The 56,867-nt window shown below is 72.6% G+C and carries 47 protein-coding genes and 1 tRNA gene (2 of these 48 only partly in view); 16 read left to right on the top strand and 32 right to left on the bottom strand.

What is annotated here, in order from left to right:
• A protein-coding gene (locus ACZ4U4_RS28995; protein WP_467880301.1) for a tyrosine-protein phosphatase crosses the window boundary here: on the top strand, positions 1 to 284 show its 3' portion. Its footprint begins 523 nt before the window's first position; only the last 284 of its 807 coding nucleotides appear in the window; its start codon lies beyond the left edge, outside the window; the stop codon is at positions 282 to 284.
• A gap of 28 nt (positions 285 to 312) precedes the next feature.
• On the opposite strand, the gene ACZ4U4_RS28990 is transcribed toward ACZ4U4_RS28995, so the two are convergent.
• From ACZ4U4_RS28990 to ACZ4U4_RS28915, 16 genes are all read right to left on the bottom strand, one after another.
• Positions 313 to 1,488: a serpin family protein gene (locus tag ACZ4U4_RS28990; protein ID WP_467880298.1), complete on the bottom strand. Its 1,176-nt coding sequence runs from the start codon at positions 1,486 to 1,488 to the stop codon at positions 313 to 315.
• A 26-nt stretch (positions 1,489 to 1,514) separates the two neighbouring features.
• The gene (locus tag ACZ4U4_RS28985) at positions 1,515 to 2,897 is read right to left on the bottom strand and encodes an aspartate aminotransferase family protein (protein ID WP_467880296.1); all 1,383 of its coding nucleotides are present in this window, start codon (positions 2,895 to 2,897) and stop codon (positions 1,515 to 1,517) included.
• A 72-nt stretch (positions 2,898 to 2,969) separates the two neighbouring features.
• Complete coding sequence (hpnH, locus tag ACZ4U4_RS28980) at positions 2,970 to 3,992, bottom strand: adenosyl-hopene transferase HpnH (protein ID WP_467880293.1); 1,023 nt, start codon at positions 3,990 to 3,992, stop codon at positions 2,970 to 2,972.
• Positions 3,993 to 3,997: 5 nt separating this feature from the next.
• Entirely contained in the window at positions 3,998 to 4,645 is a 648-nt protein-coding gene (locus ACZ4U4_RS28975; protein ID WP_467880291.1) for a phosphorylase family protein, read from the bottom strand.
• Complete coding sequence (gene shc, locus ACZ4U4_RS28970; protein WP_467880288.1) at positions 4,645 to 6,636, bottom strand: squalene--hopene cyclase; 1,992 nt, start codon at positions 6,634 to 6,636, stop codon at positions 4,645 to 4,647. Before shc ends, ACZ4U4_RS28975 begins: the two co-directional genes overlap by 1 nt.
• A 104-nt stretch (positions 6,637 to 6,740) precedes the next feature.
• On the bottom strand, positions 6,741 to 7,838 hold the full coding sequence (locus ACZ4U4_RS28965) for a polyprenyl synthetase family protein (RefSeq protein ID WP_467880285.1): 1,098 nt from the start codon (positions 7,836 to 7,838) through the stop codon (positions 6,741 to 6,743).
• Positions 7,839 to 7,858: 20 nt separating this feature from the next.
• The gene (hpnE, locus tag ACZ4U4_RS28960) at positions 7,859 to 9,277 is read right to left on the bottom strand and encodes a hydroxysqualene dehydroxylase HpnE (RefSeq protein WP_467880282.1); all 1,419 of its coding nucleotides are present in this window, start codon (positions 9,275 to 9,277) and stop codon (positions 7,859 to 7,861) included.
• Positions 9,278 to 9,386: 109 nt separating this feature from the next.
• Entirely contained in the window at positions 9,387 to 10,334 is a 948-nt protein-coding gene (hpnD, locus tag ACZ4U4_RS28955) for a presqualene diphosphate synthase HpnD (protein ID WP_467880280.1), read from the bottom strand.
• Positions 10,331 to 11,257, bottom strand: a complete 927-nt coding sequence (hpnC, locus tag ACZ4U4_RS28950; RefSeq protein WP_467880277.1) for a squalene synthase HpnC — start codon at positions 11,255 to 11,257, stop codon at positions 10,331 to 10,333. The genes hpnD and hpnC overlap by 4 nt, the downstream gene beginning before the upstream one ends.
• 356 nt (positions 11,258 to 11,613) lie before the next feature.
• Positions 11,614 to 12,417 (bottom strand): ABC transporter ATP-binding protein, encoded by an 804-nt coding sequence (locus ACZ4U4_RS28945; protein ID WP_345076554.1) that lies wholly within the window; start codon positions 12,415 to 12,417, stop codon positions 11,614 to 11,616.
• On the bottom strand, positions 12,410 to 13,348 hold the full coding sequence (locus ACZ4U4_RS28940) for an ABC transporter permease (RefSeq protein ID WP_467880273.1): 939 nt from the start codon (positions 13,346 to 13,348) through the stop codon (positions 12,410 to 12,412). Before ACZ4U4_RS28940 ends, ACZ4U4_RS28945 begins: the two co-directional genes overlap by 8 nt.
• A gap of 79 nt (positions 13,349 to 13,427) precedes the next feature.
• Positions 13,428 to 14,309 (bottom strand): glycosyltransferase family 2 protein, encoded by an 882-nt coding sequence (locus tag ACZ4U4_RS28935; protein ID WP_467880339.1) that lies wholly within the window; start codon positions 14,307 to 14,309, stop codon positions 13,428 to 13,430.
• A gap of 17 nt (positions 14,310 to 14,326) precedes the next feature.
• Positions 14,327 to 15,106 carry a CDP-alcohol phosphatidyltransferase family protein gene (locus ACZ4U4_RS28930; protein WP_467880270.1) on the bottom strand — a complete coding sequence of 260 codons (780 nt, stop codon included), beginning with the start codon at positions 15,104 to 15,106 and terminating at the stop codon, positions 14,327 to 14,329.
• A complete protein-coding gene (locus ACZ4U4_RS28925) occupies positions 15,084 to 16,145 on the bottom strand; it encodes an iron-containing alcohol dehydrogenase family protein (RefSeq protein ID WP_467880267.1) in 1,062 nt (353 codons plus the stop codon). The genes ACZ4U4_RS28930 and ACZ4U4_RS28925 overlap by 23 nt, the downstream gene beginning before the upstream one ends.
• Positions 16,133 to 16,870 carry a phosphocholine cytidylyltransferase family protein gene (locus ACZ4U4_RS28920; RefSeq protein WP_467880264.1) on the bottom strand — a complete coding sequence of 246 codons (738 nt, stop codon included), beginning with the start codon at positions 16,868 to 16,870 and terminating at the stop codon, positions 16,133 to 16,135. Before ACZ4U4_RS28920 ends, ACZ4U4_RS28925 begins: the two co-directional genes overlap by 13 nt.
• A complete protein-coding gene (locus tag ACZ4U4_RS28915) occupies positions 16,867 to 18,690 on the bottom strand; it encodes a DUF5941 domain-containing protein (protein ID WP_467880336.1) in 1,824 nt (607 codons plus the stop codon). Before ACZ4U4_RS28915 ends, ACZ4U4_RS28920 begins: the two co-directional genes overlap by 4 nt.
• 525 nt (positions 18,691 to 19,215) lie before the next feature.
• On the opposite strand from ACZ4U4_RS28915, the gene idi reads away from it, so the two are divergent.
• Complete coding sequence (idi, locus tag ACZ4U4_RS28910; RefSeq protein ID WP_467880261.1) at positions 19,216 to 19,827, top strand: isopentenyl-diphosphate Delta-isomerase; 612 nt, start codon at positions 19,216 to 19,218, stop codon at positions 19,825 to 19,827.
• Here idi and ACZ4U4_RS28905 read toward each other — a convergent pair.
• The 4 genes from ACZ4U4_RS28905 to ACZ4U4_RS28890 form a co-directional block, all read right to left on the bottom strand.
• The gene (locus tag ACZ4U4_RS28905; RefSeq protein WP_467880258.1) at positions 19,760 to 20,314 is read right to left on the bottom strand and encodes an ATP-binding protein; all 555 of its coding nucleotides are present in this window, start codon (positions 20,312 to 20,314) and stop codon (positions 19,760 to 19,762) included. The two genes, idi and ACZ4U4_RS28905, sit on opposite strands and share 68 nt — an antisense overlap.
• A gap of 94 nt (positions 20,315 to 20,408) precedes the next feature.
• Complete coding sequence (locus ACZ4U4_RS28900; RefSeq protein ID WP_467880255.1) at positions 20,409 to 21,104, bottom strand: HdeD family acid-resistance protein; 696 nt, start codon at positions 21,102 to 21,104, stop codon at positions 20,409 to 20,411.
• 129 nt (positions 21,105 to 21,233) lie between these two features.
• Positions 21,234 to 21,307: transfer RNA gene (locus ACZ4U4_RS28895), tRNA-Met, on the bottom strand.
• Positions 21,308 to 21,380: 73 nt separating this feature from the next.
• Entirely contained in the window at positions 21,381 to 23,024 is a 1,644-nt protein-coding gene (locus tag ACZ4U4_RS28890; protein WP_467880252.1) for an ABC-F family ATP-binding cassette domain-containing protein, read from the bottom strand.
• A gap of 53 nt (positions 23,025 to 23,077) precedes the next feature.
• Between ACZ4U4_RS28890 and ACZ4U4_RS28885 the strand changes: the two genes are divergently transcribed.
• The 3 genes from ACZ4U4_RS28885 (at position 23,078) to ACZ4U4_RS28875 (ending at position 27,391) form a co-directional block, all read left to right on the top strand.
• Positions 23,078 to 23,845: an enoyl-CoA hydratase/isomerase family protein gene (locus tag ACZ4U4_RS28885; RefSeq protein ID WP_467880249.1), complete on the top strand. Its 768-nt coding sequence runs from the start codon at positions 23,078 to 23,080 to the stop codon at positions 23,843 to 23,845.
• A gap of 73 nt (positions 23,846 to 23,918) precedes the next feature.
• Positions 23,919 to 24,788, top strand: a complete 870-nt coding sequence (locus ACZ4U4_RS28880) for an SCO6745 family protein (protein WP_467880246.1) — start codon at positions 23,919 to 23,921, stop codon at positions 24,786 to 24,788.
• 197 nt (positions 24,789 to 24,985) lie between these two features.
• A complete protein-coding gene (locus ACZ4U4_RS28875) occupies positions 24,986 to 27,391 on the top strand; it encodes a Tex family protein (protein WP_467880333.1) in 2,406 nt (801 codons plus the stop codon).
• Between the two features lie 138 nt (positions 27,392 to 27,529).
• On the opposite strand, the gene ACZ4U4_RS28870 is transcribed toward ACZ4U4_RS28875, so the two are convergent.
• Entirely contained in the window at positions 27,530 to 29,572 is a 2,043-nt protein-coding gene (locus ACZ4U4_RS28870) for an FUSC family protein (protein ID WP_467880244.1), read from the bottom strand.
• A gap of 400 nt (positions 29,573 to 29,972) precedes the next feature.
• On the opposite strand from ACZ4U4_RS28870, the gene ACZ4U4_RS28865 reads away from it, so the two are divergent.
• The 3 genes from ACZ4U4_RS28865 to sph all read left to right on the top strand — a co-directional run bounded on the left by ACZ4U4_RS28865 (position 29,973) and on the right by sph (position 33,800).
• On the top strand, positions 29,973 to 30,968 hold the full coding sequence (locus ACZ4U4_RS28865) for an FAD-dependent oxidoreductase (RefSeq protein WP_467880241.1): 996 nt from the start codon (positions 29,973 to 29,975) through the stop codon (positions 30,966 to 30,968).
• A gap of 182 nt (positions 30,969 to 31,150) precedes the next feature.
• Complete coding sequence (locus ACZ4U4_RS28860; RefSeq protein WP_467880238.1) at positions 31,151 to 32,641, top strand: M1 family metallopeptidase; 1,491 nt, start codon at positions 31,151 to 31,153, stop codon at positions 32,639 to 32,641.
• A gap of 181 nt (positions 32,642 to 32,822) precedes the next feature.
• The gene (gene sph, locus ACZ4U4_RS28855; protein WP_467880235.1) at positions 32,823 to 33,800 is read left to right on the top strand and encodes a sphingomyelin phosphodiesterase; all 978 of its coding nucleotides are present in this window, start codon (positions 32,823 to 32,825) and stop codon (positions 33,798 to 33,800) included.
• A 780-nt stretch (positions 33,801 to 34,580) separates the two neighbouring features.
• On the opposite strand, the gene ACZ4U4_RS28850 is transcribed toward sph, so the two are convergent.
• From ACZ4U4_RS28850 to ACZ4U4_RS28840, 3 genes are all read right to left on the bottom strand, one after another.
• On the bottom strand, positions 34,581 to 35,018 hold the full coding sequence (locus tag ACZ4U4_RS28850; RefSeq protein WP_467880232.1) for a hypothetical protein: 438 nt from the start codon (positions 35,016 to 35,018) through the stop codon (positions 34,581 to 34,583).
• Positions 35,019 to 35,149: 131 nt separating this feature from the next.
• A complete protein-coding gene (locus tag ACZ4U4_RS28845; protein WP_467880229.1) occupies positions 35,150 to 35,920 on the bottom strand; it encodes a phosphotransferase in 771 nt (256 codons plus the stop codon).
• A gap of 56 nt (positions 35,921 to 35,976) precedes the next feature.
• On the bottom strand, positions 35,977 to 37,440 hold the full coding sequence (locus ACZ4U4_RS28840; RefSeq protein ID WP_467880226.1) for an amino acid permease: 1,464 nt from the start codon (positions 37,438 to 37,440) through the stop codon (positions 35,977 to 35,979).
• Between the two features lie 360 nt (positions 37,441 to 37,800).
• Between ACZ4U4_RS28840 and ACZ4U4_RS28835 the strand changes: the two genes are divergently transcribed.
• Positions 37,801 to 38,547 carry a MerR family transcriptional regulator gene (locus tag ACZ4U4_RS28835; protein ID WP_467880223.1) on the top strand — a complete coding sequence of 249 codons (747 nt, stop codon included), beginning with the start codon at positions 37,801 to 37,803 and terminating at the stop codon, positions 38,545 to 38,547.
• 126 nt (positions 38,548 to 38,673) lie between these two features.
• On the opposite strand, the gene ACZ4U4_RS28830 is transcribed toward ACZ4U4_RS28835, so the two are convergent.
• The 4 genes from ACZ4U4_RS28830 to ACZ4U4_RS28815 are packed head-to-tail and all read right to left on the bottom strand — an operon-like array spanning position 38,674 to position 44,574.
• A complete protein-coding gene (locus ACZ4U4_RS28830) occupies positions 38,674 to 40,839 on the bottom strand; it encodes a 3-hydroxyacyl-CoA dehydrogenase NAD-binding domain-containing protein (RefSeq protein ID WP_467880330.1) in 2,166 nt (721 codons plus the stop codon).
• A gap of 50 nt (positions 40,840 to 40,889) precedes the next feature.
• Positions 40,890 to 42,104 (bottom strand): acetyl-CoA C-acetyltransferase, encoded by a 1,215-nt coding sequence (locus tag ACZ4U4_RS28825; RefSeq protein WP_467880221.1) that lies wholly within the window; start codon positions 42,102 to 42,104, stop codon positions 40,890 to 40,892.
• 59 nt (positions 42,105 to 42,163) lie between these two features.
• Complete coding sequence (locus ACZ4U4_RS28820; protein ID WP_467880218.1) at positions 42,164 to 43,306, bottom strand: acyl-CoA dehydrogenase family protein; 1,143 nt, start codon at positions 43,304 to 43,306, stop codon at positions 42,164 to 42,166.
• Positions 43,307 to 43,365: 59 nt separating this feature from the next.
• Positions 43,366 to 44,574, bottom strand: a complete 1,209-nt coding sequence (locus tag ACZ4U4_RS28815) for a CaiB/BaiF CoA transferase family protein (RefSeq protein ID WP_467880215.1) — start codon at positions 44,572 to 44,574, stop codon at positions 43,366 to 43,368.
• 475 nt (positions 44,575 to 45,049) lie between these two features.
• Here ACZ4U4_RS28815 and ACZ4U4_RS28810 point away from each other — a divergent pair, with 475 nt between their 5' ends.
• Entirely contained in the window at positions 45,050 to 45,790 is a 741-nt protein-coding gene (locus ACZ4U4_RS28810; RefSeq protein WP_467880213.1) for an MgtC/SapB family protein, read from the top strand.
• A 13-nt stretch (positions 45,791 to 45,803) separates the two neighbouring features.
• On the opposite strand, the gene ACZ4U4_RS28805 is transcribed toward ACZ4U4_RS28810, so the two are convergent.
• The 3 genes from ACZ4U4_RS28805 to ACZ4U4_RS28795 form a co-directional block, all read right to left on the bottom strand.
• Positions 45,804 to 46,733 (bottom strand): dihydrodipicolinate synthase family protein, encoded by a 930-nt coding sequence (locus ACZ4U4_RS28805; RefSeq protein WP_467880210.1) that lies wholly within the window; start codon positions 46,731 to 46,733, stop codon positions 45,804 to 45,806.
• 409 nt (positions 46,734 to 47,142) lie between these two features.
• A complete protein-coding gene (locus tag ACZ4U4_RS28800) occupies positions 47,143 to 47,859 on the bottom strand; it encodes an endonuclease V (protein ID WP_467880208.1) in 717 nt (238 codons plus the stop codon).
• A 90-nt stretch (positions 47,860 to 47,949) separates the two neighbouring features.
• On the bottom strand, positions 47,950 to 49,386 hold the full coding sequence (locus ACZ4U4_RS28795; RefSeq protein WP_467880205.1) for a sugar porter family MFS transporter: 1,437 nt from the start codon (positions 49,384 to 49,386) through the stop codon (positions 47,950 to 47,952).
• A gap of 310 nt (positions 49,387 to 49,696) precedes the next feature.
• Here ACZ4U4_RS28795 and ACZ4U4_RS28790 point away from each other — a divergent pair, with 310 nt between their 5' ends.
• From ACZ4U4_RS28790 to ACZ4U4_RS28765, 6 genes are all read left to right on the top strand, one after another.
• Entirely contained in the window at positions 49,697 to 50,602 is a 906-nt protein-coding gene (locus tag ACZ4U4_RS28790) for an SIS domain-containing protein (RefSeq protein WP_467880202.1), read from the top strand.
• Between the two features lie 43 nt (positions 50,603 to 50,645).
• The gene (locus ACZ4U4_RS28785) at positions 50,646 to 51,530 is read left to right on the top strand and encodes a class II fructose-bisphosphate aldolase (RefSeq protein ID WP_467880200.1); all 885 of its coding nucleotides are present in this window, start codon (positions 50,646 to 50,648) and stop codon (positions 51,528 to 51,530) included.
• A 39-nt stretch (positions 51,531 to 51,569) separates the two neighbouring features.
• Positions 51,570 to 52,373, top strand: a complete 804-nt coding sequence (locus ACZ4U4_RS28780) for a DeoR/GlpR family DNA-binding transcription regulator (protein ID WP_467880197.1) — start codon at positions 51,570 to 51,572, stop codon at positions 52,371 to 52,373.
• Between the two features lie 435 nt (positions 52,374 to 52,808).
• Positions 52,809 to 53,120 (top strand): hypothetical protein, encoded by a 312-nt coding sequence (locus ACZ4U4_RS28775; protein ID WP_467880194.1) that lies wholly within the window; start codon positions 52,809 to 52,811, stop codon positions 53,118 to 53,120.
• 557 nt (positions 53,121 to 53,677) lie between these two features.
• Positions 53,678 to 55,726 (top strand): FUSC family protein, encoded by a 2,049-nt coding sequence (locus tag ACZ4U4_RS28770; RefSeq protein ID WP_467880191.1) that lies wholly within the window; start codon positions 53,678 to 53,680, stop codon positions 55,724 to 55,726.
• Positions 55,727 to 55,780: 54 nt separating this feature from the next.
• Positions 55,781 to 56,287, top strand: coding sequence for a MarR family winged helix-turn-helix transcriptional regulator (locus ACZ4U4_RS28765; protein ID WP_467880189.1), 507 nt, complete (start codon positions 55,781 to 55,783; stop codon positions 56,285 to 56,287).
• A 201-nt stretch (positions 56,288 to 56,488) separates the two neighbouring features.
• Here ACZ4U4_RS28765 and ACZ4U4_RS28760 read toward each other — a convergent pair whose 3' ends face one another.
• Positions 56,489 to 56,867 carry the end of a sigma factor gene (locus tag ACZ4U4_RS28760; RefSeq protein WP_467880186.1) on the bottom strand. The gene runs 1,160 nt beyond the window's last position, so 379 of the gene's 1,539 nt are visible here — the last part of the coding sequence; the start codon falls outside the window, past its right edge; the stop codon is at positions 56,489 to 56,491.

Genomic DNA, 56,867 nt, shown 5'->3' with positions numbered 1-56,867 from the left:
TCGCCGTCGGCGTCGAGCGGGACGCGATCGAGGCCGACTACCTCAAGTCGAACGACCCGCACCGGCGCTACAAGATCCGCCGCTCGGACAACTCCCCCGCCGCGATGTCCCCCGAGGTCATGGAGCTGCTGTCGCCGCTGTTCGGCGCCGACGCCGGCTACCTCGCGGCCGCCTACGACGCGATCTCCACGACCTGGGGCACGACCGAGACCTACCTCACCGAGGGGCTCGGCCTGACCCCGGCCGTCCGCGAGCAGCTGCGCGACCGGCTCCTGGAGGGCTGAGCCCCGCGCCCCGGCTCCGTCCCCGGCCTCACACCGCCGGGTACGGATCGGGGTCGGTGACCCACCCGGCGACCGGCACCAGCCCGCTCGCCCGGTGCACCGCCAGAAAGCCGAACGGCCGCGTGAAGTACGCCGTCACCAGCCGGGAGCGGAGCGGCGGTTCCAGCGCCATGCCCGCCGCACGCATCCCGATCGCGGTGACCGCCGCCGCCCGGAAGCCGAGCGGCCCGAACGTCGCCGTCGCCGTCTGCCGCGCCGCGGAGACCGCCAGCGGCCGCGTGGCCATCCCCGGGAAGTGCCCGGCCGACGCCCGCGCCACCGCGCCGAGCCCGAACACCTCGGGCCACCGCAGCAGATCGTGGTCGGCGTCGACGGTCCACCGCGTGGTGCACAGCTCGGTCAGCGGACGGCCGTGCGGGGACGGCACCGAGGAGACCGCGAGCCCCGGGCCGTTCCCGTCCGCGCCGGGCGCCATCGGGTACGCCCCGCCGAGCGCCGCCACACCGTGCGCCAGCACCTCCCCGCCCGGCAGCCGCTCCGGGCCGAGCAGCAGATGGACGTCGAGGCCGTTCGTCCCCGCGACCCGGGCGTCGGTCAGCGGCCCGTCCGGCGTGTGGTGCACCCGCAGCTGCGCACCGTCCTCCGTACGCCGGTACAGCTCCGCCAACGTGCGCCCCGCCCACGGGCCCTCGACGAGACGCAGCGGGCGCTCGGCGAACGGTGTCTCCCAGGTGGTGCGCAGCAACAGTGCGCTCGCCAGCACCAGCAGCGTGCCGGGGCCGACCGCCACCGGCATCCGTTCGATCATGCCGTCGGTGCCGCGCCGTGCCCAGGCGTCCAGGGCGGCGCGGTCGGCGGCCGCATCGCCGGTCAGCTCGCCGAGCGCGCCCTCCGGCAGCCGCGCGCACCACTGCGGGCGCAGCCCGGCGGAGCGGGCGGCCCACACCGCGGCGGCCACGTCGGCGCCGTCCATCGCGTCGAGTGTGGCGAGCAGCGCGCGGGCCTCTTCCATCGCACGCTCCGGGGCGGTGCCGAGGGCGGCGGCCAGCTCCGTGCGGGCCGGGCCGGCGGCCGGGGTGGTGAGCAGGGCGAGCAGCGGCCAGACGCCGGCGGCGGCCAGGACCGTGCCCCGCTCCCCCACGGCCGCCCGCGCCCAGCGGGCCGTCATCGCGTTGACGGCCCGCACCGTGGCGTCGTCGCTCATCTTTCCCCCTCCTGTGGGCCGCCCCGTCAGCGGTGGGCGACCGCCTGCTTCACCAGCGTCCGGCCGAAGTCCCACATCAGACCGGAGCCCGCGTGCGCCTCGTCCATGACGGCGGTGAACGCGTCGACGAACCGGTCCACCTCCCGCTCGCCGATGATCAGCGGCGGGATCAGCTTGATGACCTCCAGGCGGTCGCCGGAGACCTGGGTGAGGATGCGGTGCCGTTGCAGCAGCGGCACCACGACCATCTGCGCGAACAGGCCCTTGCGGGCCGCCTGGAGCATCGTCCAGCGACCGCGCAGCGCCAGCGACTTCGGGCGGCCGAACTCGATGCCGATCATCAGGCCCCGCCCGCGCACCTCGTGCAGCAGCTCGTACCGGTCGGTGAGCGCGGCCAGCCGGGTGCGCAGCAGATCACCGGTGTGCCGGGCGTGGGCGACGAGCTGTTCGTCCTCCATCACGGCGAGCACCGCCAGGCCCGCCGCCATCGCCTGGGCGTTGGCGCCGAAGCTGGCGGAGTGGACCAGCACCCGGTCCATGGACGAGTAGACCTTCTTGAAGATCCAGTCCTTGCCGAGCGTCGCGCCGACGGGGACGTACCCGCCGGAGAGCGTCTTGGCGACGCAGACCAGGTCCGGCTCGACGCCCGCCTCGTGCTGGTGGGCGAAGAAGTCGCCGGTGCGGCCGAGGCCGGTCTGCACCTCGTCGGCGATCAGCAGGGCCTTGTGGCGGTGGAGCAGCTCCTGGGCGGCGGCGAGGAAGCCGGGCGGGGTCGGCAGCACGCCCTTGCCCTGGATCGGCTCGACGACCAGCGCCGCCACGTCCCCGCGGCGCAGCTCGCGCTCCAGCGCCGCCAGATCGCCCAGCTCGATCGCGGTGTCCGGCAGCAGCGGGGCGAAGCCGTCGCGGAAGCCGTCCTCGCCGTTGACCGACAGGGAGCCGGTGGTCAGGCCGTGGAAGGCGTGGGTGCAGTAAAGGACGCGGGGTTTGCCGGTGGCGTAGCGGGCGAACTTCAAGGCGGTCTCGACGGCTTCGGTGCCGCTGTTGCCGAAGAAGACCCGGTCCAGGTGGGGCGTGTGGGACAGCAGCTTCTCGGCGAGCAGGCCGGGCAGCGGCTGGCAGTCGAAGCGGGTGAGGTCCGCCAGCTGCGCGTCGAGGACGTCGTGCAGCGCCTGCCGGACGACCGGGTGGTGGCGGCCCAGGCCCATCACCCCGAAGCCGGCGAGCATGTCGAGGTAGTCCTGCCCGTCGGCGTCCCAGAAGTACGCGCCCTCGGCCCGCTCGTAGACCTTGTCGAAGCCGAGGGTGTGCAGCATCCGCGGCAGCTGGTGGTTGAGATGGCGGCTGTGCAGCTCGTAGCGTTCGCCGCCGCGTTCGGCCAGCAGTGCGGCCAGATCGAAACCGGTCACCGGTGGCGCCCCTCCCCGTCGCTCCCCGCGGCCCGGGCGGTGCGTACCGCCCGGGCCGCTCCGGCAGGTGTGTCAGTCACGGTTGCCCGCGACGGTCTCGCGCGCCGCGCGCAGCGACTCCTTGAGCGACCCCATGGTGGCCAGCACGGCGGTCGGCTCGTAGCCGCAGTGCGCCATGCAGTTGGCGCACCGCGGGTCCTTGCCGCGGCCGTACTTCTCCCAGTCGGTCTCCTCGATGAGTTCGCGGTACGTGGGGACGTAGCCGTCGCTCATCAGGTAGCAGGGGCGCTGCCAGCCGAAGAGGGAGTAGTTGGGGATCGCCCATGCGGTGCACGGGAAGTCCGCCTTGCCCTCCAGGAAGTCGAGGAAGAGCGGGCTGTGGTTGAGGCGCCAGCGGCTGCGGTTGCCCCCGGCGAACGCCTTCTTGAACAGCTCCCGGGTCTGCTCGACGCCGAGGAAGTGCTCCTGGTCGGGCGCCTTCTCGTACGCGTAGGCGGGCGACAGCATCATCTCGTCGACCTTGAGGTCGTCGTTGAGGAAGTTCAGCACCTCGATGATGGTCTGCGGGGTGTCGGTGTTGAAGAAGGTGGAGTTGGTGGTGACCCGGAAGCCGCGCCGCTTGGCCTCCTTGATGGCGGCCACCGCCTCGTCGAACACGCCCTCCTTCGCGACGGACTCGTCGTGGCGCTCGCGCATCCCGTCGATGTGCACCGCGAAGGCGAAGTACCGCGAGGGCGTGAACTTCTCCAGCTTCTTACGGAGCAGCATCGCGTTGGTGCAGAGGAAGACGTATTTCCGCTTGGCCACCAACTGGCGGACGATCTCCTCGATCTGAGGGTGCATCAACGGTTCGCCACCGGCGATGGAGACCATCGGGGCACCGGACTCCAGCACCGCCCCCACCGCCTGCGCCACCGGCATCCGCTGCTTGAGCACGCCCGCCGGGTGCTGGATCTTCCCGCACCCCTCGCACTTGAGGTTGCAGGCGAACAGCGGCTCCAACTCGACGATCAGCGGAAACTTGTCGCGCCTCCGCAGCTTCTGTTCAAAGAGATAGGTCCCGACCCGGATGGACTGGCGGAGCGGCATGGCCATCTGGCTCACCTCCAGGGGAGCAGCAAAGAACGGTGCCATTCGAAGAAAACAGGAAGGACTGACCGCAGGACGCGGAAGGCCGATATTCCTCCGCGCAGGGTCGCCAGGCGCAGCAGTTCATGTTCTGGAGCGTCCACGACCACCCGGACGGCCGCAACCGGGCGGTCGCCGGCCAGCCGCGCCGCGCGCAGCGTCGCGGCGGATTCCATGTCCACCGCGACGGCGCCCGCGGCGTGCAGCGCCGCCCGCTCCGCGCCGCGTACCACGTGGTCACTGCCCTGGAGCAGCCCGGTGTGGACCCGCAGCCCGCGCGAGCGCAGCGCCTCGGTCAGCGGGCCGCCGTGACAGGTCGTGTCGGATGCGTCCGGTCGGTGGTCGCGGGTCCGCTCGGCGACCACCACGTCGCCGGGGCGCATACCGGGAGCGAGCCCGGCGCAGAAGCCGCTGGCGATCACCGGGGAGTGCGCGGTGGCCGCGCCCGGGGCGAGCGCCCGCTCCATGGCGCGTTCGGCGGCGCCCGGCCCCATGCCGGTGCGGAGCGTGACGTGGGCGGCCGCGTCCCGGCCCCCGCCGCGCAGCGCGAACCGTTCGATGCCGAGCGCGCAGGCGACCAGCAGGGGCGGTTCGCCCTCCGGCGGGGGCCGTCTCGGCATCAGGCCCCCAGCGGTGCGGCGGCCGGTCCGCCGCCCACGTAACGGCCCAGCGCCGTCAGCGGGAAGACCTGGCGGTACAGGTGGTAGTTGATGGAGAAGTCCCAGGGGAAGCCGGTGCCGGTGAAGTACGGCTCGTCCCAGGAGCCGTCCGGCAGCTGGGTGTCGGCCAGCCAGCGCACCCCGCGCCGGACGGCCTCGCCCTCCCGCTCCCCGGCGGCCAGCAGCGCCATCAGCGCCCACGCGGTCTGCGAGGCGGTGGAGGCGCCGCGGCCCGTCCAGGTCTCCTTGTCCTGGTACGAGCGCTGGTCCTCGCCCCAGCCGCCGTCGGTGTTCTGCACCCGCTCCAGCCAGGCGACGGCGCGCCGGACGGCCGGATGCGAGCGGGGGATCCCGGCCGCGGCGAGGGCGGGCAGCACCGAGCCGGTGCCGTAGAGGTAGTTGGTGCCCCAGCGGCCGAACCAGGCACCGCAGGGCTCCTGCTCGGCCAGCAGCCAGGCGATGCCGCGGCGGGCGCGCGGATGGTTCGCGCGGCCGGTGTCGGCCAGCATCTCCACGACATGGGCGGTGACGTCCGCCGACGGCGGGTCGATGACCTCGCCGAAGTCGCAGAACGGCAGCCGGTTGGGGAACGGGCTGGTGTTGTCGGCGTCGAACGCGCCCCACGCACCGTTCTTCGACTGCATCCCGGCGCTCCAGCGCACCCCGCGCGCCACGGCCTCCTCGATCCGCCGCGGGTCCGGGTGGTCGACCCGGCGCAGTGCGAGGACGACCTCGGCGGTGTCGTCGATGTCCGGGTAGTTGTCGTTCTCGAACTCGAAGCCCCAGCCGCCGGAGGCGAGGTGCGGGCGGCGGACCGTCCAGTCGCCGGGCCGGTCGATCTGCTCGGCGAGCATCCAGTCGGCGGCCTTGACCAGCGCGGGGTGGTCGGCGGGCAGCCCCGCGTCGGCGAGGGCGATGGTGGCCAGACAGGTGTCCCAGACCGGCGACTGGCACGCCTCGACCATCCGGGAGCCGTCCTCGCGCCACACCGCGAAGCGGTCCAGCGAGGCCAGGCCCGCCTTGAGGACCGGGTGGTCGAGGTCGTAGCCGAGCAGGTGCAGGGCGATGACGGAGTAGACGGCGGGCGGCTGGATGCCTCCCCAGCAGCCGTCGTTCTCCTGGCGTTCGATGATCCAGCGGGCCGCGGAGCGCATCGCGGCGGCGCGCACCGGGCGGAGGGCGACCTTGTGGTAGAGGTGCAGCGCCTTGTCGAGGCGTTGGAAGAGGCCGTCCCAGCTGGTGGCCGGCGCGAGCGGGCGCGGCGGGTTCGGGACGGCCGGGTCGGTGTGCAGCTCGTCGAGGCCGAAGGGCGCCGGGCGCACCGGGCGCTTGGCCGAGACGATGGTGAGCGGCACGATCGTCTGCCGCGCCCAGCACCCGAAGTCGTAGATGTTGAGCGGGAACCACTTCGGGAGGTGGATCAGCTCCGGCGGGAGTTCGGGGAGGTCGTCCCACTTCCACCAGCCGAAGAGGGCCAGCCAGATGCGGGTGAAGACGCGGGCGGCGGCGATCCCGCCGGCCTCGCGGACCCGGGCGGCGGCGCGCGCCATGTGCGGGGCGTCGGGGGCGTCCCCGGCGAGCCGCAGGGCGACATACGCCTCGATGGTGGTGGAGAGGTCACCGGGCCCACCGTGGAAGGTGGCCCAGGCGCCGTCCTCGCGCTGCTTGCCGCGGATGTACCGGGCGGCGGCCTCGGTGGTCCGCGCGTCCCTGATGCCCAGGAACTGGCGGAGCATCAGGTCCTCGGCGTCCATCGTGACGTTGGTCTCGAGGTCGCCCTTCCACCATCCGGCGGGGTCCTGGACGGAGAGGAGATATGCGGTGGCGCGCTCCGTCGCACGCCGGGCCTGCTGTGCGATGCCCGCCGGATCTCCGGTGTGCGCGGCGGCATCACTGGCCGAGGGGGCCCGGGGCGGCAGCGCCCCGGTGCTTCCGTCGGTCGTCGCTGTCATGGCTTCCCCTTCTGCAGTGAACTGTGAAGCGTGCTCAGGGATTCCGTCGGCCGGCGCCCGGCTGGCACCGGCCGGCGACTGCGATCAGTTCGTGTCGATAGTGCTCATCTCTGTCGTACGACGACGAAGTCCGCGAGCGCGACGAGCTGGGCGCGGACCTTCTCGGGCATCTCGACCTCGTCGAGCGCGGCGATGGCCGTGGCGTGCTGGCGGCGGGCCTCCTGCGAGGTCCACTCGCGGCCCCCGGCCTCCTCGATCAGTGCGGCACGGGAGGCGAACTCCTCCTCCGTGAAGTCGGCGATCTCGTCCTCGGACTTCTTCGCGTCGGCCGCCAGGATCTCGGCGAGCCGGCGCGAGGCCGGGCCGTCGGCGTCCAGCGCGGCGACGACCGGCAGCGACTTCTTGCGCTGGCGCAGGTCGCTCCAGGTCTGCTTGCCGGTGGAGTCCGGGTCGCCCCAGATGCCGAGCAGGTCGTCGATCGCCTGGAAGGCGAGGCCGAGGTGGTGGCCGTACCTCTCCAGGGTGTCGGCGGTGCGGTCGTCGGCGCCGCCGAGCACCGCACCGATGGAGACGGCACAGGCCAGCAGCGCGCCGGTCTTGTTGCCCTCCATCTCCAGACACTCCGCGACGGTGACCCGCTCGCGGTGCTCGTACGAGATGTCCTGCGCCTGACCGTCGATCAGCTTACGGGTGGCGGTGGTCAGACGCCGGGTGGCGCGGCCGGCCTCGACGGTGCCGAGTTCCAGCAGCAGCTCGTTGGCGAGGGCGAAGAGCGCGTCGCCGACCAGGATCGCCTGGGCCGGGCCGTGCACCTTCCAGACCGTGTCGCGGTGGCGGCGCTGCTCGTCGCCGTCCATCAGGTCGTCGTGGAGCAGCGAGAAGTTGTGCACCAGCTCGACGGCGACCGCGCCGGGGATGCCGACCTCCGGCGCCGCGCCCGCGGCCTCGGCGGACAGCAGGGAGAGCGCGGGACGTACCGCCTTGCCGCCGTCGCCCGCCGAGGGGTGACCCGCGGCGTCGATCCACCCGAAGTGGTAGGCGGCGACGGTGTCCATGGGAGGGGCGAGTCTGTCCACGGCGGCACGCAGCACGGGAGTGGCGAGCGTGCGCCCGCGCTCCAGCAGCGCGGTGACGCTCTCGGTGTCGATAGCTGGGGAAGCCGGGTTCACGGTTTCTCCTCTGTTTCCGATGCTCGTGCTCATGCGAGCGCTGGTGCCCGTTGTCATGCTGCCTCCCGGGGCAGCCGGCCCCGGGGGAAGCCGAGTTCGGTGAGCGCGTGACGCGCGGCCTCATGACCGCTGCGCACCGCGCCTTCCATGGTTGCGGGCCACCCGGTGGCGGTCCACGCGCCGGCCAGGTACAGGCCGGGGGTACGGGTGCGGGCGGCGGGGCGGAGCCTGCCGACGCCCGGGGTGGGGGCGAACGTCGCGGTGCGTTCGCGGGTGACGAAGAAGTCGCGGACGCGGGCGCCGCGCGCCGCGGGCAGCAGCCGCTCCAGCTCCGGGAGGTAGCGGGCGCGCAGCTTGGCGACCGGCTGCCCGATCTCCTCCTGCGCGGCCGACTGGGACACCGCCAGATACTGGCAGCCCGCGCCCTCGGGGAGGGCGGCCAGGCCGGAGGTGTCGGTGCGGTCGAAGACCCACTGGACCGGCGAGCCGATCGCGGTGAAGAACGGGCGGCGCAGCACCTTGCGGTCGTAGACGACGTGGAGGTTGAGGATCGGCGCGGTATCGATGTCGAGCAGCCGGTCCTGGTCGTCGAGGGTGCCCGCGGGGAGCAGGGCGTGGGTCTCGCGCTGCGGGAGGGCCGTGACGACGGTGTCGGCGTCGAGCGCGTCGCCGGTGTCCGGCCCGTCGGCGACGGTGACCCGCCAGCCGGACTCCGTCCGGGTGAGGCCGGTGGCGCGGGTGCGCAGCAGGACGCGGACGCCGGCCTTCTCCAGGGCGGTGCGGGAGAGGGTGTCGTGGACGTCGCCGAGCGGGACCCTGGCCCAGCCGATGTCGGCGGCGCCGGGCGCGGAGAGCAGCCCGGTCTTGAAGACCTTGGCGGCGAGTCCGAGGGAGGCGGCGCCGGCGGGGGCGTTGAGGGTGGCGACGCCGACGAGGTCCCACAGCGCCTCGATGGCGCGGGCCGACTGGCCGTGGCGCCGCAGCCAGCTGCCGAAGTCGACCGCGTCGAGCACCGGGTCGTCGAGGTCGAGGCCCTTGAGCGCGAGGGTGGCGCGGACCACCGAGGCGCGGTCGGCGGCGGTCAGGTGCGGGTAACGGGCGAGGCTGCCCGCGAGGTGCAGCGGGACGGGCAGCGCGGTGCGCCGCAGCCGGCCCAGACGCATCCGGTCGGCGTCGAGGACGGGCACGTCCATCCGGTCCTGGAGCGGGACCAGGTCGGTGGCGCCGAGCCGTTCGAGGAAGGCGCTGTAGGCGGTGCAGCAGCGCAGGAAGACGTGCTGGCCGTTGTCGACACTCAGCTCGCCGCCGCCGAACTCGCGGCGGAAGGAGAAGACCAGTCCGCCCAGGCGGGGGCGGCCCTCGACGAGGGTGACGCGCGCCCCGGCGTCGGCGAGCGCCAGCGCGGCCGCCGTACCGGCCAGTCCGCCGCCGATCACCACCGCGCCGCCGGTCCGCCCTGCTCCGGCCGTCATGTGTTCTCCCCCTTCGCCGTCCCCAGGGACGCCATGATCACCGAGAGGGTTGCCCCGGGGGCCGCAGGGCGCGCCGGGCGGCCGGGACGTTCGGTGGTGCGGTCGTACATCAGCGCCTCCCGGTGGCGCGGCGGCCCGCCGCGCGGGCGTCCAGCCCGGACAGGCCGCGCACCGCGACGAACGCCTTCTCCCGGCCCGGCAGCGACACCCGGCCGCGGAGCACGGCGTCCGGGTTGTCGGCGATCCGGGTCAGCAGCCGGTGGTAGATCCCGGCCATCGCCGCGACGCAGGCGCCGCTGCGGCGGTCGAGCATCGGCAGCAGCCGGAAGCCCTCGGCGAAGAGCGCGCGGGCGCGGGCGGCCTCGAAGTGCACCAGACCGGCGAAGTCCGCGCCGGGCGGCGGGACCGGCGCGTCGAACCCGGCCGAGCAGCCGAACTTCGCGAGGTCCTCGGCGGGCAGGTAGGTGCGGCCGTTGGCGGCGTCCTCGCGGACGTCGCGCAGGATGTTGGTGAGCTGCAGCGCGAGGCCGAGGGTGTCGGCGTACTCGGGGGCGCGGGCGGCGTCCGGCGCGCCGGGCACCGTGCCGAACACGCCGAGCGAGAGCCGGCCGATGGCTCCGGCGACGCAGCGGCAGTAGAGCTTCAGCTCGTCCCAGGTGCGGTAGGTCTCGCCGCGGACGTCCATCAGGACGCCGTCGATCAGCTCGTCGAGCCCGACCAGGGGCAGCGGGAAGCGCCGGGCGGCGTCGGCGAGGGCGACGGCGACCGGGTCGGTGTCGTCCTCCTCGATCTCGCCGTCCTTGATCCGGCCCAGCAGCGCCCGGGTGTTCTCCAGCCGGACGCGCTTGGCCTCGGGCTCCAGGGCGCCGTCGCCGATGTCGTCGACGCGGCGGGAGAAGGCGTACAGCGCCGACATGGCCTGCCGCTTGGCGGCCGGCAGCAGCCGGATGCCGTAGGCGAAGTTCCGGGCCTGGTGCCCGGTGACGGCCTCGCAGTAGCGGTATGCGGCGAGCACCGGCGCGGATGGCTGTGCGAATTCCTCCACGGTCCGACTCACCCCTCTCTTCGCAATGTCGCCCCCACCGCGCGCAGCAGGCTGAGCTTGGTCGGCTTGGGCGGTCCGGGGAGTACGTCGTGGCCGGCGTCGGCGACGGCCTGCAGGGCGGCGCGCCCGCCGCCGACGAAACCGGCCAGCAGCAGCCGCAGCCGGCCGTGGACGCTGCCCACCAGCGGGGCTCCGGCGTCCAGCAGCCGGGCGGCGCGGTCGGCCTCGTGGGCGATCAGCGCGCGCACGGCGGGCGAGGCGTGCGGGGCGGCGAGGTCGGCCTCGGTGACACCGAAGCGCTCGCGGTTCTCCTCGGGGAGGTAGATCCGGTCACGGGCCAGGTCCTCGGCGACGTCCTGGAGGTGTTCGACGATCTGCAGCGCGGTGCAGATCTCGTCGGAGCGCCGGACGCGTTCGGGGCTGGTGGTGCCGGTGATGCCGAGGACTAGGCGGCCGACGGGGTTGGCGGACAGCTCGCAGTACGCGTCGAGGTCCGCGGTGGTCGCATAGCGCGAGATCCGCTGGTCCTGGCGGTTCGCCTCGATCAGGCCGAGGAAGGGCTCGGGGGTCAGCCCGCAGCGGCGGACGGTCGGGCCCAGGCGGCGCAGCAGCGGGTGGCGGGGCCCGGGGGCGCGGTCGCTGAAGACGCGGTGCAGGTCCGCTTCGAGGGCGTCGAGCAGCGCGAGGCGGTCGTCGGCCTGCGCGCGCTCCAGCCCGAGGAGGACGGCGTCGCCGCCGCCGGGGGCGAGGTCGCCGTCGCCGATGTCGTCGACCAGCCGGGCGTAGCCGTAGACGGCCATGAGGTCGCCGCGCCAGGCGCGGGGCAGGAAGAAGGGCGCGACCGGGAAGTTCTCGTGAGCGGCCTGGTCGAGGACGGCGCGCGAGGGATCGTCCACCGGCCGGCCTGCGGGGGCCTGGGCCGTTTCTCGGCTCACCGAAGTCTGCCCGGCGCGTTTCGGAGCCGGAGCGGTCCAGTAGCCATTGCCGTCACGTCTCCCGTTCTACACCGCCAAGCCAAAACATCCCATTTCGGACACGCCACGCCCGACGGGACCGTTCTGCGCTCACAAATGGCGAGCATTGCCCGACTTATACCACTTATTCTGATCAGTACCTGTACAGCTTACGCGGTAGATCTTCGCGACGGATGACCGGGTCCCGCACCTCGGGGACCCGCCCGGCGCGGCACCGCGCCCGGCCCAAACACCCTCCCGCCTGCGGGAGTTGACAGGCCCATGACGGCCGTCGGGCCCCCGCGAGCGGTCTCGCGGGGGCCCGGGCCGGAGGCGGACTACTTGCCCGACTCCTTCTCGTACGCCTTGATGACCTCGTCGGTCGGGCCGTCCATCAGCAGCTCGCCCTTCTCCAGCCACAGCACCCGGTCGCAGGTGTCCCTGATCGACTTGTTGTTGTGGCTGACCAGGAAGACCGTACCGGCCTCCTTGCGCAGCTCACGGATACGGGCCTCGGAGCGCTTTTGGAACTTGCGGTCGCCGGTGGCCAGCGCCTCGTCGATCATCAGCACGTCGTGGTCCTTCGCCGCGGCGATCGAGAACCGCAGCCGGGCCGCCATACCGGACGAGTACGTGCGCATCGGCAGCGAGATGAAGTCGCCCTTCTCGTTGATCCCCGAGAAGTCGACGATGCCCTGGTAGCGCTCGCGGACCTGGTCGCGGGACATGCCCATCGCCAGCCCGCCCAGCACCACGTTCTTCTCGCCGGTCAGGTCGTTCATCAGCGCCGCGTTCACGCCCAGCAGCGACGGCTGGCCGTCGGTGTAGACCTTGCCGCGCTCGGCCGGGAGGAGACCGGCGATGGCCCGCAGCAGCGTCGACTTGCCCGAGCCGTTGGAGCCGATCAACCCGATGGCCTCGCCGCGGTACGCGGTGAAGGTCACGCCCTTGACCGCGTGCACCTCGCGGACGCTGCCGCCCGGCTTGCGGCGGATGATCCGGTTGAGCGCCGCGGTGGCGCTGCCCTTGCCGCTGCTGCCGCCGTAGACGCGGTAGACGATGTGCAGATCGTCGGCGATCACGGTGGGGGTGGCCGGGGCCGCCTGCGCGGTGGCGCCGGTGTCCTGCTGCTGCTCAGCCACGGCCGTAACGCTCCTCAGCCTTCCAGAAGTACACGAAACCCGCGGCGCCGACGAGCAGCGCCCAGCCGAGGGCCAGCGCCCAGACGTGCGGCGGCAGATCGGCGTGATTGAAGCCGTGACCCAGCAGCGAGTACCGCATCAGGTCGATGTAGACCGACGCCGGGTTCGACGCCAGGAGGTTGATGAGCCACTCGGCGGCGTGCTTGTTCCGCAGCTGCTCGGTCAGGTTGTACATGACGCCGGAGGCGTACATCCACGTCCGCATGAGGAACGGCAGCAGCTGCGCCAGGTCCGGGGTCTTCGCACCGGCGCGGGCCATGATCAGGGCCAGACCGGTGTTGAAGACGTACTGGAGGACGAGCGTGGGGAACACCAGCAGCCACGAAAGCGACGGGTAGTGCCCGAACCCGAGCAACACGATGACCAGCACGATCATCGAGAACAGCAGCTGCTGGAGCTGCTGGAGCGCGAACGAGATCGGCAGCGAGGCGCGCGGGAAGTGCAGCGCGCGCACCAGCCCGAGGTTGCCGGAGATCGCCCGGACACCGGCCATCGCCGAGCTCTGGGTGAAGGTGAAGACGAAGACACCGGTCACCAGGAACGGGATGTAGACGTCGTTCGTCATGCTGCCCCGGCCGCCCATGAGCAGACCGAAGATGAAGTAGTACACCAGCGCGTTGAGCAGCGGCGTCGCCACCTGCCAGACCTGGCCCAGCTTCGCCTGGCTGTACTGCGCGGTCAGCTTGGCGCTGGAGAAGGCGGCGATGAAGTGGCGCCGGTCCCACAGCTGCCGGACGTATTCGAACAGGCCGGGCCGGGCACCGCTCTGCGACAGCCCGTACTTCTGGGCCAGCTGGGCAGGGGTGAGCCCGTCGTCGGGGGATGGCGGGGCACTCATGGCGACCGCACTGTCGTGCGTGGTCTCGCTCACAGTTGACACTTTCGTCCTCAAGGTGCGCTGCCGGGGCCACGCCCCGGTTCGCGCCTGATGCTCTCAGATATTGAGCTTGTCAGATGACGGGAGGGCGACCCAGCCGGGTCAGGCGCCACACGGTACGCCACTTCATCGGCCGCCTGGGGCCGCACGGGGTCGTCCAGCCCTCCTTGAAGCCCGCCAGCCAGACGCGCAGCGCCGGCAGGGAAGGGCGCCGGGCCAGCGTCAGCAGGAACCAGACACCGAGATAGACCGGAACCAGCAGGGCGGGCAGATTGCGCCGGGCCAGCCAGACGCGGTTGCGGGCCACCATCCGGTGGTAGACCGCGTGCCGGCTCGGCGCCATCGTCGGGTGGAGCAGCAGCATGTCCGCGCGGTAGTCGACCAGCCAGCCCGCGTCCAGCGCGCGCCAGGCCAGGTCGGTCTCCTCGTGCGCGTAGAAGAAGTCGTCGGGCAAGCCGCCGACCTGCGCGAACACCGCGGTGCGGGCCGCGTTGGCGCCGCCGAGGAAGGTGGTCACGCGCGAGGAGCGCATCGGGTCGGAGGCGCGCAGCCGCGGGACGTGGCGGCGCTGGGTCTCCCCGGTGTCCGGGTCGGCGATCCGGAAGCTGATGATGCCCAGCTTCTCGTCCGCGGCGAACGCCTGGCGGCACAGCTCGGCCGTGTCCGGCCGGGCCAGCAGCCCGTCGTCGTCGAGGAAGAGCAGGATGTCGACGTCGGTGCCGCCGGGGCCGAACGCCTCGATGCCGACGTTGCGGCCCGCCGGGATGCCGACGTTCTCCGGCAGCTCGACGGTGCGCACCGTCAGCCCGGGGACGTCCAGCTCGGGCAGGGGTGAGCCGTTGCCGACCACCACCACCTCGACCGGATCGCCCTCCTGCTCGGCGACCGAGGCCAGCAGCGCGCGCAGTTCCTCGGGGCGGTTGCCCATGGTGAGGACCACCGCGCCGACCGTCATCTTCTGAGGGGTCTTCGTCACTTGAGCCTGCTGGAAGCGAGGATGGACACGAGGTGGAGCACGGTCTGGAGCAGCGCGATACCGGCGAGCACCGCGACGCCGAGCCGCGAGAAGAACAGATCGCCCCGGACGGAGTCCACGATCGCGAGGGCCAGGATCAGCAGGGACGCCTCGACGCCGAGGACCAGCCGGTGGAACTTGAGGGCCGCGGCGGCCTTGCGGGCCAGCGCCATGCCGGAGGAGCGCGGTTCGGACGCCGCCTCCTTGACCGGCGGCAGGCCCTGCTGGTGCCGGGCGACGCCGACCAGGTCCGTCTCCGCCTTGATCAGGATCGCGCCGAGGGCGGCGAGGGTTCCGAGGAAGGCCCACAGCCAGTCGATGCGTCCGGTGCCCCACAGATCGGCGGCGCGCAGGCCGAAGCCGACCAGGACCGCGGCGTCGCACAGGTAGGCGGCGACGCGGTCCAGGTAGACCCCGGACATCGAGTACTGCTTCTTCCAGCGGGCGATCTCACCGTCGACGCAGTCGAACAGGAGATACAGCTGGACCATCACCACGCCGAGCACGGCGCCCCAGATGCCCGGCACCAGCAGGGCCGGGGCGGCGAGGGCGCCGGCGACGGTCATCACGTAGGTCAGCTGGTTGGGCGTGACCTCCGTGTTCACCAGGTGCCGGTCGATGCGGAGGGAGACCTCGCGCATGTAGAGCCGGCCGGCCCAGTGCTCGCCGCTCCGCCGGTCCTTCACGCCCGGAGGGTGAACGACCGGCCGGAGCTCAGCTACGGATGGTTTTGGCATAGTCGGCGTATGCGTCCCTGATCTCGTCGGTGGACAGGTCCAGGTGTTCCAGGATGGTGTACCGGCCCGGCCGGGTCTTCGGAGCGAACTCGACGACCTGGACGAACTCCTCGTCCGTGAAGCCGATCTCGCCCGGCGTGACCGGCAGGCCGTGCCGCTGGAGCACCTCGACCATCAGCGCGGACGTCTCCGCGTCGCCGCGCAGGTGGGTGGCGAAGGCGGCGCCGAGGCCGCACTGCTCGCCGTGGCTCGCCGCCCGCTTGGGGAAGAGAATGTCGAAGCCGTGGTTGATCTCGTGGCAGGCCCCCGAGGCCGGCCGGCTGTCGCCCGCGACGGACATCGAGATGCCGGTGAGGACGAGGCCCTCGGCCAGCACCTGGAGGAAGTTGTCGTCACCGACACCGCCGGGGTGGCGCAGCACGGCCTCACCGGCCTGGCGCGCCATCGCGGCGGCCAGCCCGTCTATCGCCTCGCCGTTCTCCTGGTGGGCCAGCTCCCAGTCCGCGACCGCGGAGATGTTGGAGATGGCGTCACCGATGCCGGAGCGGACGAAGCGGACGGGCGCCTCGCGGATGATGTCGAGGTCGATGACGACGGCGATCGGGTTCGGCACCCCGTAGGAGCCGCGGCCCGCGTCGTTGTCGAGCGTGGCGACCGGCGAGCAGAGACCGTCGTGCGACAGGTTCGTCGCGACGGCGACCAGCGGCAGGCCGATCCGCGCCGCGGCGTACTTCGCGCAGTCGATGATCTTGCCACCGCCGAGGCCCACGACGGCGTCGTAGTGCCCCTTCTTCATGGCGTCGCCGAGCTTGATCGCGTCGTCGAGCGTGCCGCCGCCGACCTCGTACCAGTCCGCGCCGGGCAGCGCGGGGGAGAGCCGCTCCCGCAGCCGGGCGCCCGAACCGCCGGAGATGGCGATCGCGAGCTTCCCGGATGCGGAGATGCGCTGATCGGCCAGGAGACCCGCCAGGTCGTCCAGGGCGCCGGCGTTGATGTCGACGACGACCGGGGACGGGATGAGGCGGGTCAGTACTGGCATGCGATCTCACGGCCCTTCGCGAGGTCGTCGTGGTTGTCGATCTCGACCCACTTGACGTCGCCGATGGGGGCCACGTCGACCTGGAAGCCGCGGTTGACCAGCTCCTGGTAGCCGTCCTCGTAGTAGAGGTCGGGGTCGCGCTCGAAGGTGGTCTTGAGGGCGTCGGCCAGCTCGTCGGCGGCGGAGCCCTCGATGAGGGTGACGCCGATGTACTCGCCGGTCGCCTCGGCCGGGTCCATCAGCTTGGTGATCTTCTGGACGCCCTTGGCCGGGTCGGCGACGACCTTCATCTCCTCGTCGGCCAGCTGCTTGACGGTGTCCAGCGCGAGGATGATCTTCTGGCCGTTGCCGCGGGCGGCGAGCAGCGTCTTCTCGACGGAGACCGGGTGCACGGTGTCGCCGTTGGCGAGGATCACGTCGTGCTTGATGGCGTCACGGCCGCACCAGAGGGAGTAGGCGTTGTTCCACTCCTCGGCCTTGTCGTTGTCGATCAGCGTCAGCTTGAGGCCGTACTTGGCCTCCAGGGCGGCCTGGCGCTCGTAGACGGCTTCCTTCTTGTAGCCGACGATGATCGCGACCTCGGTCAGGCCGATCTCGGCGAAGTTGCCGAGCGTCAGGTCCAGGATGGTCGTGTCCCCATCAACCGGCACCAGAGCCTTGGGCAGGGTGTCGGTGTAGGGGCGCAGACGCCGTCCGGCGCCGGCGGCCAGCACGAGGCCGATCATGCGGGTTCTCCTTCATCGTGAACGGCAGGTGCGCCGGTCTTCGCGGCACGCACCCAGAAGCGGATGCTCTCGACGAGCACCAGCAGACCCAGCGCGCCGGCGAGGACCGCGAGCGCGAGGGGGAAATCGGAGGGGGACAGCGCAGCGGCGAGGACGGTGACCACGAGGATCCGCCCCTCGCTGCCACCGGCGGCCCGCACCAGCCACCGCGGCGGTGCGCCGCTGCCGCCGCGGATGCGGTAGACCGCGTCGTAGTGATGGTAGGCGACCGCCGCGACCAGCCCGAACGCCGCGGGCAGCGCGCCGTGCGCCCCGCTGCGGGCGGCGAGCACGAGGATCGTGACGTACTCGGCGGCGCGCAGGAACGGCGGCACCAGCCAGTCCAGGGCGCCCTTGAGCGGGCGGGCCACGGCGGCGCCGGTGAGCAGCGCGGCGCAGCAGGCCAGGCCGACGGTGAGCCAGGAGGCCGGGTGGTCCTCGAAGACCACCGCGACCAGCAGGACGGCGGCGGCGAGGAAGGCCATGACCGGGGCGAGGAACGAGCCGGTGCGGCCGCGGCCGCGCATGGGGCGGGCGATCAGCTCGGCGAGCGCGCCGGTGTCGGCGAGGTCGGCCAGCGCGCGGGCGGCGCGGTCGGTGCGCCGGGCCCGGCGGGTCAGCGAGCGCAGTACGCGTCCGGCGGTGGTGTAGCAGGCGGCCAGCGCGCAGCCGATGAGCAGGACGGAGAAGACGATGCGGGGCGTGGTGCAGGCGGTGAGCACGGCGATCAGCGCCCAGCGCTCACCGATCGGCAGCACGATCATCCGGCGCGCCCAGACGGTCCAGCCGACGCTGTCGAGCCGGTCGGAGAGGGCGGCGGTGGGGCTGGTGTTGGCCGTGTCCCCCCCTTCGAAGTGGTGGGCCTCGTTGAACGAGAAGTCGACCACGTGCCGGCAGGTCTGGAGGATCATCGCGCCGAGCGCCAGCGCCCAGACGTCATCGCCGCCGCGGGCCGCGCCGAGCGCGAGACCGGCGTAGTAGGCGTACTCCTTGGCCCGGTCGAAGGTGGCGTCGAGCCAGGCGCCCATCGTCGAGTACTGCAGGGAGTAGCGGGCGAGCTGCCCGTCGGTGCAGTCGAGGACGAAGGAGAGGAGCAGCAGCACACCGGCGGCGACGAAGCCGCCGCGGGTGCCGGTGGCCGCGCAGCCCGCCGCGATCAGCGCGGTGAGCAGCGAGGCGGTGGTGACCTGGTTCGGGGTCAGACCGCGCCGGGCGCACCAGCGGGCCAGGTAGCGGGAGTACGGGCTGATGCAGTGCGTGGTGAAGAACCCGTCGCGGGACTTGACCGCGCTGCGCAGCCGGACCGCTTCCTCGTCGACCGCGGCGACCGCCTCCCGGGCCTCCTCGCGGGTGGCGGGGGTGAGCGGGACGGCGGCGACCAGGCTGCCGGGCTCGATGCGCGTCAGGCCGATGTCGGCGCGCTCCAGGGCGTCGGTCAAAGTGCCGGTGAGGACGTCGGTGAGGTGGGCGCTGCCGGCGCCGACCGGGATCCGGGCGGCCGCGCGGTCCAGCGCGGCGCGGGCCTCGGGCTGCGCGGTGAGCGCGCCCTCGACGGCGGCGGCCGGGAAGCGCGGGTCGGTGAGCGCGAGGCGCAGGGTGTGCCGGTGGCCGACGAAGCGGGGGTCCACGACGGCGATCCGCTCATGGGCGGGGACCGCGGCGATCAGCTCGGCCGCGGACGCGGGGTCCTGCGCCGTACGGATGTCGAAGCCCAGCGCACGCAGATCGCCTTCGAGCGGCGACCCGGCGACCGGCGGACCGGTGAGGATGGCGGTCGACAGACGAACTCACTCCTTGAATGCTGACAAGGCCGCGCCGTCCGGTCCGCATTCGGCACGAACTACCCGGGCAGTGGGCGCGGCACACCTCGCCCTGGGGGGCCGGTGGCACATCGGCAGAGGCTATCGGATGCGGGTTGAGGCCGTTCACCGCGGATTCACCGCACGATCGGGTGACCGACCGCTGCGCCTGCCGCGATCATCATGGTGGATCGGGTGGCGCCGGAACAACTGGCGACCGGGTCGGCGGCACGTTTCGACGCCGGTTATGCGGGGGCTGGTCACGGGTGGTGCGGGTTGATCCGTGACGTGTCCGGCATCCCCGGGCCGAGCCACAGGTGCGCTGGTCAGGGGCGTACGCCGGTTCCCGGCCGGGGCGCGCGTGTTGTGGACCTTCTCACGGGCCGGGCGGAGCCGGGCGAGGCGCCGGGTGCCGCGGCGCCCGGCACACCACCGCGCGGCGCCTGAACCGTGTCGGACGGCGCGGTGGGGCAGACTTGGCGTCGAAGACCGACGACAAGGATGGGCATGCCGATCACACCTGCCAACGGACAGACCGCCGAGCACGCGGCGGTGAACGCGCCGGACGGCGCCGCCGGGCCGATCATGCTGGAGCTGGTCGACGAGGACGGCACGACGATCGGCACCGCGGAGAAGCTCGCCGCCCATCAGGCCCCCGGTCAGCTGCACCGCGCGTTCTCGGTCTTCCTCTTCGACGAGCAGGGCCGGCTGCTGCTGCAGCGCCGGGCGCTGGGGAAGTACCACTCCCCCGGTGTCTGGTCCAACACCTGCTGCGGCCATCCGTACCCGGGCGAGCAGCCGTTCGCGGCGGCCGCGCGGCGCACCGCCGAGGAGCTGGGGCTGGCGCCGTCGCTGCTGGCCGAGGCGGGCACGGTGCGCTACAACCACCCGGATCCGGCCTCCGGCCTGGTGGAGCAGGAGTACAACCACCTCTTCGTCGGCCTGGTGCGCCAGACGCCGGCGCCGGATCCGGCGGAGATCGGCGAGATCGCGTTCGTGACGCCGCAGGAGCTGGAGAAGCGGCACGCCGAGGGTCCGTTCTCGGCGTGGTTCATGACCGTGCTGGATGCGGCGCGTCCGGCGGTGCGGGAGCTGACGGGCTCCTCGGCGGGCTGGTAGGCGGTGCGGCGGCCGGCCGGGCCGCCAGCGGGAGCTCCACCCAGATGATCTTGCCGCCGCCGGGGGTCGGGGCGACGCCGCAGGCGCCCCCGGCCTCCGCGGTGACGGTCTTGACCAGCCACAGCCCCCGCCCGCCGAGGTCACCCGCGTCGGCTTCGAGCGCCTTCGGGCAGTAGGGGTGCAGGTCGGCGACGGCGAGGCGGAGCCGTCCGTGGCCGAGGTCGAGGTGGACGGCGAGCTCCGGGGAGAAGCGGGCGGCGTGCCGCACGGCGTTGGTGACGAGTTCGGAGACGATCAGCAGCAGACCGTCGAGGACGGCGGGGGCGAGGGGCACCCGCCGTTCGGTGAGCAGGTCCCGGACGGCGTGCCGGGTCCGGGGTACCGATGCCGTTTCGAGCGGTGCGGTGAGGCGCCAGGTGCCGTGGCAGGCGGGCGGCGCGGTCAGTTCCTCGGGGGATTCGGCGGGTGGTCCGGGAGGGGTCCTCACAGGTCGAGTGTGGGGACCGGGGCCGGTCCGGTCCGGCCCACTGAACGTAAGTCAGCATCAATCGACGCTTCCCGACCGATTCGGTGAGTTTTCCTTACTCGGATGACCGGTCCTGTCGCTTCTGCCGTTTCGTCAGGGAGCTCCAGGGCGCGGCGGACGATCGTTCCGAGCCATTCGTTACGCCCTGATCCGGCCCGTCGTGCCGGCCCTCCTCGACCATGCCGACGATCCGGCGGCCGCCGAACCCCATCGCGAAGAGGCCAAGCCCGTCGAAGAGCAGCGCGAGGGAGATGAAGATGCCCAGGACGTAGCGGCTGCTGTGCGGCCAGTTGGCGAGCACCAGGATGCCCAGCAGGAGGTCGAAGGCGCCCTGCACCAGCGTCCAGCCGAACTGCGGCCCGCGTACCACCACCCCGCCGACCAGCCGGAAGACGCCGCCGGTCAGGAAGAGCAGTGCGGCGAACATGGTCAGCGCCGCCGCGGCCACATCGGGCCGGACGATCACCACGACACCGGCGGCGAGGTTCAGCGCCGCGACGATGACCGCCAGCCACACGAAGCTCGTCCCCCGCGACTGGAGGGCGTGCAGCAGCCCCACCGCGCCGCCGACCAGCAGCAGCCAGCCGAAGAGCAGCATCGAGGTGAGGGTGGCGACCCCGGCGTACACCAGGCCCACCGCGCCCGCGACGACGAGGACGACGCCGAGCGCCATCAGCCGGCCGAAGCCGCGGCCCAGTGCGTCGGTGTGCCGCTGCTCGGACGTACGGTCACGAGCGGATCTGCGGATCATGCCGCCTCCTCGAAATGCCTGATTCGTCCGTGTATACCGCGTTTCGCTGGAGGAGGCAGCGCGAACGGGCGGTGGCATACGGAAACGGCGAAGGCCCGGTGCTTTGCGCACCGGGCCTTCGCCTGTGAGTAGCGGGGACAGGATTTGAACCTGCGACCTCTGGGTTATGAGCCCAGCGAGCTACCGAGCTGCTCCACCCCGCGTCGGTTCGTCCCACCATACGGGCCGCCCGACGCAGGGCCAAATCGGTGCCCGGAGCCCGCCCCGGGCACCGCGTCACACCGCCCGGTCGGTGACCGTCCCGGCGTCGACCTCGATCCGGCGGGTGGTGTGCACCGCGTCCAGCATCCGCCGGTCGTGCGTGACCAGCAGCAGCGTGCCACCGTACGACGCGAGCGCGGACTCCAGCTGCTCGATGGCCGGCAGATCGAGGTGGTTGGTCGGCTCGTCCAGGACGAGGAGGTTGACGCCACGGCCCTGGAGGAGGGCGAGGGCGGCGCGGGTCCGCTCCCCCGGCGAGAGGGTGTGCGCCGGGCGCAGCACATGCGCCGCCTTCAGCCCGAACTTCGCCAGCAGGGTCCGTACGTCGGCGGGGGCCATCTCCGGGACGGCGGCGCGGAAGGCGTCCATCAGCGGGGCGTCGCCGAGGAAGAGGCCGCGGGCCTGGTCGACCTCGCCGACCACCACGCCGGGGCCGAGCGCCGCCGCGCCCGCGGCCAGCGGCAGGCGGCCGAGGAGGGCGGCGAGCAGCGTCGACTTGCCGGAGCCGTTGGGGCCGGTGATCGCGACGCGGTCGCCCCAGTCGATCTGGAGGTCCACCGGGCCGAAGCGGAAGGCGCCGCGCTGCGCCTCGGCGCCGCGGAGGGTGGCGACGACGGCCCCGGCGCGGGGCGCGGCGGCGATCTCCATCCGCAGCTCCCACTCCTTGCGCGGCTCCTCGACGACGTCGAGCCGGTCGATCAGGCGCTGGGTCTGCTTCGCCTTGGCCGCCTGCTTCTCGGTGGCCTCCACCCGGCCCTTGCGGGCGATCTTGTCGTTGTCGGGGGCCTTGCGGCGGGCGTTGCGGACGCCCTTCGCCATCCAGTTGCGCTGGGTGTGCGCCCGGGCCTCCAGCGACGCCTTGGTGTCGGCGTACTCCTCGTACTCCTCACGGGCGTGGCGCCGGGCCCGCTCGCGCTCCTCCAGATACGAGGTGTAGCCGCCGCCGTAGGTGTTGACCTGCTGCTGGGCGAGGTCCAGTTCGACGACGGAGGTGACGGTGCGGGTCAGGAACTCGCGGTCGTGGCTGACCAGGACCGTGCCGGCGCGCAGACCGGAGACGAACTCCTCCAGGCGGCGCAGTCCGTCGAGGTCGAGGTCGTTGGTGGGCTCGTCGAGGAGGAAGACGTCGTAGCGGGAGAGGAGGAGCGAGGCGAGGGAGGCGCGGGCGGCCTGGCCGCCGGAGAGGGCGGTCATCGGGTGGTCGAGGCCGGTGGTCAGGCCCAGCTGGGCGCAGGTCTCCTCGGCGCGTTCGTCGAGGTCGGCGGCGCCGAGGGCGAGCCAGCGCTCCAGCGCGGTGGCGTAGGCGTCGTCGGCGCCGGGGCGTTCGTCGACCAGCGCCTGGGTGGTGGCGTCGAGGTCGGCCTGGGCGCGGGCGACGCCGGTGCGGCGGGCGAGGAAGGCGCGGACCGACTCGCCGGGGCGGCGGTCGGGCTCCTGCGGGAGGTGGCCGACGGTGGCGGTGGGCGGGCTGAGGGCGAGCGTGCCCTGCTCCGGGGTGTCCAGACCGGCGAGCAGGCGCAGCAGCGTCGACTTGCCCGCGCCGTTGGCGCCCACGAGTCCGATCACCTCGCCGGGGGCGACGACCAGATCCAGGCCGGAGAAGAGGACGCGTTCACCGTGGCCGGCGGTGAGGTCCTTGGCGACGAGAGTGGCTGACATCAGACCGTCGATCGTAGCGGCCCGGCGACCGGCGGTCGCTCTAATATCCGGGCATGGAACCGGGCCTGGACACGCATGTCAGCGACGGCACAGCGACCGTCGTCCTCCGCAACCCCGCCAAGCGCAACGCGATGACGCCGCAGATGTGGCGGGAGCTGCCCCCGCTGCTGGCGCGGCTGGCCGCGGACGGCGCGGTGCGGTCACTGGTGCTGACGGGCGCGGGCGGCACGTTCTGCGCCGGGGCGGACATCGCCTCGCTGCGCGCGGGCGCGGGCGAGGCGCAGCAGTTGGCGGTCGCGGCGGAGGAGGCGGTGGCCGCGTTCCCCCGGCCGACGCTGGCGGCGATACGGGGGCACTGCGTGGGCGGCGGCGCGCAGCTGGCGACCGCCTGCGATCTGCGGTTCGCCGAGGAGGGCGCGGCGTTCGGGGTGACGCCGGCCAAGCTGGGCGTGGTCTATCCGGCGTCAGGCACCCGGCGGCTGGTGCGGCTGGTGGGGCTCTCGGCCGCCAAGTATCTGCTCTTCTCGGGCGAGTTGATCGACTGTGCGCGGGCGCTGCGGACCGGTCTGGTCGACGAGGTGTGCCCGGTGGGCGGGCTGGACGCGCGGGTCGCGGAGTTCACCGCGGTGCTGGCGAGCCGGTCGCCGATGACGCAGGCGGCGGCGAAGGAGCTGGCCGACGGCGCGTGGGACGTCCCGCCGGAGGAGGCCGTCCGCCGGGCCGCGCACTGGGCGGCGCGGGCGCAGGCGAGCGGCGACACGGCGGAGGGCGCCACGGCGTTCCTGGAGCGGCGGAAGCCGACGTTCGGGCCGGTGGGCTGAGCGGTGGGGGCGGGTCCGGGCCCGCCTCTCACCGCCCTTCCCGCCATACCAACGGGTCGGTAACCTGCCGGGCATGACCTCTGCGACCATGCCGGACCCGCGCGCCGGACGCCACTGCCACAACGTCGTCAACCCGTTCCACTCGGCGCACTACTTCTCCCCCGACCTCGGCGACGAGTTGGCGAAGCTCGGGGTCGAGGGCCGCAGCGCCAGGTACTTCGCCGTCCGCTCCGCCGCCATGGGAGCGGTCGGCCCCGGCACGGTCACCGCGACGTTCTACAACTTCCACCACACCCTGGTCGCCCGGCACGTCCCCGCCGTCTGGGACCTCGTCACCCCCGAGGCCGCCCTCGCGGCGCGGCTGCGGGCGGTCGACGCCACGCTGCGGCGGCTGCTCGGCGAGGAGGTGCTGGCGTCGCCGGAGATGGCCGAGGCCGCGAAGCTGGCGCTGCACGCCGCCGAGGGCGGCAGCCGCGGCGCCCGCCCGCTGTTCGCCTCCCACGCCGATCTGCCGGTGCCCGACGCCCCGCACCTGGCGTACTGGCACGCCGCGACACTGCTGCGCGAACACCGCGGCGACTCCCATCTGATCGCGCTGGCCGACGCCGGGCTGGACGGCGTGGAGGCGCTGGTCACCCACAACGCCAGCGGCCGCGGCATGAGCTATCTGGGCATCATGCTCACCCGCGGCTGGTCCGAGCAGGAGTGGTCCGCCGCGCAGGAGCGGCTGCGCGGGCGCGGACTGCTGGACGCCGACGGCGAGTTGACCGAGGCCGGGATACGGCTGCGCGAGGAGCTGGAGGACACCACCGACCGGCTGGACCGGGCGCCGTACGAGCACCTCGGCGCCGAGGGCGTGGCGCGCCTCACCGAGCTGGGCGGGGCGTTCACGCAGGCCGCGATGGCGGCGGGCGCGTTCCCGGCGGAGCTGTTCGGCCGGTAAACCCCGGTAAGCCGCTGCCCCGGGCCCCACGCCCGTCCGCCGTTCCCGTACGGGACGCCGGGCGGGCGTGCGCCTTCTCACAACCCGGCGCTCGCGGCCGGGCGGTGCGACACCGCGACCGCCGAACCTGCACAATGCAGGCTCAAGCGAGCGCTGGAAGGCGGGTCTGGTTCAACGTGACGGCATCCACCGAGGTCATGGTGTCCATCGAAGCGAGGATCGCCGGGGAGCTCGGCGTCAAGGAGCGGCAGGTGAGCGCCGCGGTCGCGCTGCTGGACGGCGGCTCGACGGTCCCGTTCATCGCGCGCTACCGCAAGGAAGCCACCGAGATGCTCGACGACGCGCAGCTGCGCGCGCTGGAGGAGCGGCTGCGCTATCTGCGGGAGCTGGAGGAGCGGCGCACCGCGATCCTGGAATCCGTACGCTCCCAGGGCAAGCTGGACGAGGCGCTGGAGGCGCGGATCCGGGGCGCGGAGTCCAAGGCGCGCCTGGAGGACATCTACCTCCCGTACAAGCCCAAGCGGCGGACGAAGGCGCAGATCGCGCGGGAGGCGGGGCTGGAGCCGCTCGCCGACGGGCTGCTGACGGACCCGTCGGTGGAGCCGCAGGCCGCCGCGGCGGCGTTCGTCGCAGCCGACAAGGGCGTCGCCGATCCCGCCGCGGCGCTGGAGGGCGCGCGGGCGATCCTCACCGAGCGGTTCGGCGAGGACGCGGACCTCATCGGTGAGCTGCGGGAGCGGATGTGGTCGCGCGGCCGGGTCGGCGCGAAGGTGCGCGAGGGCAAGGAGGAGGCGGGCGCGAAGTTCGCCGACTACTTCGACTTCGCGGAGCCGTTCACCGAGCTGCCCTCGCACCGGGTGCTGGCGATGCTCCGCGGTGAGAAGGAGGAGATCCTCGACCTCACGCTGGAGCCGGACGCGGAGCCCGTCGAGGGCCGTACCTCGTACGAGCAGTCCATCGCGGCGAAGTTCGGGATCGCGGACCGCGGGCGGCCGGCCGACGGCTGGCTGCTGGACACCGTCCGCTGGGCCTGGCGCACCCGCGTCCTGGTCCACCTCGGCATCGATCTGCGGCTGCGGCTACGGCAGGCGGCCGAGGACGAGGCGGTCCGGGTCTTCGCCTCCAACCTGCGCGATCTGCTGCTGGCGGCGCCCGCCGGGACGCGCGCGACGATGGGCCTGGACCCCGGTTTCCGTACCGGTGTGAAGGTGGCCGTGGTGGACGCGACCGGCAAGGTCGCCGCGACGGAGACGATCTACCCGCACGTACCGCAGCAGAAGTGGGACGCCTCGCTGGCCACGCTGGCGCGGCTGGCGAAGGAGCACGGTGTCGAGCTGATCGCGATCGGCAACGGCACCGCCTCCCGCGAGACGGACAAGCTGGCCGCCGATCTGATCGCCGCGCAGCCGGAGCTGAAGCTGACGAAGGTGATGGTCTCCGAGGCGGGCGCGTCGGTCTACTCCGCCTCGGCTTTCGCCTCGCAGGAGCTGCCGGGGATGGATGTGTCGCTGCGCGGCGCGGTCTCGATCGCCCGGCGCCTCCAGGACCCGCTGGCCGAACTCGTCAAGATCGACCCGAAGTCGATCGGTGTCGGCCAGTACCAGCACGACCTGTCCGAGGTGAAGCTGTCGCGGTCGCTGGACGCGGTGGTCGAGGACTGTGTGAACGGCGTCGGCGTGGACGTCAACACCGCCTCCGCGCCGCTGCTCTCGCGGGTCTCCGGCATCAGCTCGGGCCTGGCCGAGAACATCGTCGCGCACCGCGACACCAACGGCCCGTTCCGCTCCCGCAAGGCGCTCAAGGACGTCTCGCGCCTCGGCCCGAAGGCGTACGAGCAGTGCGCCGGCTTCCTGCGGATCCGCGGCGGCGACGACCCGCTGGACGCCTCCAGCGTGCACCCGGAGGCGTACCCGGTGGTGCGCCGGATGGCCTCCGCGGCGGGCGGTGCGGTGGGCACGCTGATCGGCAACACCACGGTGCTGCGGTCGCTGCGTCCGGCCGATTTCGTCGACGACGCGTTCGGTCTGCCGACCGTCGGCGACATCCTCCAGGAGCTGGAGAAGCCGGGCCGCGACCCGCGCCCGGAGTTCAGGACCGCGACGTTCAAGGACGGCGTGGAGAAGATCGGCGACCTCACGCCGGGGATGATCCTGGAGGGCGTGGTGACCAACGTCGCCGCGTTCGGCGCGTTCGTGGACGTCGGTGTCCACCAGGACGGTCTGGTGCATGTCTCCGCGATGTCGAAGACGTTCGTCAAGGACCCGCGTGAGGTGGTCAAGCCCGGCGACATCGTGCGGGTCAAGGTCCTCGACGTCGACATTCCGCGCAAGCGGATCTCGCTGACGCTGCGGCTGGACGACGAGCCCGGGCGCGACGGGAAGACCGCGGGTGAGCGGCGCGGCGGCGGCGAGCGCCGGGAGGGGCAGCGGCCGGACGGCCGGCGCTCCGGCGGGCGCGGCGGCGCGCCCCGGTCGGGCGGCGCACGCGGCGGCGACCGCCGGGGCGGCCAGGGCCCCGCGCCCGCCAACGACGCGATGGCCGACGCGCTGCGCCGGGCCGGTCTGCTCGGCGGCGGCGAGGGCGGCAACGGCAAGCGGCGCTGAGCCGGGCTTCGGCCCCTGACGTACGAAGCGGGGCTTCGCGGGTTTACCGCGGGGCCCCGCTCCGCGTCGTGGGGCGCGTCCGGGAGGCGAGGACGGAGCTGCGGCGCACCGCCCCGGGTCCCGGCCGGGCGGCCCCGCTCAGAGCGCGCCCGTGTGCCCCCGCATCCGTTCCAGTTCGGCCGCGACATCGGTGAGCGTGGCGCAGTCCGGGACGGGCGCGACCGGGCGGTCGGTCAGGTGCGGCAGCCGGTGGCCGGGGTCGGCCAGGGCGCCGGCCATCGCGGACAGCGCCTCACCGAGCCGGGCCGCCTCCTCGGGGCTGGGCCGCCGCGCACCGTGGTCGATCCGGATCGCGGCGGCCGTCGCGGCGTCGACGATGCGTTCGGCGGCGGCGAGGATCGCGGGCCAGTCCGGGTTGCGGTCGCGGGCGGCGAGGAGTTCGGCGGCGGCGGTCTCGGCCGCCGTCCGGGCCTGGCCCAGCGCCTGGTAGGCACTCCGGCGCAGCGCCAGCCGTTCCGCGGTGGTCCCGGCGCCGGGCTCGGCCGCCAGGACGTGCCGCAGATACTCCTCCGTGGCGCGCAGCGCCGCCACCGCCCGCTGCGCGATCCGGCGGCGCGGATCGGCCAGCCGCGGCAGATGCCCGACGACGAGGACGATGCCGCAGGCGATGGCGGTGTCCGCGATCCGCTCCCCCGCCGCCTGCGGGTCGCCGCCCACCCAGACGAACGCCAGCACCATGAAGGTGATCGCCGAGGTCTGCAGCGCGAAGTGACGGGTGGCGAACGGCAGCACCGCGCCACCGATCCCCGCGGCCAGCGCCGGCCACCAGGAGCCGGGCAGCACCGCGCTGCCCAGCGCGAAGACCAGGACGCCCACGACGGTCCCGGCGAACCGGTTGACGGTCCGCGAGAACAGCGGACCCAGATCGGGCTTGACCAGGAAGGTGGCGGTGGCCGGGAGCCAGTACCAGTGCACGGGGTGGAGCAGCAGCGCGACCGCCGTGCTGGCGCCGATGCAGACAGCGACGCGCAGCCCGTAGTCCCGGGCCGCGGGCCCCAGCAGATCGCGGCCGCGCCGGGTCCGCCGGTCCAGGAAGCCGCGGACCCGGCCGGGCAGGGCGCGCCACCGTCCCGCCGCGGACGGGGGCACCGGGGCGGGCCGGTCGGCCGGCGCCCCGGATCCGGGCACCGCACCCGGCTCCGCCGCCCCGTACTCCTGCGACGGCTCGGACCGCGCGAAGACGACGGCCGCGGCCAGCAGCGCGCGGTCGAAGGCGCCGCGGGCGGCCGAGCTGTTCGCGGGGGCGGAGAGGCGGCCGGGGGCCTCGCCGGTGCGGAGCGCCGCGGCGAACCGGCGGGGGCTCTCCGCGACCGCGGCGGGCAGCGGCCGGCCCTCCCACAGGAGCGCCACGCTCGCCTCGCAGAGCGCGGCCGCCGCGGCGAACCGCTCGGCCAGCAGCGCCTCTTCGGTACGGACCGTGCGGCGCAGCAGCCGGTCGGTGAGGTGGCGCAGCCGCAGCGCCTCGTCGGCCCGGTCCAGGGCCGAGGTCAGCCGGCGCCGGGCCGGTTCCGCGCCCTCGCCGCCGACCGCGGCAAGCGCGTCGGCCAGCGCGTCGAAGACGGCGGCGACGGCGGCCCGCTCACCGCCGAGCGGCCCCCCGGGCGGCCGCGGCGAGCGCAGCACCATCCGCAGCAGCAGCAACCAGGCGCACCCGGCGAGGACGTACAGGCTCTTCGCCCAGGGTGAGCCGGGCAGCGGCATCCCCGCGCCGAGGACGGCGGTGGCCAGCATCTGCACCCCGGCGGTCGAGCGGACCGGTCCGGCCACGCTCGCGGCGCCGGAGACGAAGGCGACGGCGCAGAGCGCGGGCACCGTCCACCACCCGGCGTGCGCGGACTGCAACGAGGCGCCGATCAGCGTGCCGAGGCCGCAGGCGAGGGCGGGCAGCCCGATGTGGACCATGCCGGTCCGCCGGGTGCCGGGCCGGTCGTTGACCCCGGCCATCATCGAGCCGAGCCCGGTCAGGACGCCGGGTACGGGGTGGCCGGTGGCGATCCCGGCGCCGAGCAGCGGGCCGGCGCAGAGCGCGCCGCGGACGACGGCGGGCCACGGCACGGGCAGCCGCTGCCAGCGGAACGGGTGGGCGAGCCAGACGGGAACGGCCCGCGGGGCGCGGGGCATGTGCCTCCTCAGTCGACGGATGACGAACACGATCCGAGGGGCGACATCGGCCGACGGTGCTGATCTCCAGCCTAGGCCCTGTCGTCACACTCCCGTCGTCCGCCCGTAGGGCGGGCCGCGCGGCGTCTGGTGCGTGCGATCGCAAGGCGGAGGGTCGTCCCGGTACTGGGTGTACCGGGATGAGCCCGACAACGCGGCGAGCGTGCGTGCCAGGCGTCGCGCGGCAGGCGGGAGTTTGACGACAGGGCCTAGGGGGTTGTCCGCCCCGGACCTGCGACGTTCCCCCACCGCGCGCCGCCGCGCCGGGCCCCGTCGCCGCCTCCCCGTCACCCGCTCGCGTAGGCCGTCCGTGGGCGGGCCCGCTCTCGCCCGTTCGAACGGCAGCCGATAGCGTCCAGGCATGACGAGCGAGGCGAACGACATTCTGGTGATCGGTGGCGGTGTCATCGGTCTGACCTCGGCCATCACGCTGGCGGAGGGCGGGTACCGGGTGCGGCTGGTGAGCCGGGACCCGGCCTCCGACTCCACCTCCGCGGTGGCCGGCGGGCTGTGCTGGCCCTACCGCATCCGGCCCCACGCCCCGGCGGTGCGGTGGTCGCTGCGCGGCTTCGAGGTACTGGCACAACTCGCCGAGCGGCCGCAGGAGACCGGGGCGCGGATGGTGGCCGGGACGATGACGGAGCCCACGGCCCCCGGCGGCCCGGACGCCGACGCCGATCCGCTCGCCGCCTGGTACTCCGCGGTGCCCGGTCTGCGCCGGGCCCGCCCCGACGAGGTGCCGGAGGGCCACACCGGCTGGCGGGCATCGACCCCGCTCGTCGACATGCCGACGCATCTGCGCTACCTGGAGCAGCGGTTGCGCGCCGCGGGCGGCGTGGTGGAGCGCGCCACGTTCACCTCGCTCGCCGAGGCGGGCCAGGAGGCCGCGGTGGTGGTGAACTGCTCCGGTCTCGGCGCCCGCGAGCTGGTGCCGGACCCGCAGGTCCACCCGGTTCAGGGCCAGTTGGTGGTGGTGGCCGACCCGGGCGTCGAGGAGTGGTACGTCTCCGCCGCCCCGGGCGCCACGGACACCACCTACGTCCTGCCGCAGCCCTACGGCGTGGTGGTCGGCGGCACCGCCCACGAGCACGCCTGGTCGACGGAGCCCGACCCGGCGGTGGCCGAGGCGATCGTGGCCCGCGCCGCCCGCCGGTTCCCCGCACTGGCCGACGCGGAGATCCTGGCGCACCGGGTGGGCCTGCGCCCCGCCCGCGCCGCGGTCCGCCTGGAGGGCGAACGGCTGCCCGGCGGCGCCTGGTGCGTCCACAACTACGGCCACGGCGGCGCGGGCGTCACCGTGGCCTGGGGCTGCGCCGACGAGGTCGGGCGGCTGGTGCGGGAGGCGCCCCTCGCGTGAGGCGAGGGCGTGGCCGCCGGGTACGGCCCGGCGGTCACGCGGCGCACCGGGGTCCGCGACCGCGCCGCCGTACCGTGCCCCGTATGTCGTTCATGTGTCAGCTGGGGCCATGGACATGACGAGGGGCGGGGGCGTACATAGGGTCGGAACGGTTCCACCACCCCTACGAGTTGGAGGACTCGGTGCGTCACAGACTCCTCGTCCCGGGCGCGGCGGCGCTCAGTCTGCTGCTGGCGATCCCGGCATCGGCGGCGAGCTTCACCCCCGGCGCGCCCGGTGCGGGCGACTCCTACTACCCGGAGAGCGGGAACGGCGGCTACGACGTCTCCCACTACGACCTGCGCCTGAAGTACCAGCCCAAGACCGACCTCCTGGAGGGCACGGCGACGCTGCTCGCCAGGACCACCCAGGACCTGTCCCGCTTCAACCTCGACTTCGGCCTGAAGGTCAGTGAGGTCCGCGTCGACGGCAGGAAGGCGGCGTTCACCACCTCGGGCGCCCATGAGCTGGAGATCACCCCGGCGACGCCGCTGGAGCACGGCAAGCAGATCAGCGTCGTGGTGCGGTACGCGGGCAAGCCCTCCGAGGTGAAGATCGACGGCTACACCGCGTGGGCCCGTACGCCCGACGGCGGCGTGGCTGCGCAGGAGCCGGATTCCGCCGTGTGGTGGTACCCGAGCAACGACCACCCCACCGACAAGGCGACGTACGACATCTCCGTCTCGGTGCCGGACGGCACCCAGGCGATCAGCAACGGCGTACTGGCCTCGCAGACCTCCAAGCTCGGCTGGACGCGCTACAACTGGCGCTCCGACAAGCCGCAGGCCACGTATCTGACGACGCTCGCCATCGGCAAGTTCGACGTCACCACCGGCACCACCGAGGGCGGTGTGCCCGTGCTCAACGCCGTCAGCAAGGACCTCGGCGCGAACGAGGGCGCCGCCCGCGCCAGCATCGAGCGCACCGCCGAGATCACCGACTGGCTGGAGACGGTCTACGGCCGCTACCCCTTCAACGCCGTCGGCGGCTACGTCCCGAACGTCCCGGCCGGGTACGCGCTGGAGACCCAGACCCGCCCGTTCTACGGGAAGAAGGCGTTCGACCGCGGCGCCAACGTCTCCGTCGTCGTCCACGAGCTGGCGCACCAGTGGTACGGCGACAGCGTCTCGCTGAAGGACTGGAAGGACATCTGGATCAACGAGGGCTTCGCGGCGTATGCGCAGTGGCTCTGGTCCGAGAAGGAGGGCGAGGGCACCGCGCAGGAGCTGGCCGACTACGTCTACGACCAGCACCCGGCCGACGACCCGTTCTGGACCGTGAAGCCCGGCGACCCGGGCCCGGACAACCAGTTCGACGGCGCCGTCTACGACCGCGGCGCGGTGGCCCTCCAGGCGCTCCGCAACAAGCTCGGTGACAAGGTCTTCTTCGGTCTGCTCAAGGCGTGGCCGCAGGAGCACGCGTACGGCAACGCCTCCGTCGCCGACTTCGTGGCGTTCGCCGAGAAGAAGTCCGGCAAGCCGCTCGCGGACTTCTTCGACACCTGGCTGTTCCAGCAGTCCAAGCCGTCGGCGGGCGCGGCCCGGCAGGCCCTCGGCGCCCGCGGCGCGACCCCGGCGCCGCGCCCCGCGTCGTGGCCGAAGATCGCCGCCGCGCACGCGGCCCACCAGGGCTGAGCACGGACGACGGGCCAGGGGCCGGGGCGCGCGGTGGTCGCGCCCCCGGCCCCTTTCGCTCCCGCGGGGCCGGGCCGTCACCGCCGGGGAATCCCGCGCACACCCAACGGTTACCAAGAGGTAACCGCGGCTGGTTGGATGGGCGGCGCCGGGTCACACCCCCACCCCACAGGGAGATTCCGTGTCCTACCTCTCGCCGCGCGTCCGCCGCTCCGCCGTGATCACCGCGGCGCTGACCGCCACCGCCCTCGCCGCCACCGCGCCCGGCGCCTCGGCCGCGGCGCCGCCCCCGCACCTGAAGGTCCTCACGTACAACACGTTCCTGATGAGCAAGACGCTCTACCCCAACTGGGGCCAGGACCACCGCGCCCAGGCGATGGCCGACGCGGACTTCTTCCAGGGCAACGACGTCGTGGTCCTGGAGGAGGCGTTCGACAACTCCTCCTCGGACGCCCTCAAGTCCCGGGCCGCGGCGCAGTATCCGCACCAGACCCCGGTGGTCGGCCGCACCAAGGACGGCTGGGACGCCACCGGCGGCGCCTACTCCGCGACGACCCCGGAGGACGGCGGGGTGACGCTGCTGAGCAAGTGGCCCGTACTCCGCAAGGAGCAGTACGTCTACAAGGACGCCTGCGGCTCGGACGCCCTCTCCAACAAGGGCTTCGTCTACGCCGTCCTGGACGTGAACGGCACGAAGGTGCACGTCGTGGGGACCCACACCCAGTCGACGGACTCCGGCTGCAAGGCGGGCGAGGCGGCCGCCGACCGCGCCTCGCAGCTGAAGGAGATGGACGCGTTCCTGGACGCGAAGAAGATCCCCGCCGACGAGGAGGTGATGGTCGCCGGCGACTTCAACATCGACTCCCGCTCCCCCGAGTACGACGCCCTCCTCGCCCACGCGGACCTGGCCCCCGCCGACAGCCGCACCGGCCACCCGTACTCCTTCGACACCCAGGAGAACTCGATCGCGAAGGACCGCTACCCGAACGATCCCCGCGAAGACCTGGACTACGTCCTCCACCGCAACGGCCACGCCCGCCCGACCGCCTGGAACAACACGGTCATCAAGGAGGAGTCGGCCCCCTGGACCGTCTCCAGCTGGGGCAAGCAGTACACGTACACCAATCTCAGCGACCACTATCCGCTGATCGGGGGCTGAGGGGGAGGCGTACGGGACGGGGCCGCGCTCTCCGGGTTGCCACCGCCGACCCGACGCCGGTCCCGAACACCCTCAGGCCGCAGGCGGAATGCCACCGCCTCCGATGCGGTGCGCCCCTGTCCGGCCTCCTGGCCAGGCAGGGGCGCTCCCGGGTTGCCGGTGGAGCAGAGCTCTCTTCACCCCACAGGGGCCGTCGGCGGTGGCACCGGGGTATGCGCGTCCCACCGGTCCTGCTCCCGCCATGCGCGGCAGGCCGTGAGGCGGGCCGCGACCCATGGATCCCCGACGAGGGACAGGGGCAAGCGAGTGTCCTCATCGATCACGGCCCCCGCCAGCTGCCGAGCGGTGAGGCTTGTGGTGTCGGTGAGCCGGATGCCAACTGTCCTACGGCAGTACTGAATCGCTCGGTCACCTGTCCCCGCCGCGACAGCTGATAGGTGCGGGCGGTGTACCCCACCCCGAGCAGCACGGAGGCCCCTCCCGCGGTGGCCAGCACCGTCTGCCGCACTGCGTTCAGAGCATCTGCCCGGTCCTTGCCGTGAAGGTCCCGAACGGTATCGCCGGCCACCCACCACGACACCGGACCCAACACCACGAGAACGGCCCCGAGGACGGCGACCACCCCCGCTGCCGCCCTGACGGCGGCCCGGTGACGGCGGAACACGCGGGTGCAGCGTGGTCGGATCATTCCGAGCGGGCGCGGGGACATGGAGACCATCCCATCGCACGGAGGCGGAGGAGGAGAGCCGATCCGGGACTTCTCCTGAAAACTCCCGTCACCTACGCGGGCTTCAGTTCCGCCTGGTCCTTCGTGACGGTCACCTGATCGCCGTCGACGGCGTACGTCACCACGCCGGACCAGCGACGGTCGGCGCCCTGACGCCACTGTGTGAGCAGCCCCGGGAGCCATTCGCCGTCCACCAGCACCCGGCACAGCTTCGTGTCCGCGGTGGGGCGGTAGCCGGGGAAGCACAAGATGCAGGCGCCCCGCCCCTTCGCCCTCGCGACGGAGAGGGCGATGTGCTCCGGGGCGTGGTTCTCACGGCCGAAGCGCCGGGCCTTGCGCTGCCCCTCCCGCAGCCCCTCACAGGCCGTGGTGCGGTGGAAGACGGATCCGCCGCTCGTGATGAAGACCCTGGGGGTGAGTCCCCGGGGCACCGGGGCGCACTCCGTGCACTGTCCGACCACGAGCTCGTGCGCACACCGTTCGTCAGCCATCCGCTCATTTTCTCGGACATCTGTGCTGCCCCACAAGGGTGTATCACGCGGACACCGCGTGCATGCGGCCCGGCCATTCCTGCGTAAAGCCCGCCCGGCGCAAGCCCGTTGAGCCGACCGCCCGGCCCCGTTCAGCGGGAGCCGGCGAGGAGCGTGCCGCGGTGGGCCAGGATGAACCGGACGTCCTCGCGGTAGCCGTCCGCGTGCCGTTCGTCGCGGTGGACGGCGTAGGCGGGGTTGCCGGTCCGGATCTGCTGCTCGATGTGGGCGGCGACGGCGGAGAGGCGGACCACGGCGAGGTCGAGGAGTTCGTCCGGGGTGATGCCGTGGCCGTAGGTGTCGGTGAGCAGTCGCAGTCGGGCGGCCCGGTCGGGGGGTGTCGGCCAGCCGAACGCCCGGGTCAGGCGGGGTGAGGAGAGCGGTACGAACCGGTGGGCCGCGTAGCTGAGGTCCCAGGCGCGGTTGGAGGGGCCGGCGAAGTCCCAGTCGATGATGCCGGTCACATCGGTGCCGTCGAAGATCATGTTCCAGGGGGCGAGGTCGTGGTGGCCGATGCAGTCGATCCGCACCGGGACCGCGACCTCCCGGTGGCGCCATGCCTGCGGTCCGTCGGCGACGAATCCCCGGCTGGCGTCGTGCAGCGTGCGGACGGCCCGGGCCACACTGATCAGCGCCGCTTCGGAGCGGTGCGCCTCCGTGAGGGGATGGTGCGCGGCCCGGCCCTCGACGAAGCCGAGCAGATCGCGCGTGCCGTCCTCGGTCGTGCCCAGGTAGCGCGGCGGGAGAACCGGCCGCCCGCCATCTCCTCGTCCATGACCGAGGACTGTAGCGGTCCCCGTACGGACGGAGCCGTCCGCGACGGGCGGCCCCGCCCTCCTCGGCGGCCGAGCCGGTACGCACACGGGAGGGCGGCCGCGGCTGCCCCGAGGCTCCGCGACCGCCCTCCCGTGGGGCTGCGTCACTCCGCCGCTGCGGCGTCCCGCTCGGCGGCGATTCGGCGGACCCGGCCGCGGACCACGAACCAGCCACCGGTCAGCGCCAGCGCGAGCACCGGGACCAGCATCACGGTCTGCCGGCCGACGCCGTCGTCGAACCACATGAGGACGATGACGCCGAGCAGGAAGGTGATGGTCACCAGGTCCGTGACGGGCGTGCCGGGGAGCCGGAAGCGGGGCCGCTGGACCACGCCCTCCTTGGCGCGGCGCACGAAGACCATGTGGCAGATCATGATCGTGCACCAGGTGCTGATGATGCCGAGCGCCGCGATGTTCAGCACGATCTCGAACGCCTTGCCCGGGACGACGTAGTTCAGCACCACGCCGAGCACACAGACGGCGGAGGTGAGCATGATCCCGCCGAACGGCACCTGGTTACGGTTCATGAGTCCGGCGAACTTCGGCGCGGAGCCCGCCATGGACATGGAGCGCAGGATGCGGCCGGTCGAGTAGAGGCCGGAGTTGAGGCTCGACATCGCGGCGGTGAGCACGACGAGGTTCATCACATCGCCGGCGGCCGGGACGCCGACATGGGAGAGCACGGTCACGAAGGGGCTCTCCCCGCCGACGTACTTGTTCCACGGCAGCAGCAGCGTCAGCAGCAGCACCGACCCGACGTAGAAGACGCCCACCCGCCACATGATCGAGTTGACCGCCCTGGGGACGACCTTCTCGGGCTCACTGGTCTCACCTGCGGTGACGCCGACCAGCTCGACGGCGGAGTACGCGAAGACGACGCCCTGCAGCACGATCACCACGGGCAGCAGACCGGTCGGGAAGAAGCCGCCGTTGTCGGAGAGGAGATGCAGGCCCGGGGTGTGGCCGTCCACCGGGTGCTGGGTGGCCAGTAGAAAGATGCCGATGAACATGAACACGACCAGCGCCGCGACCTTGATGATCGCGAACCAGAATTCCAGCTCACCGAAGATTTTGACCGAGATGAGGTTGACGGTGAGCACCACGGCGAGAGCGATCATCGCCATCACCCACTGCGGAATGTCGGTGAAAAGACTCCAGTAGTGGGTGTAGAGGGCGATCGCGGTGATGTCGGCGATACCGGTCGTGGACCAGTTGACGACATACATCCACCCGGCGACGTAGGCCCCCTTCTCGCCGAGGAATTCCCGGGCGTACGAGACGAACGAGCCGGACGACGGGCGGTGGACGACCAGCTCACCGAGGGCGCGGACGACGAAGAAGGCGAAGAGACCGCAGACCGCGTAGGCGATGGCCAGCGCCGGTCCGGCGGAGTGGAGGCGGCCGCCCGCGCCGAGGAAGAGGCCGGTTCCGATGGCCCCGCCGATGGCGATCATGTTGATGTGGCGGCCCTTGAGGCCCTTGCTGTACCCGGCATCCCCCGCGTCCTGCTGTCCGCCGCCGCCCCCACCCGGCGACTGCGGAGCTTCTTCTGCGATCTCTGTGCTCACTGGTGGTTCAACTCGCTTTCAGGCAGGCGCCGGGAACCGTGGCCGAATCCCACGGTTCGCACGAATGGCCGGTGGCACACCTTCCCCGAACCCGGCCCCCTCGTCTGTGGTGCGGATCACAAGAGTTATCAGCCAATCCGAAGTTCGGCCCGTTTGCCCACTGTTGCCGCGGCGGAACATTGTGAAATCGCTGATCCGTACGCGCCCGGATGAATTCCCGGCGATCTTCACGGGAAATGACGGCGGACGGGCTCATCATCCCCGAAACCGCACCGAAGCGGCCGCACGCGGCGCCGGAGGGATTCCGACGAGACGTTCGCGAGGTTTCACACCATTGGTGAGACAGCAATACTGTTCCGTATGAAAGAGTCCGCCACGGAGACCGGAACCGAGCCCGGCACCGCTCTGACCGTCGACGAACTGGCCGCCCGTGCCGGCGTCACCGTCCGTACGATCCGCTTCTACGGCACCCGGGGGCTGCTGCCGCCGCCGGAGATCGGCCCCCGCCGCGTCGGCCGCTACGGACCCGACCACCTCTCGCGGCTCGCGCTGATCGAGGAGCTGCAGCACCAGGGCATGACGCTCTCCGCGATCGAGCGCTATCTGGAGCAGTTGCCGCCCGATCTGAGCGCCCACGACCTGGCCATTCACCGGGCGCTGGTGGCGAGCTGGATCCCGGACACGGCGGAGGACACCACCCGCGAACAGCTGGAGCGCCGGGTCGGCCGGGAGCTGACCGAGGACGATCTGGACCGGCTGGCGGCGATGAGCGTGCTGGTCCGCACCGACGACCCGGACGTCTTCCAGGTCGACCCCGGGCTGCTGCATCTGGGTGTCCGGCTGCTGGACGTGCCGATCGCGCTGGAGACGATCCTGGCGGCGCGCACCGTCGTGCTGGAGCACTCCCGGTCGGCGGCGCGGGAGCTGAGCCGGCTCTTCAAGGACGAGGTCTGGGAGCCGTACCGGGAGGCCGGCCCCGACGCCGAGGACGTCGCCCGCATCAAGTCCCTCTCGGCCCATATGCAGCCGATGGTGGTACAGGCACTGGTCACCGCGTTCCAGCGCTCGATGAGGGAGGAACTGCGGGAGGCGTTCGGGGAGGAGTAGAGGCGGTGGGGCGCGGCCGCCTCGGGGGCGGGCTTGGCCGCGGCCCGGGCGCGGCGATCAGGGAGTCACCCCCGCCGCGCCCGGTCCCGTCCCGCCCGGCTCGTCCGGCCTGTCCGGCCCGCCCGGTCAGGCGTCGTGGAAGGTCTCCCCCTTCTCCGCCTTCTCGACCAGCAGCGCGGGCGGCGCGAAGCGTTCGCCGTACGCCGTCGCCAGCTCCCGGGCGCGGGCCACGAAGCCGGGCAGGCCGCCCTCGTAGCCGTTGATGTACTGGAGCACGCCGCCGGTCCAGCCGGGGAAGCCGATGCCGAGGATGGAGCCGATGTTGGCGTCGGCGACCGAGGTCAGCACGCCTTCCTCCAAGCAGCGGACGGTGTCCAGCGCCTCGGAGAACAGCATCCGCTCCTGCATGTCGCGGAACGGGACGGCGGCGTCCGGCCGGGTGAAGTGCTCACGCAGCCCGGGCCACAGACCGGCGCGGGTGCCGTCCTCGGCGTAGTCGTAGAAACCGGCGCCGCCGCTGCGCCCGGTGCGGCCGAACTCGTCGACCATCCGGTCGACGACCGCGTCGGAGGGGTGCGGCGTCCAGGTGCCGCCGGCCGCCTCCACGGCGCGCTGCGTCTCCCGGCGGATCTTGCGCGGCAGGGTCAGCGTCAGCTCGTCCATGAGGGAGAGCACCTTGGCCGGGTACCCGGCCTGGGCTGCGGCCTGTTCGACGGAGGCCGGGTCGAGGCCCTCGCCGACCATCGCCACGCCCTCGTTGATGAACTGGCCGATGACCCGCGAGGTGAAGAAGCCCCGCGAGTCGTTGACCACGATCGGGGTCTTGCGGATCGTGCGGACCAGGTCGAAGGCGCGGGCCAGCGCCTCGTCGCCGGTGCGCTCCCCCTTGATGATCTCCACCAGTGGCATCTTGTCGACCGGTGAGAAGAAGTGCAGACCGATGAAGTCGGCATCCCGCTGCACGCCCTCGGCGAGCTGCGAGATGGGCAGCGTCGAGGTGTTGGAGCAGAGCAGCGCGTCGGGCGCCACGATGTGCTCGATCTCCTGGAAGACCTTGTGCTTGAGCGCGGCGTCCTCGAAGACCGCCTCGATCACGACGTCACAGCCGGCGAGGTCCTGCGGGTCGGCGGTGGGGGTGATGCGGGCGAGGAGTTCGTCCCGCTTGTGCTCGGTGGTGCGGCCGCGGGCCAGTGCTTTGGCGAGCAGCCCTTCGGAGTACGCCTTGCCCTTGGCGGCGGCCTCCGGCGAGATGTCCTTGAGGACGACCTGCAGCCCCGCCCGGGCGCAGCTGTAGGCGATGCCCGCGCCCATCATTCCGGCGCCGAGGACGGCGACCTTCCCGACGGTGCGGGGCTCGATGCCCTTGGGGCGGCTGGCGCCGGAGTTGACGGCCTGGAGGTCGAAGAAGAACGCCTGGATCATGTTCTTCGAGATCTGGCCGGTGACCAGCTCGGTGAAGTACCGCGCCTCGATGGTCTGGGCGGTCTCGAAGTCGACCTGGGAGCCCTCGACCGCGGCGGCGAGGATGTTGCGGGGCGCCGGGTAGGGCGCGCCGTTGAGCTGCTTCTTGAGGTTGGCGGGGAACGCCGGGAGGTTGGCGGCGAACTTGGGCTGCGCGGGGGTGCCGCCCGGGATGCGGTACCCCTTGACGTCCCAGGGCTGCTGGGATGCGGGGTGCTCGTCGATGAACGCGCGGGCCTTGGCGAGGAGTTCCTCGGGTGTGGTGGCGACGTCGTGGATCAGCCCGGCGTCCTTGGCCCGTACGGCGTTGTACTGCGTGCCCTGGAGGAGGACCTTGAGCAGGGCGTCGGCGATGCCGAGGAGGCGGACGGTGCGGGTGACGCCGCCGCCCGCGGGCAGCAGGCCGAGGGTGACCTCCGGCAGGCCGATCTTGGTGCCGGGGGTGTCGAGGGCGATGCGGTGGTGGCAGGCGAGCGCGATCTCGTAGCCGCCGCCCAGGGCCGCGCCGTTGAGGGCGGCGACGACGGGCTTGCCGAGGGTTTCGATACGGCGCAGATCGCGCTTGATGCGCAGGCCGGCGTCGAACGCCTGCTGGGCGCCCTCGGGGGTGACGGCGATCAGTTCGCGCAGGTCACCACCTGCGAAGAAGGTCTTCTTGGCGGAGGTGACGATGACGCCGCGGACGGTGTCCGCCTCGGCCTCCAGGCGGTCGGCGACCGCGGTGAGGGAGGTTTTGAAGGCGTCGTTCATGGTGTTGGCGGACTGGCCGGGGTCGTCCAGGACCAGGGTGACCACGCCGGTCTCGTCCTGCTCCCAGCGGATGGTCGACATCGCAGAGGTCTCGCTCACTGTGGCTTCTCCGTAAGGGGTGGGACGGGCGGTCAGAGGCGCTCGATGACGGTGGCGATGCCCATGCCGCCGCCGACGCAGAGGGTGGCCAGGCCGTACCGCTTGTCCTGGCGTTCCAGTTCGTCGACGAGGGTGCCGACGAGCATGGCGCCGGTGGCGCCCAGCGGGTGGCCCATGGCGATGGCGCCGCCGTTGACATTGATCCTGTCGAGGGGAAGCCCCATGTCGTCGGCGAACCGCAGGACGACGGCGGCGAAGGCTTCGTTGATCTCGACGAGGTCGATGTCGTCGATGGTCAGACCGGCCTTGGCCAGCGCCTTGCGGGCCGCGGGCGCGGGGCCGGTCAGCATGATCGTCGGATCGGCGCCGGAGACCGCGGCGGCGGCGATCCGGGCGCGGGGCGTGAGGCCGTGGCGCTCGCCGACGGCGGCGTTGCCGATGGCGACCAGGGCGGAGCCGTCGACGATGCCGGAGGAGTTGCCCGCGTGGTGGACGTGGTCGATCTTCTCGACCCAGTGGTACTTCTGCAGCGCGACGGCGTCGAAGCCGCCCGCGTCGCCGATCGTCGCGAAGGACGGCTTGAGACCGGCCAGCGACTCGGCGGTGGTGCCGGGGCGGATGTGTTCGTCGCGATCGAGGACGACCAGGCCGTTGCGGTCGCGCACCGGGACGACGGAGCGGTCGAAGCGGCCTTCCTTCCACGCCCAGGCGGCGCGTTCCTGGGAGAGCGCGGCGAAGGTGTCGACGTCGTGCCGGGTGAAGCCACCGAGGGTGGCGATGAGGTCGGCGCCGACGCCCTGCGGGACGAAGTTGGTCTCGAAGTTGGTCATCGGGTCCAGGTGCCAGGCGCCGCCGTCGGAGGCCATCGGCACCCGTGACATGGACTCGACGCCGCCGGCCAGGACCAGGTCCTCCCAGCCGGAGCGGACCTTGGCGGCGGCGAGGTTGACGGCTTCCAGGCCGGAGGCACAGAAGCGGTTCTCCTGGACTCCGGCCACGGTGTCGGGCAGCCCCGCGGCGATGGCCGCGATCTTGGCGATGTCGGCTCCCTGGTCGCCGATCGGGCTGACCACGCCGAGGACGATGTCGTCGATGGCGGCCGGGTCCAGACCGGGGAAGCGGCGGCGCAGTTCGTGGATGAGACCGACGACGAGGTCGACGGGCTTGGTGCCGTGCAGGGCGCCGTTGGCCTTGCCGCGGCCGCGCGGGGTGCGGATCGCGTCGTACACGTACGCTTCGGTGCTCAAGTCAGGCAGCCTTTCGGAAGAGGGGAAAGTCTCGACGGGGCGCGGCGGGGCGGGCCGGGTCAGCCGAGCAGGGAGCGGCCGATGATCTCCTTCATGATCTCCGTCGTCCCTCCGTAGATGGTCTGGATACGGCCGTCGGTGAACGCCTTGGCCACCGGGAACTCGGCCATGTAGCCGTATCCGCCGTGGAGTTGCAGACAGCGGTCGGCGACGCGTTTGTGCAGTTCGGTGGCCCACCACTTGGCCATCGAGGCGTGTACGGCGTCCAGCTCGCCGGCGGAGTGGTCGGCTATGCAGCGGTCCAGGAAGGCGCGGGTGACGGCGCATTCGGTGGCCATTTCGGCGATCTCGAAGCGGATGTGCTGGAGGCGGGCGAGGGGCCGGCCGAACGCCTCGCGCTCCTTGACGTACCGCGTGGTGATCTCCAGCAGATGCTCGGCGCCCGCGATCCCGGCGACGGCGATACCCATCCGCTCCTGTGCGAGGTGGGTCATCAGATGGACGAAGGCACCGTTCAGCTCGCCGAGGAGGTTCTCCTTGGGCACCCGGACGTCGTGGAAGAAGAGTTCCGCGGTGTCCTGGGCCTTCTGGCCGATCTTGTCGAGGTTGCGGCCGCGCTCGAAGCCGTCCATACCGCGCTCGACGACGAGGAGGCTCAGGCCGTGGGCCCCGCCCTCGGGGGTGGTGCGGGCGACGACGATGACGAGGTCGGCGAGGATGCCGTTGGAGATGAAGGTCTTGGAGCCGTTGAGGATCCAGTGGTCGCCGTGGTCGGTGGCGGTGGTGCGGATGCCCTGGAGGTCGGAGCCGGCGCCGGGCTCGGTCATCGCGATGGCGGTGACGATCTCGCCGCTGCAGAAGCCGGGCAGCCACCGGCGCTTCTGTTCATCGGTGGCGAGGGTGGTGAGGTAGGGACCGATGATGTCGTTGTGCAGCCCGACGGCGAGGCCCGGGGCTCCGGCGCGGGTGAACTCCTCGGCGAGCACGGCGCTGTAGCGGAAGTCGGTGGTGCCTCCGCCGCCGTACTCCTCGGGGACGGCCAGGCCCAGCAGCCCCTGCCGTCCGGCGGCCCGCCAGGCGTCCCGGCTGACGATGCCGTCCTGCTCCCACTGTGCGTAGTACGGGGTGACCTCCTTGGCGAGGAAGGTGCGTACCGTCTCGCGGAAGGCTTCGTGGTCCGCGGTGAAGATCTGGCGCTTCATGGTGTGCTGGGCCCTCCTGGGAGCCGGGTTGCGGTGGGCGACGAAGGGGCGCGCGGCCGTCAGCGGGCCTCCCGCGTGCCGGTGCCGGGCTCGGGTGCAGGGTCCGTCGCGGTCGGTTCCGCGGTGGATGGTGGTGTGTCCGGCGGGTCGGGGAGCAGCCCGGGGACGGCCCAGTCGCGGGCGATCTCCTCGGCGTCGGCGCCCGGCCGGGCGGGCGGGCGCCGGACAGCTCCGGGGGTGCGGGAGAACCGTGGCGCGGGGGCGGGCTGGGTGAGTCCTCCGTGGTCGAGGAAGGTGCCGCGGGCGGCGAGATGCGGATGGTGCGGGGCCTCACGGAGCGAGAGCACCGGGGCGACGCAGGCGTCGGTGCCCTCGAAGACGGCGGCCCATTCGGCGCGGGTGCGGGACCGGAAGCGGGCGGCGATGGCGTCGCGCAGCGCGCCCCAGGAGGCGAGGTCGTCGCGGGCGGGCGCCTCGTCCTCGATGCCGAGCAGGCGGATGAACTCGGCGTAGAACTGCGGCTCCAGCGCGCCGACCGCCATGTGGCCGCCGTCCGCCGTCTCGTAGGTGCCGTAGAAGGGGGCGCCGCCGTCGAGGAGGTTGCTGCCGCGCCGGTCCTGCCAGCCGCCGGCCGCGAGCATGCCGTGGATCATCGAGGAGAGGTGGGCGGTGCCGTCGACGATGGCGGCATCGACGACCTGTCCGCTGCCGCCGGGGGCGGTGGCGTGCCGGAGTGCGGCGAGGAGACCGATGACGAGGTAGAGCGAGCCGCCCGCGTAGTCGCCGAGGAGGTTGACGGGGACGGTGGGCGGGGCGTCGGGTGCGCCGATCATGCCCAGGGCGCCGGTGAGCGCGATGTAGGAGATGTCGTGTCCGGCGGTGTCGGCGAGCGGGCCCTGCTGCCCCCAGCCGGTCATCCGGCCGTAGACGAGCCGTTCGTTGCGCGCCAGGCAGGCGTCGGGGCCGACGCCGAGGCGTTCGGCGACGCCGGGGCGGTACCCCTCGATGAGGATGTCGGCGCGCTCGGCCAGCTCCAGCACCCGCTCTGCGCCCCGGGGTGTCTTGAGGTCGACGACGACCGAGCGTTTGTTGCGGTTGGTGAGGTCGTACGCCGGGTCGATGCCCAGCGCGGCGCCACCGGGGCGGTCGACGCGTACGACGTCGGCGCCGAGGTCGGCGAGGGTCATGGCGGCGAAGGGGCAGGGGCCGATGCCTGCTAGCTCCACCACGCGCACTCCGCTGAGCGGGCCGTGGCCTGACTCCGTCATCACGCTCCTCGCGCACTGTGACACTTCTGATGTAACACTCGTGATGTTAAGAACGTGTTCCACTTTCCACAAGCCCCCTGGGCGTCGCTTCCGCACCCCTGGAACGACAACGGCGACGAGGCTCAACCGCCTTCGCCGCCAGGGGTATTGCACGCTGCGCCGCGCGCCGCTATTCCCCGTCGCACCCGGCGATGGGCCACGCCAGGGCTATGCCGCGGTACGACCCCGCCGTCCGGCCGTACATCGCCGCTCCGCGCGCCTTTGCCATGCCGTCCTCCCCCTCCGTTCCGCCCGGCTCCGCCGGACGTGCCCGCTCGTTGCGTTCCGGTCGTTCCGGCGCCTTTCCCGGCCGCTTCCGTCCTGCGTCCGGACCGCGTCGGCGCCCTCGTCCGACCTCGTCACCCACGCTAACGGCGACCACTGACAACGGCCCGTGGAGCCGCTGGTTGAAGGCGCCCGGGAGGACAATGCAGGCATGTCTCACCTGCCTCTCGCCACCCCGCTGTTCGCCCTTCATCCAGGTCAGGGTCCACGCCAGTTCGCGGAGTTGGCGCTCGCTCTGCTGTTGTCGTCGCTGATCGGGATGGAACGGGAGGCCCGGCAGAAGAGCGCCGGGCTGCGCACCCACACCCTGGTCGGGGTCGGCAGCGCCCTCTTCATGGAGGTGTCGATCCACGGTTTCGGGGCGATCCTGGGCACGGACGGCGTGGCGCTGGATCCCTCCCGCGTCGCGGCGCAGGTCGTCTCCGGCATCGGCTTCATCGGCGGCGGTCTGATCTTCGTGAAGAAGGACGCGGTCCGGGGCCTGACGACCGCCGCCACCATCTGGCTGACCTGCGCCATCGGTATGGCGTGCGGCGGCGGCCTGCCGCTGCTGGCCCTCGGGGCGACGGCGGTGCACTTCCTGGTCGTGCGCGGGTTCGCAAAGGTGTCGGAGCGGATCGGCGCCACGCCGTCACCGGAGCGGTTCGATCTGCGGCTGGCCTACCGCCCCCAACGGGGGCTGCTGGGGCGGATGCTGGAGCTGTGCACCGACAGCGGCTTCGTGGTCTCCGACGTGCAGGTGGAGACCGGGCCTCCGGAAGGTGCCGTGTCCGCGGAGGCCCTGCTCCGGTTGGAAGGTACCGGGTCGGCGCACGCCCTGGTGGAGGCGCTCGCCGACCTCGACGGGGTACGTGGGGTGCAGCTGGGGCGGCAGGCGGACGCGACCGAGTGACGGCCGCGCGCCCTCAGAGCAGTCCCGCTTCCTCCAACAGGCGGCGCACCGCATCGCGCGCGGCGCCGTCCAGCGGGATCTGCGGCGGCGCGGTGTCCGGGCAGCCGATGACGTCCAGGAGATGCAGCGCCGCCTTGAGCGCCCCCAGGGCGGACGACCCGCGGCCCATCGCGGCCGCATCGCCGGCGTCGGTGAGCGCGAACAGTGCGGCGAGCCGGTCCTGTTCCGCGGCGGCGGCGCGCCAGTCCCCCGCGCGGGCGTGCTCGTAGAGCCGTACGTAGGCCGCGGGGTCGACGTTGCCGAGCCCCGGGACGACGCCGTGCGCCCCGGCCAGCAGGGCTCCGTCGGCGGAGAGTTCGCAGCCGGTGAGCACCGAGAACGGCCGGTCGAGGGCGGGCAGCCGCACCAGGAGGCGGCGCAGGGCGCCGACGTTGCCGCTGCTGTCCTCGATCCCGTCCAGGATCCCGTCCGCCGCCAGGTCGAGCACGGTGTCCACGGGCAGTTCGGTGGGGAGGGACGCGGGGGCGTTGCAGGCGAAGAGCGGCAGGTCGACGGCGGCGCGGATGCGGCGGTAGTGGTCGGCGATCTCGGCCGGGTGGGTGCGGGTGCAGAGCGGCGGGGTGGCCACGATGCCGTCGGCGCCCAGGGCCTGGGCGGTGCGGGCGTGGTCGAGGACGCGGCTGGTCGCCATGTCGAGGGCGCCGGCCAGTACGGGGAGCCGTCCGCGGGCCGCCGCGACGACGGTTTCGATGACGGTGCTGCGCCTGCCGTCCGACAGACAGGCCGCCTCCCCGGTGGAGCCGAGTACGAACAGGGCGTTCACTCCGGCATCGATGAGGCGCTCGGTGAGGGCGGCGAGCGAGTCGGCGTCGACGCGACCGGACGCGGTGAGGGGCGTGCACACGGGCGGCACGACGCCCGTGAGTGGTGCGGGGAGGGGCATGCAGGTCCAGCCTTCTGCCGTACGGGGCCGGTGGCGCGGGTGCGCTGCGGGGCACACAGGGCGGTGGGGGCCCGTACCCGTGCCGCCGTCCGGACATGGGACGTCCCATGTCATCGGTGAATGTGGACCAGGCCAGGCGGGGTGTCAAGACCGCGCGTCTCGGGGGCACTTCCCCAACGGACGGGAAACAGCGGCCGGACTTCATGCGTACGGGGCCTCGGCAGGTCACCCGGAAGTGGCGGCCATGCCCGCGAGTTCGGGGACGGACGCGCTTCTCTCGGGGCTCGGCGGGGAGGGAATTCCCGGCGCGCCGGACGTCTCGCGGGGCCCGCCGAACGGTCCGGCGGGGGCGGAATGCGCCCCCTGGCCGGACCTGGCCCGGTCCGGCCTTGATGGAGGCGGCGGTGTCTCAGCTGGCGGCCAGTGCCCGACGGCAGAGGGCGTCGGCCGCGCGGGTCGTCTCGGGGAGCCGGTACTTCGGCGCCAGCCGGAGGGTGTGCGCGCAGGCGCCGTCGAGTCCGGTGCGGTGGCCCACGGAGACGAAGACGGGCTTGACGCCCGGCTGGGTACGGAGCGCCCGGCCCACTTCTTCCGTGGTGCCGTCGAGGTCGTCCAGGAGCGGCGAGGTCGCCCCGCGTCCGTCGCCGGGGGCGTCGTAGCGGAAGGTGAAGGGGTTCTTGGCGACGCCGATCGTGGGCAGACCGGTCAGGACTCCGAGGTGGCTGGCGAGGCCGAAGCGCCGGGGGTGCGCCCGGCCGTAGCCGTCGCACACCACCAGGCCGGGTGTCTGCGCGAGAGCGGCCAGTGCGTCGACGACCGTCGGGATCTCCCGGAAGGCCAACAGCCCCGGGACATAGGGGAAGGAGATCCGGCCGACCGCGGTGGTCTCGTCCACGATCTTCAGGGTGCGGGCGTCCAGCGCCACGGCTGCGGCCGCGACGACGTCCCGCTCGTCGTCGTACGCCACGTCGACACCGACGACGGTGCCCTCGAAGTCCGGCGGCGGGCCGGGCTCGTCGAGACGCACATGGCGCCGCAGCCGGTCCTGTACCGCGCGCGCCTGGGCCTCGTCGGCCGGCCAGTTCCGCAGTTCGTCATCGAGGGAGACGGGGCTGGTGTTGTCCATGGTGACGCCACGGTATCGAACAGGCGGAGCAACGAGCCCGCTGCCGACCCGGACCGTCATGGCCGCCGGCCCGGGCCGGCGGCCACGGGGTCAGCGCACCACCTCCGGGGCGGGAGCGGCGGCGGAGGTGGCGGTGGGCCAGCGGCCTCCGTTGCTCCAGTAGCTCTGGATCTCCTCCAGAGGACGCCCCTTGGTCTCGGGTGCGGTGAAGGAGGCGAAGACCAGTGCGCCCAGCGCCAGCACGCCCAGCCCGGCGAAGGTCAAGGAGGCGCCGGCCCAGGCCATCAGGGTCGGGAAGAACTGCGCGATGAGGAGGTTGGCGACGAGGTCGGCGGTGAGCATCACCGATGCGCCCGTCGACCGGAGCTGCGCGGGGAACGCCTCGCTCGCGTAGACCCATATCAGCGAGCCGAAGCCGAAGTTGAAGGCCGCGGTGAAGAGCAGAATCGCACCGAAGCCGATCCAGGTCACGGTGCCGTGCAGATCTCCGACGGCGAAGACGGCCGTGAGCACGGCGAGCATGACGACCATCGTGCCGATACCTGTCAGCAGGACCATGCGGCGGCCCAGCCGGTCGATGATGAGTATCGCCACCACGGTGGCAGCCAGCGAGGCGAGTTGAACGAACGAGGGCAGCAGGAAGTTCAGTCCGTCGCCGGTGAATCCCATCTGCGTGAAGATCTGCGGGCTGTAGTAGGTGACGGCGTTGATGCCGGTGATCTGGCAGAAGAAGCCGAGGCCGATGACGAAGACCGTGGCACGGACGTAGGGCTTGTGCAGCAGGGAGCGGGCGGAGCCGCCGCTCTCCGCGGCGAGCGCCGCACCGACCGCCGCCACCTCGGTGCGGGCGTCGACCTCCGGATCCGTCATCGTCATGACCTCGACCGCGCGCTCGGTCCGCCCTTTGAGGACGTACCACCGGGGCGTGTCCGGCAGCCGGAACAGCGGAATCATGACCAGCGCCGCGGGGATCGCCGACGCCCCCAGCATCCAGCGCCAGTGACCGCCGTCCGACAGGCCCCAGTTGACGAAGTACGTGATGACGATGCCGGTCACGGTCGCGACCTGGTAGGCGGCGACGGACGCACCACGGATGCGCGCGGGGGTCGATTCCGCGATGTACAGCGGGGCGGCGACGATCGAAATGCCGATCGCCACCCCGAGCAGGAAGCGCACCGCGTCGAGCACGACGACATTGGGCGCCAGCGCGGAGAGCGTGACGAAGAGGGCGTACGAGCCCGCGACGATCAGCATCGCGGTCTTGCGGCCAAAGGCGTCCGCGAGCTTGCCGCCGAGCAGCGCACCCACGATGCAGCCACCCACGAGAATGCTGTTGACCAGGCCCTTTTCCGCTTCGGTGAGCTGGAAGTCCCGACTGAGGAACACCAGCGCGCCGGAGATGCTGCCGGAGTCGTAGCCGTAGATGACGCCGACGAAGGCCCCCGTCAGCGCGAAGAGCCGCCCCGTGCGGCGGGCCTTCCCGGGCGGTGGCGGCGGGGGCGTCCCGGAGAGCGTTGCAGTGGACATGGCGGGTCCTTCGCGCAGCGTGCCGACCTACTCATGACTGATCATGCAAGTATTGAAGTCCTTTCGCGCAACTGTCAACACCCCTCAGTGAACCTCGTTCACTCGACATTCACCGCACAAAGGGGCCAGTCGAGCGACACCCCGCGCCACACCCTTCGAACACTTCACTCGCACGAGGGATGGCTCGGTCCCGCGATCATGCGTAGAGTTGCTCACAACAGCCGAGAAGAACGCACTTTCACTCACTTCCCCGCCAGGCGGGAAGCCGGCAGTCCAAGCAGTCCGATCCACCGTTCACGAAGGGTGTGCCATGAGCGAGACGTCCTACATGGAGCAGGAGCTGCGCAGCCAGCCGGAGACCTGGGCCGAGGCCGCCGGCATCGGCGCCGCGGGCGGTCCGCTGCCGGAGCCGGGCCGGCGGGTCGCCGTCGTCGGCTGCGGAACGTCCTGGTTCATGGCGCAGTCGTACGCCGCGCTCCGCGAGAGCTCCGGGGCCGGCGTCACCGACGCCTTCGCCGCCTCGGAAGCATTTCTCGGTCACGCACGCGACTACGACGCAGTGGTGGCGATCACCCGCTCCGGCACCACGACCGAGGTGCTGCGCGTCCTGGAAGCCGTCCAGGGGCGCATCCCGACGGTGACGATCCTGGGCGACCCGGACACCCCGGCGAAGGAACTCTCGGATGCGACCGTCACCCTGCCCTTCGCCGACGAACGCTCGGTGGTCCAGACCCGTTTCGCCACCACCGCCCTGACGCTGCTCCGCGCCCACCTGGGCGAGGACCTCACCGAGGCGGTCAACGACGCGCGGGACGCCCTCACCGCTCCGGTCACGCCGGAGTGGGTGGAAGCCGAGCAGTTCACCTTCCTGGGCACGGGATGGACCTACGGCCTGGCCAACGAAGCGGCCCTCAAGATGCGGGAGGCGTCCCAGAGCTGGACGGAGTCCTACCCGGCGATGGAGTACCGCCACGGTCCGATCGCCATAGCCGCCCCCAACCGCGTGACCTGGCTCTTCGGCGCCGCTCCGGCGGGCCTGGAGGCAGAGGTGACCCGTACGGGCGCACGCTTCGTCCGCCACGACCGCGACCCGCTCGCGGACCTGGTGCTGGTGCAGCGCGTCGCCCTGGAACGGACCCGCGCCCGGGGCCTGGACCCCGACAGCCCCCGCAGCCTCACCCGGTCCGTGATGCTCACCGTTCCGGCAGCCCGCTAGGCAGCGTCCCACCCCGACCTGCAGCCAAGGGAGTCAGCGTCCCATGCCTCTCGTTTCGACCTCCTCGCTCATCGACGCCGCGCGGGTGAACGGCGTCGGCGCCGCGGCCTTCAACGTCATCCATCTGGAAACCGCCGAGGCGCTGGTCACCGCCGCCGAGCGGGCCGAGGCGCCACTCATCCTGCAGATCAGCGAGAACTGCATCCGCTATCACGGCAGTCTGCGCCCGATCACTCTGGCCACCCTCGCGCTCGCGGAGGATTCGTCCGTCGCCATCGCCGTGCATCTGGATCACCTCACCGACCCGGAGCTGGTCCACGAGGGCGCGGCGGCCGGTGTGCGGTCCTTCATGGTGGATGCCTCGGCACTCCCCTACGACCAGAACGTCGCCACCACCGCCGCGCTCACCGCCTGGTGCCATGAGCGTGGCGCCTTCGTCGAGGCGGAACTCGGTGAGGTCGGCGGGAAGGACGGCGTGCACGCGCCCGGTGCGCGGACCGATCCGGACGAGGCGCTGGCGTTCGTCGATGCGACGGGCGTCGATGCGCTGGCGGTCGCCGTCGGCTCCTCGCATGCGATGCGGGAGCGGACCACGGTGCTGGACAAGGAGTTGATCTCCCGCTTGCGGGAGACGCTCCCGGTGCCGTTGGTGCTGCACGGGTCGTCCGGCGTGCCGGACGACGAGCTGCAGCGCGCCATCGCGGCCGGAATGACGAAGATCAACATCTCCACGCACCTGGTGTCGGTGTTCACCCGCTCCATACGGGAGACGTTGGGAGCCGATCCCCGGCTCATCGACTCGCGTAAGTACCTCAAGCCGGCCAGGGAGGAGGTGGCCAGGGAAGCCGCCAGGTTGCTGGGGGTGGTGAACACGGCGCCCGACCTGCCCGAGCAGTACACCGCGCAGGCGCCGGCGGCGCGGGGGTGAGCGGCGGGAACGCCACCGCAGCGCGGCTAGGCTCGCCGCATGAAGCGCCATGAACGGATGAACGCACTGCTTGAGCTGCTCGGCGAACGGGGCCGGGTGGACGTCGAGGAGGCGGCGACCGCACTGGAGGTCTCCGCCGCCACGATGCGGCGCGACATGGACGCACTCGCCGAGCAGCAGTTGCTGACCCGGACCCGGGGCGGGGCGGTGCTCAGCTCGGTGGCGTACGACCTGCCGATTCGCTACAAGCACGCACACCGGTCCGAGGAGAAGGAGGCAGTGGCGCAGGCGGCGGCGCGGATGGTCGAGCGTGGCGATGTGGTCGGTCTGAGCGGAGGCACCACCACCACCGCGATCGCCCGAGCACTGGCCATCCGTCCGGACTTCGCCGAAGCCGGACCGCAACCCCATCTGACGATCGTCACCAACTCCCTCAACATCGCCAACGAGCTGGCGGTACGCCCTCAGATCAAGATCGTGCTGACCGGTGGCGTGGCACACTCCCGCTCCTTCGAGCTGGTGGGCCCGTTCAGCGAGTTGGTGCTCCAGCAGATCTCGGTGGACATCGCGTTCATCGGCGCCAACGGGATGGACCCGGTGATGGGGGCGACGGTTCACGACGAGGCGGAGGCCCGGATCAACCATCTGATGGCTGAGCGGGCGCGACGAGCGGTCGTCGTCGCCGACTCGTCGAAGATCGGCGAGCGCTGCTTCGCCCGGATCGGCGGGGCGGACGTGTTCGACACCTTCATCACGGATGGCGGCGCGCCCGAACAGGCGCTGAGGGAGTTCGCCGACCGCGGCCTGAAGGTGGTGACGGCGGGGGCTGTGGAGGCCGGGTGAGCTGAGGGCCGGCCCCGGTCCGGTGGTGTGGGGTGGCTGGGTCGGGGAGCGGGGCGGGGCGGGGCGAGCCAGGTTCGTTCAGGACCGGGTTGGCCCAGCGGGAGGGGAGGGGCGGGGCGGGGGGGGAGGGGCCCCGCCCCCAGTGCCACGCAGGGCGCCTCACCTCGCCGCCTCACCGCCTCACTTCCCTCCCCTTCTCCCGCCTCCGCCTCCGCACCCGCCTCCGCCTCCGCCTCCGCACCCGCACCCGCACCCGCACCCGCACCCGCACCCGCACCAAGTCGACGCGGTTACGTCATGGCCGGAAAAGGGGCGTCGGGTGGCTGGGGCTGAGAGCTGTCGTCGTGTATGGAGAATGGAGAATGAGTGGACGAAGCCAGCTGAGCCCCGTTGGCGGAGAAGTATCGGGGGCCTGATCCGGGGGAGAGTGTAGTGATGCGGAAGTTGCTGGTCACAGCGTTGGCCGCAGTGCTGTGCGGGGGGACGTTGAGCCTGACGACGGCGTCCGAGGCGGCCGCTGCCGGGCCGCCCGTGCAGTGTGTGAAGGTGCGGAAGTTCTACACGAAGGGCCATCAGCGTTACGTACGGCTGACGAATCTGTGCAGTCGGCGTCCGGCGTGTTACGTCATCGTGGTCCCGCACCATGCCGATCCTCGGGGGCGGCTCTCCAAAGGCGCTACGAAGAATGTGCGCTATGCCAAGAGCAGTTCGGCGCGTGCGCTGTATGTGAAGAACGTGCGCTGTTGATCCGAGGGATGGGGGCCTGCTGCGGGCTGGGTGGATAGCCCTGCGCAGTTCGTCTGACCGGCACGGCGCCTCAGGTCGTCTGATCAGGTAGGCAGGCGGAGTGGCGACTGCGGGGCGGCGGCAAGGGGCGTCGGTTGGGCGGCGTCGGCAAGCCAGGCACCGCTTCCGCCGCCCCGGGCCTCGATCGCCCCTCGCGGCATGGGAACGCGCCCGGTTCGGCGGCACGGAGCCGGACACCCCCGCAGCTTCGGGTCCACCCGACGGTCGCCGTGCTGCGCCGCCGCGAGCAGGCAGCACCCTTCCCACTCCGAGGCGCCGAACACCCGTCCCCATACAGACGGACACCACCCCACAGCCACGCCACCTCGCGCCGATCGCCGGACGCCGCCCTCCCACCCGCCGCTTCAGCCCTCTCACCAATCCGCGCCCTGCCGATGGCCCGCGCGCCACCCCTGGCAGCCCCCGTACCTCCCGCAAGCACCTCACCCAATCCCCCACCGCCCCTTCGTGACCCGGGGCACATCTTTTACGAGTAAAACACCTGTTAATCTTCTCGCATGGGTAAGCACGTCAAGGCGGGTGGGAAGCGTGGGGGCGGGGCTCTGTTGAGTGGGGTGCGGCCGCTGCCGGTGCGGAGTTCCGTGCGGTTGCGGCGGCCGGTGGACATCTGGCACAAGCCGGCGTTGAGCGCGGTGGTGGCGCTGGCCGTCCCGGATTTCACGCTCTTCGCGCTGGGCCGTATGGACCTGGTGCTGTACACCTCGGCCGGGGCGATGTGTGCGCTCTACGGGCACGGTCTGCCGTACGCGGCGCGGGCCAAGGCGTTGCCGTGGGTCGTGCTCGGCATGGTGGCGAGCCTGGGGGTGGCGCTGACGGCGGCGTCGTTGGTCTCGTCCGCCGTGGTGCTGGTGGCGTTGGCCTCGGTGCTTGCCGCGGTGCACAAGGTGGTCTGTGATGCGACGCGGATCGGGCCGCCGGGAAATTTGATCTTCACGTTCATCGCGGCGTCGGCGTTCTTCGTGCCACAGCGGATCTCCGAGGTCCCGCTGCATCTGGTGCTGGCGCTGGCGGCCGGGGCCGTGGCGTGGCTCGTCGGGATGGCGCCCGCCCTGGTAAGGCCGCGGGGGCCGGAGCGGATCGCCACCGCTCGGGCGTTGGAGGCCGCGGCGGCGCAGTTGCGTGCCGAGGCCGCGGCCCGCGCCGAAGCGCCGGGGTCGGCCGGAGGCGCGGTGGCGCGGGCCCGGCAGGCGACGGCGACCGCGGTGAATGCCGCGTGGCACACGGTTTTCCTGGTTCCCGCGCGGACGCCCGCGAAGGCCGAGGCGCGGGCCGGGCTGGAGCGGCTGCTGATCCGGGCCGAGGCCGTGCTGAGCGGGGCTGCGGACGGGGAGGCCGACTCCGGCGCGCTCGCCGGGGCGGACCTGTTCGGGCGGTGGGCGCAGGAGGTCCGGGGTGGCGGGCCGCTTCCCGTGGTGGCGCTCACGCCGTCACAGCAGGCGGAGCTGGTCGGCGTCGAGTTGGACCATCAGCAGGCGGAACAGCAGGTCGCACACCGCAACGCCCGGCCCGGCGCCCCCCTCGTCGATCAGCACGTGGACGTCGCCCTGCCTCAGGAGGGCGAGGCCGGGACGGTCCGGCTCGCCGAGGTCCCGCACCAGGCCGGGGAGGCTGGCGCAGACGGCGTCGACGGTGGAGGTGCCGGCCCGCGAACCGCCGTGACCTGCGATTCCCCCGGCTTCAGCCCGCGTTGCCCGGCGCCCGGGCGGGTGCGGGGCTGGCGGGCCGTGGGCGCCGCGTTCCGGAGCGGCTCGCCGTTGCTGCCGGTGGGTGTCCGGACCGCCGTGGGGTGTGCGCTGGCCGGGTGGGTGTCGATGGTGCTCGGGGTCGGGCATCCGTACTGGGCCGTCGTCACGGCGGCGTCGGTGTTCCAGGCGAACACGACGCTGTCCTGGCAGCGGGCGTTTCAGCGGTCGGTGGGGAATCTGCTGGGGCTGGTGGTGTTCACGCTTCTGCTGCCGGTGATCCACACCGGTCACCTGGCGATGATCGCGCTGGCGCTGGTCTTCCAGTTCGGGGCGGAGGCGTGGATCACCCGGAACTACTGGCTGGGGTCGGTGTGTGTCACGCCCATGGCGTTGCTGCTGACGGAGTTCGGCAACCCCTTGCCGGCCCGGGTGCTCGTCGCCGACCGGTGGATCGACACGCTGGTGGGGGCCGCGCTGGGGCTGGTTTGCTGTGTGCTGGTCACCAATCGGCGGGCCGGTGACCGTATCGGCGCGGCGTTGGAGCGGACCGCTGCGGCGCAGGCCGCGGCCGGGCAGCTGCTCGCGGCGGACGCGGTCCCCGGCGCGGCGCACGCGCGGGAGACCGGCTGGGCGCGGGACCGGCTGGCGGGGGCGCTGGCCGAGCTGCGGGAGGCCGTCGAGGTGGCGTCGGGCGAGTGGTGGCAGCGGGCGTTGCCGGAGGAGCGGGTGGCCCGGGCCGAACAGCACGGTCACCGCACCCTCGCGCTGCTCGCGCGGCGTCTGGCCGAGGCTGCGCCGTCCGTCCGCCCCGTGCCGGAACCGGTGGCCGCGGCAGGCACAATTGACGGCGTACGACGGTGATACGACGGTGAGCTGAGCCGGTCCGGCGCCGTACGAGGGCGAGAGGAGAGCCGGGTGGCCGAGGACATCGTCGCGGGGGTGCTGCGCCAGTGGCAGCAGGTGCACCCGGGGCTCGACACCGGTCCGATGGCGTTGATCGGGCGGCTCAACCGCTGTTCGGCGCTGTTGCAGCAGGCCGCCGACGCGCCGCTGCGGCGGGCCGGGCTGTCCCGCCCGGAGTTCGACATCCTGGGGACGCTGCGCCGGATGGACCGGGAGCTGACGCCGGGCCGGGTGGCGCGGGAGACGTTCGCGTCGGGCGCCGCGGTCACCAAGCGGCTGCGGCAGCTGGAGGCGGGCGGGCTGATCAGCCGCCGCGTGGACGACCGTGACCGCCGGGTCGCCCATCTCTCCCTCACCGACGAGGGCCGCGATCTGATCGACCGGATCCTGCCGGAACAGCTGGCGTACGAGGCGACGTTGCTCGGCGGTGTCGGCGAGCGCCGCCGCGATGAACTCTCCGAGGGGCTGGGCGAACTCCTCGTCGTCCTGGAAGGCCGCCTGGGCAGCCTGATGGATTGAGAGCGTGACGGGTTGAGGGCGAGGGCCCGGAGGGGGCGCGGCAGACACGTCAAGCCGATGGCTGGACATGCGACCGTCGTACCGTCCATCGCCCCACCGCGGCCACCGCCCGCACGGTGGCCGACCGACCTCGCCCCGTCCTGCCGCTACCACCGCCACCGCGTGATCGTCCCCCGCCCGGCGCGGCGCCTCGGGCCGCTATCACCCCGAGCAGTTCCACACCCACTTCGAGCCCATCCAGTGCCAGCCGCAGCGGGGCGGCGTCGTCGGGCTGGGCGAGGCCGTGGGCTGGGTGAACGTGGGTGACGGCGTCGGTGTGGGCGTCGGCGTGGGGGTCAGGGTCGGCGTCGGCGCTTCCGTCGGAGTCGGGGTCGGGGTCGGCGTAGGCGTCGGGCTGGGGGTCGGCGTAGGTGTAGGCGTCGGGGTCGGTGAGGCCGTGGGTGTGGGCGTCGGGCCCGGTGTCGTGGGGGTGGTGGACGGATCCGTGGGCCCGGGTGTGGGCGGTGCGGTGGTGGGCGACGCGGATGGGGACGGGGATTCCGAGGGTGCGGCCGGGGTGCCCGGGGCGGGTGGTACCGCG

The organism is Streptomyces sp. NPDC029159 (genome assembly GCF_055564055.1).
This window is presented reverse-complemented; position numbering and strand designations above follow the sequence as displayed.

Excerpts from the sequence above, each read along its gene's own strand:
- ACZ4U4_RS28990 (WP_467880298.1), bottom strand. The coding sequence starts at position 1,488 with ATGAGCGACGACGCCACGGTGCGGGCCGTCAACGCGATGACGGCCCGC.
- hpnH (WP_467880293.1), bottom strand. The coding sequence starts at position 3,992 with ATGGCCATGCCGCTCCGCCAGTCCATCCGGGTCGGGACCTATCTCTTT.
- ACZ4U4_RS28975 (WP_467880291.1), bottom strand. The coding sequence starts at position 4,645 with ATGCCGAGACGGCCCCCGCCGGAGGGCGAACCGCCCCTGCTGGTCGCC.
- shc (WP_467880288.1), bottom strand. The coding sequence starts at position 6,636 with ATGACAGCGACGACCGACGGAAGCACCGGGGCGCTGCCGCCCCGGGCC.
- ACZ4U4_RS28965 (WP_467880285.1), bottom strand. The coding sequence starts at position 7,838 with ATGAGCACGAGCATCGGAAACAGAGGAGAAACCGTGAACCCGGCTTCC.
- hpnE (WP_467880282.1), bottom strand. The coding sequence starts at position 9,277 with ATGACGGCCGGAGCAGGGCGGACCGGCGGCGCGGTGGTGATCGGCGGC.
- ACZ4U4_RS28935 (WP_467880339.1), bottom strand. The coding sequence starts at position 14,309 with ATGACGGTCGGCGCGGTGGTCCTCACCATGGGCAACCGCCCCGAGGAA.
- ACZ4U4_RS28930 (WP_467880270.1), bottom strand. The coding sequence starts at position 15,106 with ATGCCAAAACCATCCGTAGCTGAGCTCCGGCCGGTCGTTCACCCTCCG.
- ACZ4U4_RS28925 (WP_467880267.1), bottom strand. The coding sequence starts at position 16,145 with ATGCCAGTACTGACCCGCCTCATCCCGTCCCCGGTCGTCGTCGACATC.
- ACZ4U4_RS28920 (WP_467880264.1), bottom strand. The coding sequence starts at position 16,870 with ATGATCGGCCTCGTGCTGGCCGCCGGCGCCGGACGGCGTCTGCGCCCC.
- idi (WP_467880261.1), top strand. The coding sequence starts at position 19,216 with ATGCCGATCACACCTGCCAACGGACAGACCGCCGAGCACGCGGCGGTG.
- ACZ4U4_RS28900 (WP_467880255.1), bottom strand. The coding sequence starts at position 21,104 with ATGATCCGCAGATCCGCTCGTGACCGTACGTCCGAGCAGCGGCACACC.
- ACZ4U4_RS28890 (WP_467880252.1), bottom strand. The coding sequence starts at position 23,024 with ATGTCAGCCACTCTCGTCGCCAAGGACCTCACCGCCGGCCACGGTGAA.
- ACZ4U4_RS28885 (WP_467880249.1), top strand. The coding sequence starts at position 23,078 with ATGGAACCGGGCCTGGACACGCATGTCAGCGACGGCACAGCGACCGTC.
- ACZ4U4_RS28880 (WP_467880246.1), top strand. The coding sequence starts at position 23,919 with ATGACCTCTGCGACCATGCCGGACCCGCGCGCCGGACGCCACTGCCAC.
- ACZ4U4_RS28875 (WP_467880333.1), top strand. The coding sequence starts at position 24,986 with ATGGTGTCCATCGAAGCGAGGATCGCCGGGGAGCTCGGCGTCAAGGAG.
- ACZ4U4_RS28870 (WP_467880244.1), bottom strand. The coding sequence starts at position 29,572 with ATGCCCCGCGCCCCGCGGGCCGTTCCCGTCTGGCTCGCCCACCCGTTC.
- ACZ4U4_RS28865 (WP_467880241.1), top strand. The coding sequence starts at position 29,973 with ATGACGAGCGAGGCGAACGACATTCTGGTGATCGGTGGCGGTGTCATC.
- ACZ4U4_RS28850 (WP_467880232.1), bottom strand. The coding sequence starts at position 35,018 with ATGGCTGACGAACGGTGTGCGCACGAGCTCGTGGTCGGACAGTGCACG.
- ACZ4U4_RS28835 (WP_467880223.1), top strand. The coding sequence starts at position 37,801 with ATGAAAGAGTCCGCCACGGAGACCGGAACCGAGCCCGGCACCGCTCTG.
- ACZ4U4_RS28830 (WP_467880330.1), bottom strand. The coding sequence starts at position 40,839 with ATGTCGACCATCCGCTGGGAGCAGGACGAGACCGGCGTGGTCACCCTG.
- ACZ4U4_RS28820 (WP_467880218.1), bottom strand. The coding sequence starts at position 43,306 with ATGAAGCGCCAGATCTTCACCGCGGACCACGAAGCCTTCCGCGAGACG.
- ACZ4U4_RS28815 (WP_467880215.1), bottom strand. The coding sequence starts at position 44,574 with ATGACGGAGTCAGGCCACGGCCCGCTCAGCGGAGTGCGCGTGGTGGAG.
- ACZ4U4_RS28810 (WP_467880213.1), top strand. The coding sequence starts at position 45,050 with ATGTCTCACCTGCCTCTCGCCACCCCGCTGTTCGCCCTTCATCCAGGT.
- ACZ4U4_RS28805 (WP_467880210.1), bottom strand. The coding sequence starts at position 46,733 with ATGCCCCTCCCCGCACCACTCACGGGCGTCGTGCCGCCCGTGTGCACG.
- ACZ4U4_RS28800 (WP_467880208.1), bottom strand. The coding sequence starts at position 47,859 with ATGGACAACACCAGCCCCGTCTCCCTCGATGACGAACTGCGGAACTGG.
- ACZ4U4_RS28795 (WP_467880205.1), bottom strand. The coding sequence starts at position 49,386 with ATGTCCACTGCAACGCTCTCCGGGACGCCCCCGCCGCCACCGCCCGGG.
- ACZ4U4_RS28790 (WP_467880202.1), top strand. The coding sequence starts at position 49,697 with ATGAGCGAGACGTCCTACATGGAGCAGGAGCTGCGCAGCCAGCCGGAG.
- ACZ4U4_RS28785 (WP_467880200.1), top strand. The coding sequence starts at position 50,646 with ATGCCTCTCGTTTCGACCTCCTCGCTCATCGACGCCGCGCGGGTGAAC.
- ACZ4U4_RS28780 (WP_467880197.1), top strand. The coding sequence starts at position 51,570 with ATGAAGCGCCATGAACGGATGAACGCACTGCTTGAGCTGCTCGGCGAA.
- ACZ4U4_RS28775 (WP_467880194.1), top strand. The coding sequence starts at position 52,809 with ATGCGGAAGTTGCTGGTCACAGCGTTGGCCGCAGTGCTGTGCGGGGGG.
- ACZ4U4_RS28770 (WP_467880191.1), top strand. The coding sequence starts at position 53,678 with ATGGGTAAGCACGTCAAGGCGGGTGGGAAGCGTGGGGGCGGGGCTCTG.